The sequence below is a fragment of the Bradyrhizobium sp. UFLA05-109 genome, assembly GCF_054185165.1.
Window position 1 is genome coordinate 1 of record NZ_JBBIAR010000047.1, and the last position, 57671, is coordinate 57671.

The 57671-nt window shown below is 62.1% G+C and carries 50 protein-coding genes and 2 pseudogenes (1 of these 52 running past the window's edge); 16 read left to right on the forward strand and 36 right to left on the reverse strand.

Translation table 11 applies throughout. From position 1 onward, the window contains the following. The first annotated feature begins 361 nt into the window (after positions 1-361). On the forward strand, positions 362-1090 hold the full coding sequence (locus Q3C01_RS29405; RefSeq protein WP_458148785.1) for a CBS domain-containing protein: 729 nt from the start codon (positions 362-364) through the stop codon (positions 1088-1090). Between the two features lie 8 nt (positions 1091-1098). Here Q3C01_RS29405 and Q3C01_RS29410 read toward each other — a convergent pair whose 3' ends face one another. From Q3C01_RS29410 to Q3C01_RS29420, 3 genes are all read right to left on the reverse strand, one after another. Beyond that, positions 1099-1554: a RidA family protein gene (locus Q3C01_RS29410; protein WP_458148786.1), complete on the reverse strand. Its 456-nt coding sequence runs from the start codon at positions 1552-1554 to the stop codon at positions 1099-1101. Between the two features lie 15 nt (positions 1555-1569). After that, entirely contained in the window at positions 1570-3261 is a 1692-nt protein-coding gene (locus Q3C01_RS29415) for a benzoate-CoA ligase family protein (RefSeq protein WP_458148787.1), read from the reverse strand. A gap of 142 nt (positions 3262-3403) precedes the next feature. Continuing rightward, a complete protein-coding gene (locus tag Q3C01_RS29420) occupies positions 3404-3895 on the reverse strand; it encodes a MarR family winged helix-turn-helix transcriptional regulator (RefSeq protein WP_458148788.1) in 492 nt (163 codons plus the stop codon). Positions 3896-4188: 293 nt separating this feature from the next. Between Q3C01_RS29420 and Q3C01_RS29425 the strand changes: the two genes are divergently transcribed. After that, the gene (locus Q3C01_RS29425) at positions 4189-5364 is read left to right on the forward strand and encodes an ABC transporter substrate-binding protein (RefSeq protein WP_458148789.1); all 1176 of its coding nucleotides are present in this window, start codon (positions 4189-4191) and stop codon (positions 5362-5364) included. Between the two features lie 37 nt (positions 5365-5401). Continuing rightward, entirely contained in the window at positions 5402-5854 is a 453-nt protein-coding gene (locus tag Q3C01_RS29430; protein WP_458148790.1) for a cupin domain-containing protein, read from the forward strand. Positions 5855-5868: 14 nt separating this feature from the next. Here Q3C01_RS29430 and Q3C01_RS29435 read toward each other — a convergent pair whose 3' ends face one another. The 3 genes from Q3C01_RS29435 to Q3C01_RS29445 form a co-directional block, all read right to left on the reverse strand. After that, positions 5869-7119, reverse strand: a complete 1251-nt coding sequence (locus Q3C01_RS29435; RefSeq protein ID WP_458148791.1) for a flavin-dependent oxidoreductase — start codon at positions 7117-7119, stop codon at positions 5869-5871. Between the two features lie 159 nt (positions 7120-7278). Then, on the reverse strand, positions 7279-8115 hold the full coding sequence (locus Q3C01_RS29440; RefSeq protein WP_458148792.1) for an enoyl-CoA hydratase family protein: 837 nt from the start codon (positions 8113-8115) through the stop codon (positions 7279-7281). A 38-nt stretch (positions 8116-8153) separates the two neighbouring features. Continuing rightward, a complete protein-coding gene (locus Q3C01_RS29445) occupies positions 8154-8915 on the reverse strand; it encodes an SDR family NAD(P)-dependent oxidoreductase (protein WP_458148793.1) in 762 nt (253 codons plus the stop codon). A gap of 191 nt (positions 8916-9106) precedes the next feature. On the opposite strand from Q3C01_RS29445, the gene Q3C01_RS29450 reads away from it, so the two are divergent. The 5 genes from Q3C01_RS29450 to Q3C01_RS29470 are packed head-to-tail and all read left to right on the forward strand — an operon-like array spanning position 9107 to position 14837. Continuing rightward, entirely contained in the window at positions 9107-9925 is an 819-nt protein-coding gene (locus Q3C01_RS29450; protein ID WP_458148794.1) for an alpha/beta fold hydrolase, read from the forward strand. A gap of 7 nt (positions 9926-9932) precedes the next feature. Further along, positions 9933-11219 carry an acyl-CoA dehydrogenase family protein gene (locus Q3C01_RS29455; RefSeq protein ID WP_458148795.1) on the forward strand — a complete coding sequence of 429 codons (1287 nt, stop codon included), beginning with the start codon at positions 9933-9935 and terminating at the stop codon, positions 11217-11219. A 2-nt stretch (positions 11220-11221) separates the two neighbouring features. Beyond that, positions 11222-12757, forward strand: a complete 1536-nt coding sequence (locus Q3C01_RS29460) for a class I adenylate-forming enzyme family protein (protein ID WP_458148796.1) — start codon at positions 11222-11224, stop codon at positions 12755-12757. Further along, positions 12754-13848, forward strand: a complete 1095-nt coding sequence (locus tag Q3C01_RS29465; protein WP_458148797.1) for an NAD/NADP octopine/nopaline dehydrogenase family protein — start codon at positions 12754-12756, stop codon at positions 13846-13848. Before Q3C01_RS29460 ends, Q3C01_RS29465 begins: the two co-directional genes overlap by 4 nt. Beyond that, positions 13845-14837, forward strand: a complete 993-nt coding sequence (locus Q3C01_RS29470; RefSeq protein WP_458148798.1) for a 3-hydroxybutyryl-CoA dehydrogenase — start codon at positions 13845-13847, stop codon at positions 14835-14837. The genes Q3C01_RS29465 and Q3C01_RS29470 overlap by 4 nt, the downstream gene beginning before the upstream one ends. Before the next feature lie 124 nt (positions 14838-14961). Here the strand turns inward: Q3C01_RS29470 and Q3C01_RS29475 are convergent, their stop codons facing one another. The 6 genes from Q3C01_RS29475 to Q3C01_RS29500 all read right to left on the reverse strand — a co-directional run bounded on the left by Q3C01_RS29475 (position 14962) and on the right by Q3C01_RS29500 (position 21328). After that, complete coding sequence (locus Q3C01_RS29475) at positions 14962-16008, reverse strand: 2,5-dihydroxypyridine 5,6-dioxygenase NicX family protein (RefSeq protein WP_458148799.1); 1047 nt, start codon at positions 16006-16008, stop codon at positions 14962-14964. A 40-nt stretch (positions 16009-16048) separates the two neighbouring features. Beyond that, the gene (locus Q3C01_RS29480) at positions 16049-16816 is read right to left on the reverse strand and encodes an ABC transporter permease (protein WP_458148800.1); all 768 of its coding nucleotides are present in this window, start codon (positions 16814-16816) and stop codon (positions 16049-16051) included. Then, the gene (locus tag Q3C01_RS29485; protein ID WP_458148801.1) at positions 16813-17598 is read right to left on the reverse strand and encodes an ABC transporter permease; all 786 of its coding nucleotides are present in this window, start codon (positions 17596-17598) and stop codon (positions 16813-16815) included. Before Q3C01_RS29485 ends, Q3C01_RS29480 begins: the two co-directional genes overlap by 4 nt. Beyond that, complete coding sequence (locus Q3C01_RS29490; RefSeq protein ID WP_458148802.1) at positions 17595-18440, reverse strand: ABC transporter ATP-binding protein; 846 nt, start codon at positions 18438-18440, stop codon at positions 17595-17597. The genes Q3C01_RS29485 and Q3C01_RS29490 overlap by 4 nt, the downstream gene beginning before the upstream one ends. A 119-nt stretch (positions 18441-18559) precedes the next feature. Continuing rightward, entirely contained in the window at positions 18560-20254 is a 1695-nt protein-coding gene (ilvD, locus tag Q3C01_RS29495) for a dihydroxy-acid dehydratase (RefSeq protein ID WP_458148803.1), read from the reverse strand. Positions 20255-20344: 90 nt separating this feature from the next. Further along, a complete protein-coding gene (locus tag Q3C01_RS29500; RefSeq protein ID WP_458148804.1) occupies positions 20345-21328 on the reverse strand; it encodes an ABC transporter substrate-binding protein in 984 nt (327 codons plus the stop codon). A 179-nt stretch (positions 21329-21507) separates the two neighbouring features. Here Q3C01_RS29500 and Q3C01_RS29505 point away from each other — a divergent pair, with 179 nt between their 5' ends. After that, positions 21508-22416 carry an NAD(P)-dependent oxidoreductase gene (locus Q3C01_RS29505; protein WP_458148805.1) on the forward strand — a complete coding sequence of 303 codons (909 nt, stop codon included), beginning with the start codon at positions 21508-21510 and terminating at the stop codon, positions 22414-22416. Between the two features lie 35 nt (positions 22417-22451). Here the strand turns inward: Q3C01_RS29505 and Q3C01_RS29510 are convergent, their stop codons facing one another. From Q3C01_RS29510 to Q3C01_RS29565, 12 genes and pseudogenes are all read right to left on the reverse strand, one after another. Further along, the gene (locus Q3C01_RS29510) at positions 22452-23015 is read right to left on the reverse strand and encodes a flavin reductase family protein (protein WP_458148806.1); all 564 of its coding nucleotides are present in this window, start codon (positions 23013-23015) and stop codon (positions 22452-22454) included. 9 nt (positions 23016-23024) lie between these two features. After that, a complete protein-coding gene (locus Q3C01_RS29515; RefSeq protein ID WP_458148807.1) occupies positions 23025-24254 on the reverse strand; it encodes an acyl-CoA dehydrogenase family protein in 1230 nt (409 codons plus the stop codon). A gap of 64 nt (positions 24255-24318) precedes the next feature. Next, complete coding sequence (gene maiA / locus Q3C01_RS29520) at positions 24319-24975, reverse strand: maleylacetoacetate isomerase (protein ID WP_458148808.1); 657 nt, start codon at positions 24973-24975, stop codon at positions 24319-24321. A gap of 45 nt (positions 24976-25020) precedes the next feature. Continuing rightward, on the reverse strand, positions 25021-26295 hold the full coding sequence (locus Q3C01_RS29525; RefSeq protein WP_458148809.1) for a CaiB/BaiF CoA transferase family protein: 1275 nt from the start codon (positions 26293-26295) through the stop codon (positions 25021-25023). A 256-nt stretch (positions 26296-26551) separates the two neighbouring features. Continuing rightward, a complete protein-coding gene (locus tag Q3C01_RS29530; protein WP_458148810.1) occupies positions 26552-27055 on the reverse strand; it encodes a GNAT family N-acetyltransferase in 504 nt (167 codons plus the stop codon). Continuing rightward, positions 27052-27351: a hypothetical protein gene (locus Q3C01_RS29535; protein WP_458148811.1), complete on the reverse strand. Its 300-nt coding sequence runs from the start codon at positions 27349-27351 to the stop codon at positions 27052-27054. The genes Q3C01_RS29530 and Q3C01_RS29535 overlap by 4 nt, the downstream gene beginning before the upstream one ends. A 197-nt stretch (positions 27352-27548) precedes the next feature. Further along, positions 27549-28598, reverse strand: a pseudogene (locus Q3C01_RS29540) (portal protein); the annotation flags it as partial. A gap of 60 nt (positions 28599-28658) precedes the next feature. Then, positions 28659-29813 carry a lytic transglycosylase domain-containing protein gene (locus Q3C01_RS29545; RefSeq protein WP_458148812.1) on the reverse strand — a complete coding sequence of 385 codons (1155 nt, stop codon included), beginning with the start codon at positions 29811-29813 and terminating at the stop codon, positions 28659-28661. A gap of 200 nt (positions 29814-30013) precedes the next feature. After that, entirely contained in the window at positions 30014-30487 is a 474-nt protein-coding gene (locus Q3C01_RS29550) for an Ivy family c-type lysozyme inhibitor (protein WP_458148813.1), read from the reverse strand. Positions 30488-30705: 218 nt separating this feature from the next. Continuing rightward, positions 30706-31281: a portal protein gene (locus Q3C01_RS29555; RefSeq protein ID WP_458148814.1), complete on the reverse strand. Its 576-nt coding sequence runs from the start codon at positions 31279-31281 to the stop codon at positions 30706-30708. 25 nt (positions 31282-31306) lie between these two features. Then, on the reverse strand, positions 31307-32593 hold the full coding sequence (locus Q3C01_RS29560; protein ID WP_458148815.1) for a PBSX family phage terminase large subunit: 1287 nt from the start codon (positions 32591-32593) through the stop codon (positions 31307-31309). A 127-nt stretch (positions 32594-32720) separates the two neighbouring features. After that, positions 32721-33053, reverse strand: coding sequence for a hypothetical protein (locus Q3C01_RS29565; protein WP_458148816.1), 333 nt, complete (start codon positions 33051-33053; stop codon positions 32721-32723). Between the two features lie 1499 nt (positions 33054-34552). Here Q3C01_RS29565 and Q3C01_RS29570 point away from each other — a divergent pair. Continuing rightward, positions 34553-35347 (forward strand): bestrophin-like domain, encoded by a 795-nt coding sequence (locus Q3C01_RS29570; RefSeq protein ID WP_458148817.1) that lies wholly within the window; start codon positions 34553-34555, stop codon positions 35345-35347. A gap of 458 nt (positions 35348-35805) precedes the next feature. Here Q3C01_RS29570 and Q3C01_RS29575 read toward each other — a convergent pair whose 3' ends face one another. Together Q3C01_RS29575 and Q3C01_RS29580 are read right to left on the reverse strand one after the other, a co-directional pair. Further along, positions 35806-37239 carry a DUF1254 domain-containing protein gene (locus tag Q3C01_RS29575; protein WP_458148818.1) on the reverse strand — a complete coding sequence of 478 codons (1434 nt, stop codon included), beginning with the start codon at positions 37237-37239 and terminating at the stop codon, positions 35806-35808. Between the two features lie 302 nt (positions 37240-37541). Beyond that, positions 37542-38015, reverse strand: a complete 474-nt coding sequence (locus Q3C01_RS29580) for a cupin domain-containing protein (RefSeq protein ID WP_458148819.1) — start codon at positions 38013-38015, stop codon at positions 37542-37544. Positions 38016-39234: 1219 nt separating this feature from the next. Here Q3C01_RS29580 and Q3C01_RS29585 point away from each other — a divergent pair. After that, positions 39235-39528: a hypothetical protein gene (locus tag Q3C01_RS29585; RefSeq protein WP_458148820.1), complete on the forward strand. Its 294-nt coding sequence runs from the start codon at positions 39235-39237 to the stop codon at positions 39526-39528. Between the two features lie 213 nt (positions 39529-39741). On the opposite strand, the gene Q3C01_RS29590 is transcribed toward Q3C01_RS29585, so the two are convergent. From Q3C01_RS29590 to Q3C01_RS29605, 4 genes and pseudogenes are all read right to left on the reverse strand, one after another. Then, on the reverse strand, positions 39742-40371 hold the full coding sequence (locus Q3C01_RS29590) for an imm11 family protein (RefSeq protein WP_458148821.1): 630 nt from the start codon (positions 40369-40371) through the stop codon (positions 39742-39744). 352 nt (positions 40372-40723) lie between these two features. After that, positions 40724-42400, reverse strand: coding sequence for a hypothetical protein (locus Q3C01_RS29595; RefSeq protein WP_458148822.1), 1677 nt, complete (start codon positions 42398-42400; stop codon positions 40724-40726). A gap of 403 nt (positions 42401-42803) precedes the next feature. After that, positions 42804-43462 (reverse strand): annotated as a pseudogene (locus tag Q3C01_RS29600) (imm11 family protein). A gap of 70 nt (positions 43463-43532) precedes the next feature. Further along, positions 43533-44258, reverse strand: a complete 726-nt coding sequence (locus Q3C01_RS29605; protein WP_458148823.1) for a DUF4261 domain-containing protein — start codon at positions 44256-44258, stop codon at positions 43533-43535. A gap of 478 nt (positions 44259-44736) precedes the next feature. Between Q3C01_RS29605 and Q3C01_RS29610 the strand changes: the two genes are divergently transcribed. From Q3C01_RS29610 to Q3C01_RS29620, 3 genes are all read left to right on the forward strand, one after another. Continuing rightward, positions 44737-44922, forward strand: a complete 186-nt coding sequence (locus Q3C01_RS29610; protein WP_458148824.1) for a hypothetical protein — start codon at positions 44737-44739, stop codon at positions 44920-44922. A 226-nt stretch (positions 44923-45148) separates the two neighbouring features. Continuing rightward, positions 45149-46435 carry an NRAMP family divalent metal transporter gene (locus Q3C01_RS29615; RefSeq protein WP_458148825.1) on the forward strand — a complete coding sequence of 429 codons (1287 nt, stop codon included), beginning with the start codon at positions 45149-45151 and terminating at the stop codon, positions 46433-46435. Positions 46436-46968: 533 nt separating this feature from the next. After that, positions 46969-48183: a mandelate racemase/muconate lactonizing enzyme family protein gene (locus Q3C01_RS29620; RefSeq protein ID WP_458148826.1), complete on the forward strand. Its 1215-nt coding sequence runs from the start codon at positions 46969-46971 to the stop codon at positions 48181-48183. A gap of 17 nt (positions 48184-48200) precedes the next feature. Here Q3C01_RS29620 and Q3C01_RS29625 read toward each other — a convergent pair whose 3' ends face one another. The 4 genes from Q3C01_RS29625 to rocF form a co-directional block, all read right to left on the reverse strand. Next, entirely contained in the window at positions 48201-48482 is a 282-nt protein-coding gene (locus Q3C01_RS29625) for a hypothetical protein (RefSeq protein ID WP_458148827.1), read from the reverse strand. A gap of 105 nt (positions 48483-48587) precedes the next feature. After that, positions 48588-49127 (reverse strand): c-type cytochrome, encoded by a 540-nt coding sequence (locus Q3C01_RS29630; RefSeq protein ID WP_458148828.1) that lies wholly within the window; start codon positions 49125-49127, stop codon positions 48588-48590. Beyond that, on the reverse strand, positions 49114-50385 hold the full coding sequence (soxC, locus tag Q3C01_RS29635; RefSeq protein ID WP_458148829.1) for a sulfite dehydrogenase: 1272 nt from the start codon (positions 50383-50385) through the stop codon (positions 49114-49116). The genes Q3C01_RS29630 and soxC overlap by 14 nt, the downstream gene beginning before the upstream one ends. Positions 50386-50555: 170 nt before the next feature. Next, positions 50556-51533 (reverse strand): arginase, encoded by a 978-nt coding sequence (gene rocF, locus Q3C01_RS29640; RefSeq protein WP_458148830.1) that lies wholly within the window; start codon positions 51531-51533, stop codon positions 50556-50558. A 268-nt stretch (positions 51534-51801) separates the two neighbouring features. Here rocF and Q3C01_RS29645 point away from each other — a divergent pair, with 268 nt between their 5' ends. Further along, complete coding sequence (locus Q3C01_RS29645) at positions 51802-52062, forward strand: hypothetical protein (RefSeq protein WP_458148831.1); 261 nt, start codon at positions 51802-51804, stop codon at positions 52060-52062. 43 nt (positions 52063-52105) lie between these two features. Here the strand turns inward: Q3C01_RS29645 and Q3C01_RS29650 are convergent, their stop codons facing one another. After that, positions 52106-54856, reverse strand: a complete 2751-nt coding sequence (locus Q3C01_RS29650; RefSeq protein WP_458148832.1) for an EAL domain-containing protein — start codon at positions 54854-54856, stop codon at positions 52106-52108. Between the two features lie 62 nt (positions 54857-54918). Further along, on the reverse strand, positions 54919-56145 hold the full coding sequence (locus Q3C01_RS29655; protein WP_458148833.1) for a FecR family protein: 1227 nt from the start codon (positions 56143-56145) through the stop codon (positions 54919-54921). Positions 56146-56276: 131 nt separating this feature from the next. On the opposite strand from Q3C01_RS29655, the gene Q3C01_RS29660 reads away from it, so the two are divergent. Continuing rightward, positions 56277-57671: the 5' portion of a ShlB/FhaC/HecB family hemolysin secretion/activation protein gene (locus Q3C01_RS29660; RefSeq protein WP_458148834.1), read on the forward strand. The gene runs 402 nt beyond the window's last position; only the first 1395 of its 1797 coding nucleotides appear in the window; its start codon is at positions 56277-56279; its stop codon lies beyond the right edge, outside the window.

The following is a 57671-nucleotide window of genomic DNA, read 5'->3' on the forward strand; positions in this document are numbered from 1 at the left end:
GGGCTCGGCCGTAAGTTTTCACTTCCTCGGTCGCAAGCGCAAGAAGGAACTGCTGAAGAAAGCGGCCACTGCCTACAAGAAGCTAAGCAAGATGAAGCCTTTTGGAGCCCCTCGCTTGAGGCTCGGCACTGAGCCTGTTGACTAGGTCAGAACGTAGTCGCCGGGCGCATCCGCTCAAGGTGACCTCCTGGCTGGGCCCTGGACTTTCAGTTCCAGAATATAACCATGGGCCCGGCGCACCTTGAGCTGCATCAAGCGCGCCCGCGCCCCCTGACCCATTGACCTGCGTCAAATCGCCAAGTCCCGCCTGCACTAGGCTCGCGACATCGAGAGTTCTTCCCAGGATATGCGGAGTTATGCCATGCGCGCCCACCAGATCATGACCCGGTCGGTCATCTCGGTCACGCCCGATACCACGATCGTCGAAGCCGCGAACATCATGCTGAAACGCCATGTCAGCGGTCTTCCGGTAGTCGACGAGAACGGCAAGCTGGTCGGAGTCGTTTCGGAGGGCGACTTCATCCGGCGCAGCGAGATCGGGACCCAGCGCAAGCGTGGCCGTTGGCTGAAGTTCATCCTCGGGCCCGGAAAATCGGCCAGCGATTTCGTTCAGGAACACGGCCGCAAGGTTTCCGAAGTGATGACGACCTCACCGGTGACCATCACCGAGGACACAGCGCTTGCCGAGATCGTCGACATCATGGAGCAGAACAACATCAAGCGCCTGCCCGTGGTGCGCGGCGACAAGGTCGTCGGCCTCGTCTCTCGCGCCAACCTGCTCCAGGCTGTGGCGAGTCTCGCCCGGCAGGTGCCCGATCCCACGGCGGACGACGATCACATCCGCAGCCGCATCATCGACACGATGGAAAAGAACGACTGGTGCCCGTTCGGACTGAACGTCATCGTCCGCGACGGCATCGTCCACCTGAGCGGCGTCATCACCGACGAGAGCGCGCGCCGCGCGGCAATCGTCGCGGCCGAGAATATCGACGGCGTGAAGAAAGTGCACGACCATCTGTGCTGGGTCGACACCATCTCCGGCGTCTATCTGAACTCACCGGAGGACGAGAATCTCGCCAAGGCGAGCTGATCGGCGCCTTAGCGCGGGATCACGGCGGTGGCTTCGATTTCGACGCGCGCCGCCTTCTCTACCAGCCTGACGACCTGCACCAGCGCCATCGCCGGATAATGCGCGCCAAAAATCTCCCGATAAATCTGGCCAAGCGCCTTCAGGTTGGCCAGATACTCGTCCATATCAACGACATACCATGTGAGACGCACGAGGTGCTCCGGCCGCGCGCCCCCCTCGGCAAGGATCGCCGCGATGTTGCTCAACGTTTGACGAACCTGCGCGACAAAGCCATCCGCGAGGCGCTCCTCCGTGTCCCAGCCGATCACTCCGCCTGTGACGACGATGCGTCCTTCCGCCGCCACGCCGTTGGCATAGCCCTTCGGCATCGGCCAGCCGGACGGCTGCAGGATCCGGGTCGGAGATGCATCTTCCCTGATCGGCAGGGTTGCGAGCTGCGGGCTTTTCGGCGTCGTTGCAGACAATCGTCCATTCCTCTCTTATTTGGTGTCGACGCCAGGCGACAAAGCGGCCGCCTGCGCCATCTGCCGCAGGGCAAAGCGCTTCAACTTGCCGGTCTCGGTCTTCGGCAATTGCGTCACGAACTCGATCGCACGTGGATACTTATAGGGAGCGATCTCGCGCTTGACATGCTCCTGCAGCTCCGTCGTGAGCCGCGCGTCCGGCACGACGCCGGGGGCGAGGACTACATACGCCTTCACGATCATGCCGCGTGCTTCATCGGGCGCCCCGACGACGCCGGATTCGGCGACCGCCAGATGCGTCAGAAGAGCTGCTTCAACATCGGTACCGGCGATGTTGTAGCCGGCCGAAACGATCATGTCGTCGGAGCGCGACTGGTACCAGAAGTACCCGTCGGCATCCATCACATAGGTGTCGCCGGTGATGTTCCAGCCGTTGTGGACATATTTGCGCTGCCGCTCGTCGGCAAGATACCGGCATCCGGTCGGCCCACGGACCGCTAGGCGCCCCATGGTGCCTGATGGCACGTCGTTGCCGTCATCATCGACGATCTTCGCCTCGTAACCCGGCACCGGCTTGCCGGTAGCGCCTGGGCGAATCTCGTCTTCCGTCGCGCTGATGAAGATGTGCAGCAATTCGGTCGAACCGATGCCGTCCATCAACTTGATGCCGGTTGCCTTCAGCCAGGCTTCGAACGTCGGCTTGGGCAGGGTCTCGCCGGCGGAGACGCACTTGCGCAAGGAGGAGATATCGCGGCCTGCGATCTTGCCGAGCATCGCGCGGTACGCTGTCGGCGCCGTGAAGCAGACCGTGGTCTTGTAGCGCTCGATGGCCGCAAGAAAATCCTCCGGCGTGGTCTTCTCCAGGACGACGAAGGACGCGCCGATATGCATCGGGAACAACACGCCGCCGAAGCCAAACGTAAAGGCCAGCGGCGCCGAGCCGATGAAACGATCGTCCTGCTTTGCCCGCAGGACATTGCGCGCATAGCCGTCGCAGACCGCCAGCATATCCCGGTGGAAATGCATGGTGCCCTTGGGGTCGCCGGTCGTGCCCGACGTGAAGGCGATCAGGCAAACATCGTCCGACGCCGTGTCGACCGCCTCGAACTCGGGGCTTGCGTCCGCGGTCAGCGCTTCCAGCGAGTCCGCAGCACCAGTGCCCCAGTAGACGACGTGCTTCAACCCGGATGCCGCTGCTTTCGCCTTCTCCATTTCGTCGAATAGCTTGCCGTCGCACAGCGCCAGCGTGATCTCGGCCTTCTGGATTGGATACAGAAGCTCCTTGGCGCGCAACAAGGGCATGGTCGCAACCACGATGCCGCCGGCCTTGATGACCGCAAGATAAGTCGCGACCATCATCGGATTGTTCGCCGAGCGGAGCAGGACGCGGCCGCCGGTCACGAGGCCAAGCTTGCCGACCAGCACGTTGGCAATGCGGTTCACGAGCTGTTGCAGCTCGCGATAGCTGTAGCTGACGGAAGGACTGATCGCGCATGGCGCATCGCCATGCCCCTCTTCGACCCAGCGATCAAGGAAGTAGCTGACACAGTTCAATCGCCGCGGATACTGCAGCTCCGGCCGCGTGAAGATGAACTCGGGCCAGAGATCGCGGGGCGGCAGATGTTGCAGGGCAAAGGTGTCGGCGTGAGCCGTTTCAGCCCTGCCGTCATATGAGCCCGGAAGTTGAACCTTGGCGGCGTTAGCCATCGCACGCTCCTTTCAGCTTGGAGAGCACCCGGCAGCATTATCTCGGAAATCATTTTAGGCTTAAAATAATTTGGCGCAATAGCAGATTTTGGACATCCCGTGCTTTTTCTGACGGCAGGGGGAGAGTTCGCTGCGGAACAGCCTACGTTCTGCGGCGCGAAGCGGATTTCTGGGCCGAGGCTTTGGTCTTGGCCAGGAGGCGCATCAATTCACGCACGTCCTTTGGCGTGAGATCGGCAAAGACGTCGGCAATCCACGTTTCGTGTTCCGCGGCCATCTTGCGAAACTCGGCGCGGCCAAGCTTCGTCAGCCGGATGACCTGGACACGGCGGTCGGTGTCGGACGTGCGGCGATCGAGGTGCCCGGATTCCACAAGGCGTTCGACGAGCCCGGTGACGTTGCCGTTGGAGACCATCATCCGTTTGGAGACGTCGGACAAGGTCATGCCGTCCGGCGCCTTGTCGAGTTGCGCCATCAGATCGAAGCGAGGCAACGTGACGTCGAACCGCTCCCGTAGGCGGCTGCGCACCTCACCCTCGATCAGGGTCGTACAGGTCAACAGACGCAGCCACAGCCGAAGCTCTTCGGCGTGGTCGTCCGGAAGTTCGACAGCCTTGGTCTCGGAATCGAGCATCGTGGTGCGGTCACTATGTCACGGCACTGGCGGCGGAAGCGAGCCAACGGTCGTTTTGAGCTTCAAGTAATTTCTGCCTCGCCGCAAGCCCAAAACGCGTCGGACAACCAGTGCGGGCCGAATTTCTTTAGGCTTCAAGCAATTGGCGTGCCGCTTGCATATGGCGTGGGGCTGGTGGCGCAACGCAAGATGCAGCAAGCTTCGGCACTGCTTGCCGCGGACGCCGTCATCAGAATAAGCTTGGATCGAACGACAAGGCTGTAGCGTGAGCGCGAGCATATCGGGGAGAGATCATGAAGAAGCAACTGAAGTTGGCGGGATTGGCTTTGCTCGTCGGCGCCGCACTGGACCCGGCACTTGCGCAGGAGAAGATCAAGCTCGGCGTGATCGTGACCCTGTCGGGCCCTGCCGCCGCGCTTGGCCAGCAGGTTCGCGACGGTTTCGCGCTCGCGGTCAAGGATCTCGGCGGCAAGATGGGCGGCCGCGATGTCGAGGTCGTGGTGGTCGACGATGAGCTGAAGCCGGATGCGGCGGTGACCAAGGTCAAGGGCTTGCTCGAGCGCGACAAGGTCGATTTCGTGGTCGGGCCGATCTTCTCCAACATCCTGCAAGCAATCCATCGCCCGGTTACGGAGTCCAAGACCTTCCTGATCAGCCCCAATGCCGGCCCGTCGACCTACGCCGGCAAGGACTGTAGCCCGTTCTTCTACGTGACCTCCTACCAGAACGACCAGGTGCACGAGATCCTCGGCAAGGTGGCCCAGGATCGCGGCTACAAGCGCATGTATGTGATGGTACCGAACTATCAGGCCGGCAAGGATTCAGCGGCCGGTTTCAAGCTCGACTACAAGGGCGAAATCGTCGAGGAATCCTATATGCCGCTCAACACGCTGGACTTTCAGCCGGAGCTTTCGAAGATTTCTTCGCTCAAGCCCGATGCGCTCTTCACCTTCATGCCGGGCGGCCTTGGCGTCAACCTCGTCAAGCAGTACCGGCAGGCGGGGCTCGCCGATACGATCCCGGTGCTGTCGGCCTTCACCGTCGACGAATCCACCTTGCCGGCGCAGCAGGACGCGGCGGTGGGCATGTTCGGCGGCGCGAATTGGGCGCCCAATCTCGACAACCCGCAAAACAAGAAGTTCGTCGCGGCCTATGAAGCCGCCTACAACAGCGTGCCAGGCACCTATGCTTTCCAGGCCTATGATGCCGCGATGTTGATCGACAGCGCGGTCAAAGCGGTGAAAGGCGACCTCTCCAACAAGGAAGCCGTGGGCGCAGCATTGAAGAAAGCCGACTTCACCTCGCTGCGCGGCTCCTTCAAATTCAACACCAACGGCTATCCGATCCAGGATTTCTATCTGACCAAGGTCGCCAAGCGCCCTGACGGAAAATTCCAGACCGAGATCGTTCAAAAGGTCTTCGAGAACTACGGCGACCGTTACGCAAAAGACTGCAAGCCGGCGAACTGAATGCCGCGTCGAGGGTCGAATAAAGGGAGGAATTCAAGTGAAGAGCGAGATCACCGGCATCACGAGGGCCAATGAGGGTATCCAGGGCATTTCCTGGAACATTCTCGGCCAGACCTATGTGCCAAAGAGCTATGCCGAGCACAGCTTCTCCTGGCACGCGACGCTGCCGCCCGGCACCTTCGTGCCGCCGCATATCCATCCGGACCAGGACGAGTATCTCTATATGCTGGAGGGAAAGCTCGATTTCCTGCTCGGCAATACCGAAGCGCAGGCGACGCCCGGCGACTTGATCCGCCTCGGCATGGGCGTCCCGCACGGCATCTTCAACAAGTCGGAGCAGACGGCGAAGGTGCTGTTCTGGGTCTCACCGAGCCGCAAGCTCTACGACCTGTTCTGGGGCCTTCACAACATGAAGGAACAGAAGCCCGAGGACGTCGTCGCGATGGCCGCAGAGTTCAACATCCACTTCCTGCCCCCGCCGCCATCCTAGGCGGCGGCGCTGCGTCACGCCCTGACGGCGGCAAGACCCGGCACTGCGGCGAAGCCCGCCTTCGTCGCATAGCCGCGCACGATCGCCTCGCGCTGCGAGTAGCTCAGGACGTTCTCGACGTTGTCGAAACCATCGGGCGCGAGCTGCTCGACCGCATCGATCACCCCTTCCGGGCCGCCGCGACGATTGGAGCGGACAATCTCGGCCGTCATCGGCAGGCGCTTCTTCTCGTACTCGACCAGCGCCTGGCGCGGGTGCTCGGAGCGCGCCAATAGGTCCGCAAGGCAGCGCGCATCGAGAATGGCCTGAGACGCGCCGTTCGAGCCGACCGGATACATCGGATGCGCGGCATCACCCAGCAGCGTAACCCGCCCCGACGACCAATAGGGCAAGGGATCGCGGTCACAGGTGGGATATTCGTAGAACTCGGGCGTTGCCGAGATCAGGCTCTTGACGTCGATATAAGGCACCGAGAAGCGCGCGACGTGCGGCATCAGTTCCTCGCGCCGACCCGGCCGCGACCAGTCCTCCTTGCGCGGAGGCGGCGCATTGCCCTCGCCGATCTTCACCAGCACCGCCCAGTTCGTGAGGCGGCTCGCGGGGCTCGAGCCCTCCGCGATCGGATAGACCACGACCTTGGCGTTCAGGCCACCGGCGACGATCATCGACTTGCCGGTAAGGAACACCGGCCAGTCTCGCGCACCGCGCCATAGCATCAGGCCGTTCCAGCAGGGCGGTCCCTCGTTCGGAAACAGCGTCTCGCGCACGCGCGAATGGATGCCGTCAGCGCCAATCAGGATGTCACCATGCGCCGTGTGGACGTGTCCGCCGGAGCGATCAAAGAAATAGGCGGTGACGCCGCCTTCGTCCTGGTTGAAGGCGCCCAGGCGACAACCTGTGTGAATGATCTCGGGCCCGAGCCGCTCCTCGACCGCGCGGTGGATGACGCCCTGCAAGCGGCCTCGATGAATCGAGAATTGCGGCACGTCATGACCCGCGTCGATGCCGCGCGCCTCGCGCCAGACTTCCTGACCGTGACGATTGAGATAATAGAGCTGGTCGGTGCGGATCGCGACCTCGTCCAGATTCGGCAACAGACCGAGCCCGGCAAGCTCGCGCATGGCGTGCGGCAGGGTGTTGATTCCGACGCCAAGCTCGCGAATGGTATCAGCTTGTTCAAAGATCTCGCACGCAATGCCGCGCGCGCGCAGCATCAACGCCGTGGTGAGGCCTCCGATACCGCCACCAACGATAATCGCCTTCATCGCCCAAACTCCACTCGATACACGCCAGGCAATGGGGTTAACGTTGCATGGGCGGTCACTCCGCCGCAAGCGGCTTTGTTGCCCCGCCTTCAGCGCCGCCTGGGGTCTTGGGCTTAGACTTAATTCTAGGCTCCTTGGAATCCTGCTGCGGCGCGAGCCTTAGTCTCCCCTGAAGACGGGCTTAACCTTGTTGGCGAAGGCCTCGAAAGCGCGGTTGAAATCGGCCGTCGTCATGCACAAAGCCTGTGCCACGGCCTCCGCCTCGATGGCCTCTTCCACCGACATGGCCCATTCCATCGCCAGCATCCGCTTGGTCATGGTGTTGGCGAAAGTCGGGCCTTCCGCGACTTGCTTCGCCAGCAGTTGCGCCTGCGGCAAAACCTGCTCGGTTGTGACGATACGGCTGAAGAACCCCCAGCGCTCGCCCTCCTCCGCGGTCATGAAACGCCCGGTGTAAAGCAGCTCCGAGGCCCGAGACTGACCGATGATCCGCGGCAGGATGGCGCAGGCCCCCATATCGCAGCCGGCGAGTCCGACCTTGTTGAAGAGAAACGCAACCTTGGCCCCACTTGCCGCCAGCCGCATGTCCGAAGCCATGGCGACGATTGCACCCGCGCCGGCACAGATGCCTTCCACCGCGGCGACGATTGGCTGCGGGCAGGCCCGCATCGCCTTGACGAGATCGCCGGTCATCCGCGTAAAGGCCGTGAGCCCTTTGGTGTCCATCTTGACGAGGGGACCGATGATCTCGAACACGTCGCCGCCCGAGGAAAAATTGCCGCCGGCGCCGGTGACGACGATGGCCTTCACTTCGTCATCGAACGCGCAGGCGCGGAAGAAGTCGGTAAGCTCGCGATAGCTTTCGAACGTCAGGGGATTTTTTCGTTCCGGGCGATTCAATGTGACCGTGGCCACATGGCCAACCACTGCAAGCAGGAAATGCCGGGGGGAATAATCCGCCAACGGCACGGTAACGGGATTGGCTGGTCTGCTCATGAGAACTCCCTGTCATTCTTGTTCCGCTACCTTGCAGTCTATATTTCGCCGCCGGCCACTGCGATAGCCTGGCCCGTGATTGCGCCGGCTCCTTCACCGCATAGCCAGAGCACGGCGTCTGCCACCTCCCGAGGCGTGACGAGCCGACCTTGCGGGTTATGCCGCGCGAGATCGGCGATCGCCTGCTCGCGGCTCCGCCCTGTCTTCTTCATGATGTTCTCGATGCTATCGGCAACGAGATCCGTGTCCGTAAAGCCCGGGCAGACGGCATTCACGGTGATATTGCCACTTGCCATTTCCAGCGCCAGCGAACGCACGAGCCCGATCACGGCGTGTTTGGCAGCAACATAAGCGCTGACGTAAGCATAGCCTTTCAGTCCGGCAGTCGATGCGATCGCGACGACGCGGCCGTAAGGCCGATCCTTCATCCCAGGCAGCACGGCCCGGACGGCGTGCACCACGCCCATGAAGTTGACGTCCATCATCCGGGCAAAGAGCGCGGCGTCCGATTTCGCAAATGGCGCGGACTCCGCACTGCCGGCGTTTGCGATCAGGATGTCGATGGGCTGCCGCTCTGCCGCCTTGGCGATCGCAGCCCTCAGCGCCGCCTCATCCGAGACATCGGCGACGGCGGCAAAATGCGCTGCACCTGCCCTGACAGCCTCTTCCAGCGTCGCTGCGTTGCGGCCGAGAACGGTGACCGTGGCGCCGGCTCCTGTCAAAGCTGCTGCGATCGCACGGCCGATGCCGCGGCCACCGCCTGTCACGAGTGCATGCGAAGAACGCGGCAGTCCGGACATGCGCAGCCTCCCTGACAGGCACCGATGGGTCGAGCCTTCCGGATATATTTTAAGCTTCAAATTATTGCAATGGAAGGGCCCATTTCAGCCCTCGCGAGGCGCCGGTCCGGAAATTGCTTTAAGTATAAAGTTATCCCTTCCCATCCCCGACAGGCCTGTTAGCATCGGCGGGCCGAGCAAGAGGAAGCCGCGTGCAGCAACCGACGCCGACGATAACCAGGGATGGACGCTTTGCCTATGAGGTCGCAGGCAGTCCGGACGCGATGCCTTTGGTCTTTCTGCATGGCATTGGCGGTGCCGCGCGTGCCTGGCGTCACCAGCTCACGACATTTGGCAGGCGTTTTCGTGCAGTTGCCTGGGACATGCCGGGCTATGGCGGGTCGCAACCACTCCCAAACGTCAGCATCGCCGCACTGGCGGGGGCCTTGCAGGAGTTCCTGAAACAGATCGAAGCCAACGGCCCCATCCTGGTTGGCCATTCGATCGGGGGAATGATCGTGCAGCAATGGCTGACGCAACATCCTCGATCCGCGCGCGCCGTGGTATTGGCGCAGACCAGCCCGGCCTTCGGCAATGCCGACGGTGACTGGCAAAAATCGTTCATTGCAGCACGGCTTGGCCCGCTCGATCGCGGCGAAACCATGAGGTCGCTCGCCCCCTCCCTCGTCAAGGAGCTGGTTGGCGAAAATCCCGATACCAAGGGCCTGGATGTCGCGCGTGACTGCATGGCCGGCGTGCCGGAGGCGAGCTATCGCGCAATGATGCTCGCCTTGATCGGATTCGACCAGCGAAGCACACTCAAGGACATCGCCGTTCCGACGCTGCTCCTGTCCGGATCCAGGGACAACAATGCGCCTGCGCCGATGATGGCGAAAATGGCAGGCCATATTCCCGCAGCTCGCTACGTGGAGCTCGCCGGGGTCGGCCATCTCGCCAATCTCGAACGTCCCCAAGCATTCGACGCAGCAATCAACGATTTTCTGGAATCGAGCGTGGCCAAAACAAAGTGACCGGACAATGACCATGCAAGTCAGCAAGAGCAGCACAGCCGACAAGCTCGCGCTGGACGCGCCGATCTTCGATCCCGTCGCATTTCGTCTGGACGGCGAGCAGACTGCCATCATCGCGCGAGCGCGGGAGATCGGTCAGAGCGTGTTCGCCGGCCGCGCCGCGGCCTATGACCGTGACGCGGTGTTCCCGACCGAGAATTATAGGGATCTGCACCGCGTCGGCCTGCTCGGCATCGCCGTCCCGAAGAAGCATGGCGGGCTGGGGGCCGGCTACCAGACTTACGCCCTCGCGGCGGCTGAGATTGGCCGCTATTGCGGTGCGACCGCGCTGACCTGGAACATGCATGTGTGTTCGACACTGTGGTCCGGGCCGCTGGCGGACGACCTCGACATGGATGATGCAATGCGTGCGGAGCACGAGCGTCGTCGGGCGGTCCACTATAAGCGCATCGTCGAGGATGGTGCGATCTACTCACAGCCGTTCTCGGAAGGCGGCGCGGCGGCCGCCGGCGGCGTTGCATTTGGCACCGAGGCGAAACCGGTTGGCGGCGGCTGGATCATCAACGGGAAGAAGATCTTCGCTTCGCTCTCGGGCCATGCCGATTACTACGGCGTGCTCTGCACCGAGGTGGAAGAAGGCGAAAAGGCTTCACGGCGCAATACGCTCTACCTCGCCATTCCCGCCAAGGCGGAAGGCGTATCTGTGGTCGGGGATTGGGATCCGCTTGGGATGCGAGGAACGGTCTCGCGCACGCTCCTGTTCAAGGACGTGTTCGTGCCGGAAGACGCTGCCCTGATGCCGCGCGGCGTCTATTTCCAGGCGGCGATGCGTTGGCCGCACATGTTCCTGACGTTGTCGCCGACTTATATGGGCCTTGCGCAGGCGGCCTATGATTTCACCGTACGCTATTTGCGCGGCGAGGTTCCCGGCATGCCGCCGGTCAAACGCAGGATGTATCCGACCAAGCAGATCGCGGTCGCTCAGATGCAGATCAAGCTCGAGCAGATCAAGGCGATCTGGTTTCAGGCGGTCACCGAGGCTTGCGCCAATCCGAGCAAGGAGCAGGTGTTGCGGGCCTACGCCGCACAATATTCGGTCATGGAAGGCGCCAACGAACTCGCAGCGCTGGCGATCCGCACTTGCGGCGGCCAGGCCATGCTCAAATCATTGCCGCTGGAGCGCATCTATCGCGACAGCCGTTGCGGCTCGCTGATGCTGCCCTGGACCGCCGAACTCTGCCTCGATCGCATCGGGCGCGAGGCGCTGTACGAGCCCGGCGAATCGGACGACTGACAGTGGACCTCTGTCACCTCATCGATCGCAACGCGGCGTTCGCGCCGGACAAGCCCGCGATCCATTTCGAAGGGGAGAGCTTGAGCTATGCGGCCTTTGCCGCGCGCATCGAGCGGACCGCCAGCGCGTTGAAGGCCGAGTTCGGCGTCGGCCGTGGCGATCGCGTCGCGATCCTGAGCCTGAACCGGCCCGACTATCTCGTCCTGCTCTACGCGTGCGCACGGCTCGGCGCGATGCTGGTGCCGTTGAACTGGCGGCTCGCGGTTGCCGAGCAGCTTTTCATTCTCACGGATGCCGGCGCCAAGGTGCTGGTGCTCGAACAGGCTTTTGCCGACGTACTTCCGGAGCTGCAGCGAAGCCTGCCGGGCATCAATCTTCTTGGTCTCGGTTTCGCACCGCCGAATGGCCGCACGTTCGATTCACTGCTGGAATGCGACGACCTTGACGGGCGCAATCCGCACGCCGATCTCGCCTGTCCTCTTCTCATCGTCTACACGTCGGGTACCACTGGCCGGCCGAAGGGCGCGGTGCTGCGTCAGGAAGCTCTGTTCTGGAACGGCGTCATGAGCCAGCACATGCACAATCTGACGTCGGACGACCACGTGCTGACGGTACTCCCGTTCTTTCACGTCGGAGGACTCAATATCCAGACCACGCCGGCTCTGCACGTGGGTGCGACCGTCACGATTCATTCGCGTTTCACGCCGGAGGCTGCGCTTGCCAGCTTCGAGCGCGACCGCCCGACACTGACCGTATTGGTACCGGCGATCATCCAGGCGGTGAGCGACCATCCCGGCTGGGCTGCGGCCGATCTCTCGTCCCTGAAGGCCATTGCCACAGGATCGACCATCGTGCCGCCACACCTGATCGAGCGCTTCGTCGCGCGCGGTGTTCCGGTCCTGCAAGTCTACGGCTCGACCGAGACTTGCCCGATCGCCGTATACACCCGGCTCGGCGGAGATTTGTCGCGCGCAGGCTCGACCGGCCTGCCCGGCCTCTGCTGCGAAGCGAAGGTGATCGGCCATGATGGCACTGAGGTCGCGCCTGGAACACCTGGCGAGATCGCAGTGCGCGGCCCCAATGTCTTTTTCGAATATTGGGGCAACGAGATTGCTACCAGCGACGCGCTGCATGACGGCTGGTACCGCACTGGCGACATTGGCCTGTGTGATGACGACGGATATTTCTGGGTCCGGGATCGCAAGAAGAACTTGATCATTTCCGGCGGCGAAAACATCTATCCGGCCGAGGTCGAACGCGTCCTGCTGGAGCATCCCGACGTCAGCGAATGCGCAGTGATCGGCAGGCCTGATCCGCGCTGGGATGAAGTGCCGGTCGCCTATGTGATCCCGCGGTCGGATCGTCGGCCCAACGCCGACCAGTTGAAAGCGAATTTGCAGGAGCAGCTCGCGCGCTACAAGGTTCCGCGCGAGTTCGTCTTTGTCACCGACCTGCCGCGCACAGCGCTGGGCAAGGTGCAGCATTTCCTGCTGAAGCAGCTCGACGCACAGTCGCGCGCACAAGGAGAAGTCTCTTGAGGATTGCCGTGCTGGGTGGCGGTAATGGCTCTTTCGCAGCCGCCGGTGATTTTACTCTCTCCGGGCACGAGGTTCGGCTCTGGCGGCGCGACGGAGATCAAGTGGCAGCGCACCGCGCATCAGGTTCGCACATCCTCGTCAAGGACCACAACGGCCGGCATGATGCAAAGCTCGCACTGGTCACGACCGATATTGTCGAGGCGACCAGCAACGCCGAGCTGATCCTTTGCCCCGCACCGGCCTTTGCCCAGCAGGATATCGCTCGCCTGCTTGCGCCGCACCTGCGGGACGGACAGGTCGTGTTTCTCCCGCCGGCAACCTTCGGCTCGATGATCTTCGCTCTGGCTCTGCGCGCTTGCGGAAATCGCGCCGAGGTGAGCTTTGCCGAAACCGGCACGCTGCCCTGGCTGACGCGCAAGCATGGGCCGTTCGAGGTCGCGATCACCATCCGCGCCAAGCGATTGCCGGTCGGCGTGTTCCCGCTTAGTCAGGCCCCGCACGCACTCGAAGTGATCAGCCGTGCGTTTCCCGGCGCGATCGAGCCTTGTGGAGACGCCCTCTCCGGCGCCTTGATGAACGCAGGACCGATCATTCATCCGCCGCTGATCGTCATGAACGCGGGACCAATCGAGCATTTTGAACGCTGGGACATCCACAAGGAAGGCACGCAAGCCGCGATCCGCCGGGTGACGGATGCGCTCGATGACGAGCGCATCGCCGTGCGCGAAAAGCTCGGCTACGGGGCTCCGCACTTCCCGCTTGCCCATCATTATGCAAAGGACGGCGAAATCTGGATGTACGGCCGCGGCTCGCACGACCGCCTCACCGATTCCGGCGACTGGCGCGAGCAGATCGTGCTCAGCGACCACCGCTACATGCGCGAGGATCTCCGGCTCGGGCTCTCGCTCCTCGTCTCGGTCGCCGAGCTGGCCGGCGTTGCAACTCCGCTCGCGCGAGCCTTTCTCGCCATCGGCGGCGCCATCTGCAGCGAAGATTTTGCAAGAAACGGCCGTACGCTCGCAACCTTGGGCCTCGGCCAACTCAGCCAGGTCGACTTGCAAACGCTACTGCGTGAGGGCTTTGCCCGATGACCGCCCGCACCAACATCGCCTGTCTCGGCGCCGGTCGCATGGGCCGCGGGATTGCGGTCGCCTTCGCTTATGCCGGACACGCGGTCACCATGATCGACGTCAAGGCCCGTTCTGCGGAAGAGTTCGCAAGGCTTGAGGCGGACGCGTTGAACGAGGTCCGCACGACATTCGGAAGCCTGGCGCGCCTGGGACTGCTCGCCGACGCGCAAGCTGACATGCTCATCAGACGGGTCTCGGTGGTACAGGCCAGCGAAAGCGAGAAAGCCCTGTCAAGCGCTGGCCTCGTCTTCGAAGGGGTCCCCGAAGTCGTCGCGCTCAAGCGCGAGGTGCTCGCGGCTGCATCAAGGCAGGTCCCACACGACACCATCATTGCCTCCACGACATCGACGATCCTCGTCGACGATCTCTCCAGTGCGATCGAACATCCCGGCCGCTTCCTCAACGTTCACTGGCTCAATCCGGCCTATCTGATCCCGCTTGTCGAGATCTCGCCAGGCGCTGCCACCGATCCCGCCGTTGTCGATCGAGTCAAGGCGCTGCTTGAAGGCATCGGCAAGGTGCCGGTGGTCTGCGCCGCAACGCCCGGCTTCATCGTTCCGCGCATCCAGGCGCTCGCCATGAACGAGGCTGCGCGCATGGTCGAGGAAGGCGTTGCCAGCGCCGAGGAGATCGACAAGGCGATCCGCTACGGGTTCGGCTTCCGCTACGCGGTGCTGGGGCTGCTGGAGTTCATCGATTGGGGCGGCGGCGATATTCTCTTTTACGCCAGCCGCTATCTCGAAGCCGCCCTCGGTAGCGATCGCTATCGGGCACCGGAGGTCATTTCCCGCAACATGCAGGAAGGCAGGATCGGACTCCGTACCGGCGCAGGCTTCCTCGATTATTCGGGGCTCGATGTCGACGCCTATCGCGAGGCACGGCTCAAGGCGATGGTCGACCTGCTCCGGCACTTTGGCCTTGCGCAACCGCCGGCGCTCGACGGCGACTAAAGCGCGATGAGATCAGGAAGACTCGTCATCGCGCTTTAGGTTGTTGTTTGAGCATGATCTCCGTGCAAACGCGTTCCGCGTTTGTCGCGAAGGAAAACCGCTTCACACTTTTCCGGATCATGCTCTAGCCGAACACGTCCTGCAGCACGCCGTCACGCACCACGGCAACGCCGTCGAGCTCGATCGTGGTTCCCATCATGGGCAGATCGAAATGCCCCGCCGTGTAGCGACCGGCAAATTCATTCGCACCGGTCGAGAACAGGAAGTTGCCGGAGACCGCGCGCAGTTCCGTGCCGTTGGTGTCGCGCTGATCGTACATCGACAGCGCCTCGTAACGCGCGCCCGGGTTCATGCCGAAGCCCACATGCGACACCGCATAGGCCTCTCGGTCGCCCCACGCGGCAAGATAGGCGCGCATCATAGCGGCGTCGGTGCCCTCTCCTTCGAGTTCGACGACATAGTCGTCTTTCAACGTCATCTTCACTGGCGACGTCAGATAGCGCTTGAAGGTGAGATTGATGTCGCCCGGGGCCATGACCAGAGTCCCGTTGATGGTCCCGCTCTTCGGAAAGCTGACGACGATGCCGCCCGGCCAATGAGCCAGCGTACCCGGCTTGTCGGTCCACCCCCAGACCCCGACAGTGGAAGCCCCGACCATGTCGACATCGAGCGCCGTGCCTGCCTTCGAGGTGACGCGCATCCTCTTCGTCCCCCGCAGCATCTTGGCCGCCGCGCGGACCCGCTTTTCGAGCGCTGGATCCGGCACCATGCGCTCAAGCGCTTCGGGGTGTTCATTGGAGATCACCAGAATTCGGGCGCCCGCCTTGAGGATTTCCGGCGTCTCCACGGCGTGCATCAAGCCTTCGATGGTACAATCGACCACAAAACCAGCCTGCTGCAGGGCGCTGATGACGGGCGCCATCCGCTGGATCGCCTCGCTCGCTCCGGTGGAACGGACGGGCACGTTATGGCGGTTTCTCGGAGTGGGCATGACGACATGGAACGGCCGTGCGCCTAGACGCAGCAGAGCGAGCTCCGCCAGATGCACGTTGAGCGCACGCGACTGGGTTTCCGAAAGAATGGCGGCCGTATCGCCCGCCTTGACGGCGCACCGCTCAAAAATCTCGCAGAACGCGTCGATCCATTTCGCCTCGATCCGATCTGCCAGCATGATTCACTCCCCGACCTTCTTATTCTCTTGTGCTCTCAGATCACGCCTCGGGAAAGCCCCGCAGCAGGTACAACCGTGCGGCCTGCAACAGGGCGTTCAGGATCAATCCCAGCAGGGAGATCGTGATCAACGGCACGAACATGTCAACGGCCTGGAAAGTGCGAGCCGCAGTGATGAGCACATGGCCGAGGCCGTCGGTTGACGTGATCATCTCGGCCAGGAACACCACGATGCACGAAATGACGAGCCCGATGCGGCACCCCGTCAGGATCGACGGCATCGCAGCCGGCAACACGACCTTGAGCAATATCTCCCGCCGCGGCGTACCAGCCGCCATCGCCGACCAGATCAGCTTCTGCTCCACGGTGGAAGCACCATAATAGGTGGACAAAAGGATCGGGAACAGCGCATCCGCAGCGACCAGCGCGATCTTCGATTCATGACTGAAGCCGAGCAGAAGCAGCAGCGCAGGATAAAGCGCGACTTTCGGCAACGGCGCGAGAACTCGTACGAGCGGCCGCACGATGGCGTTGATCGCGGGACTCGCAGCCGCCACCATACCGATGCTGACGCCCAGCGCGACCGCAATCAGGAAACCAGCGAATAACCGGAACAGGGTCGCGATGATCTCCTGCTGAAAACCGGCGGTGGCAAGCTGTTGCAGCAACCGCGTAAAAACGAATCCCGGTGGAGGCAGCAAGGCGACTGGCGCCACTCCAAACGATACCAGGCCCTGCCACAATGCGATCAGCGAGGCGATCGGCAGAAGCCCGAGGAAGACGTCCGTAGAGAGCGTGCGCGACTTCATGAAAAGCTCAAGGGCATATCGAACTGCGGCTCCGACCACCGCACCAAGCGGGCCCGGACCCTCTCAAAGGCCGCATCAAGACCTATTCCCATGGCACCGACGATAATGATCATCGCGAAGACGGTGTCATACTGGCCCATGTCGAGCGCATTGAAGAGGATATTGCCGGCGCCGGACTGACGGGCGATCATCTCGCTGGTGATCATGGTGATCAGCGCCAGCACGATTCCCGTACGACAACCAGTCAGGATCTCCGGCAACGCCGCCGGGAGCACGATACGGACCAGGCGTTGTACAGATGACAGGCCCATGGCGGCCCCGGACCACAGCATCTTCTCTTCGACCGCCTTGGCGCCTTCAAAACTGTGATAAATTACCGGCAGACTGACGCCGAGAAAGATGACGAGCGTCTTGGCGATATCGCCGACACCGAGCCACAGCATGATGATCGGCATCAACGCCGCCTTTGGCACTGGATAGATCACCATCAGAAGCGGATTGAAGAAAGCCGCCACGGCCCGGCTCCGGCCCATCAGGAGCCCGAGCGGGATCGAAACGGCGACGGCCGCAGCAAAACCGATTGCCATGCGACGCAGCGACGCCAGGATATTGATCAGGGACTCCTTGTCGCCAAGAATGGCCGGAACCGCACGCATGGCTTCGAGCGCGGTTGGGAAACTGTCGTTCTTCAGGGCAAGCGCCGCAACCTGCCACACCGCGAACAGTCCGACGCAGGCGAGCACGGGAGCAACACGCCTACCGATGGTAGCGGGCAACGTCATGCGTTCACACCAACCTCGTCGCCATCATCGAACATGCGCTCGATATCGACGATGTATTTCTGATAGCGCGGATCGAGCAGCAGCTCGGTCCGCCGGCGTGGCCGTGGCAAATCGACATCAATCACCTGCCGGATACGACCGGGAGATCGCGACATCATCACGACCTTGTCTGAAAGAAACACCGCTTCGTCGACAGAGTGCGTCACGAACAGAACCGTCTTCCGGTCACGTTCCCAGATGTTGAGGAGGTCGTTCTGAAGCCGCGTACGCGTATGAGCATCGAGCGCTCCGAAGGGCTCGTCCATCAGCAACACTTCGGGATGGTAGGCGAGCGTGCGGGCAAGCGCGACGCGCTGCTTCATTCCGCCTGACAGCTCCTTGGGATAGAAATTCTCGTAACCCTTGAGGCCAACCATCTCGATCAGCGCGCGGCTCTGTGCCTCCGCCTCTGTCGCGCGGATGCCTTGCTGACGCGGCCCGTACATGACGTTGCCCAGGACGGTCTTCCATGGAAACAGCGCGAACTCCTGAAACACCGGCCCGCGATCGGGTCCGGGCGCCGTGATCGTCTTGCCCTTCACTTTCGCAGAGCCGCTGGTCGGACTGACGAAACCGCCGACAATGTAGAGAAGCGTCGACTTGCCGCAGCCGGACGGCCCGAGGATGGAGACGAAAGCGCCTTCTTCGATCGTCAGCGAGATATCCGACAGCGCAAGATGATCCTTGCGCGCCGACGTTTGAAAGATCTGCGATACGCGGTCGATTTCGATCATCGCGGTCGCAGGCCGTTGTGCCAGCGTCGGAGTCGCTACCTCACCCGATCTCGAAGGCAACACCTTCATGCCGTCTCTCGCCTCATGCGCGCGCGCCTCCGAGTAAGGACCCGTTCAATTCCCCTAACGACCGGCATCGATTGATCAAGAAACTTGCCAAGCAAATGCCGTTCTAACGCTCGAACCGTTCACTTGAACCAGGGCCATTCCGCCGGTCCCTCGTGAGTGACCGCTCCTCCTGGAGCCTGGCCAACGAGTCGCGCATATTTGGCAAGGGCTCCGGCGCGGTGGCGCGGTGGCCGCGGCTTCCAGTCGCGCCGGCGCGCTTCGAGCTCTCGTTCGTCGATCAACAGATCCAAGCGACGGCTGCTCGCGTCGATCCTAATTCTATCGCCGTCGCGCACCAGTGCCAACGGGCCTCCGACGAAGGCTTCAGGGGATACGTACCCGATACACATGCCACGTGTTGCTCCGGAAAAACGTCCGTCGGTGATGAGGGCCACCTTCTCGCCCATACCCTGGCCATAGATCAGCGCCGTAACGCCGAGCATCTCGCGCATGCCGGGGCCGCCAACCGGTCCCTCATTGCGGATCACGAGGACCTCGCCTGCCCCGTAGCTGCGGCTACGCACGGCTTCGACACAGGCCTCTTCATCTTCGAAGACACGCGCCGGCCCTTCAAAGGACAGGCTCTTCAATCCCGCAACCTTGATCACGGCACCATCCGGGCAGAGACTGCCCTTGAGCACTGCGACGCCTCCATCGCTCATAATGGGTGTGCCGGCCGAATAAATCACCTCGCCGTCCGGCGCGTTGGAACTGCCATACTCGTCGGCAATCGTTCGACCGGTGATGGTCAGGCAGCTTCCGTCAATATGTCCACTCTGGACCAGCTCCCGGATCACGACGGCCGCTCCGCCGACATCGTAAACATCCTTGGCGGTATACTTGCCGCCGGGACGCAGATTTCCAATCAGCGGGGTGCGGGCAAAAACCTCACCGACATCATCGATGGTGAAGGAAATCCCGGCCTCATTGGCTATTGCCGGCAGGTGCAAGGCCGCATTCGTCGAGCCGCCGGTGGCAGCAACAATTGCAGCGCCATTTTCCAGCGCCTTCCGTGTCACGATATCGCGCGGCAGTAGCCCGCCGCGCTCGAGCATTTCCATGACGAGCCGGCCCGCACGGCGCGAGACCTGCGCGCGTTCCGGGTAGACGCCGGGGATCATCGAGCAATTGGGGATGGTGAGGCCCATCGCCTCCGAAACCATCGCCATGGTGTTTGCGGTGAATTGCCCGGCGCACGCGCCGATGGTCGGCAGGCAGCTCCGCTCGATCTTTTCGAGCGTAGCACCATCGATCTCGCCGGTCATGAAGCCGCCGACCGCCTCGTAGGAATCGAGTACGGTCAGCGTTCGTCCTTCCAGTCGGCCTGGCAACGCACTGCCGCCGTAGATGAAGATCGACGGCACGTTGCAGCGGATCATGCCCATCATCACGCCGGGAAGCGTCTTGTCGCAGCCGCCGAAGCCGATCAATGCGTCATAGGCAAGGCCGTGAACGACGGCTTCGATGGAGTCGGCGATCAGCTCGCGCGAAAACAGGGAGAACTTCATTCCCTCGTGATTCATGCTGATGCCGTCGGACACCGAGATCGTCGTGAACTCGCGCGGTGTTCCGCCGGCTTCCTCGATGCCCGCCTTGGCTGCGTCGACCTGGAAATCATGGGTCATGTTGCAGGGCGTCTGCTCGCCCTTCATACTGACGACCCCGACCATCGGCTTGGCGAGAGCCGCGTCGTCCAGCCCCATCGCACGCATGAACGCGCGATGCGGCGCGCGGTCGAGGCCGTCAGTCGTTACCCGGGAGCGCAGCTTCTTCATGCCCGTATCATCTACATTCGACATCCCACCCAATACTGGGACGCCGCAGATCGTTCCGGCTATTCGCCAACCTGCTTATTGCCAAGCTGCTTATTGCAATGGCGCAACGATGGTCGGATGCTTGAACTGCGCAACATCCAGCTTCGGCAGCATTCCGGTTTCGGCGTAGATATCCAGCATCTTCTGGATCGCCGGGAAATTCGGTGCGGCGCCCGGATCTCGCCCGAAATCATTGTCCTTGAGCAAGTAAGTATCGAGGACCGGGATCGGCGCCTTGAGCACTTCCGACACCACTTTCAGCGTCTCTTCGCGGTTCGCCAACGCCTTCTTCATGCCCGAGGTGATGTCGCGCACATAGGCTTTCACCAGTTCCGGGTTCTTGTCGACAAAGTCGGCACGGCAGGCTTCAAGGATGTGCACGATGTTCGGCATGGCCTGCGACAGCGAAAACAGCTTCCTCGTGCCGCCCTTTGCTTCCGCGCGCGCAGCGAATGGCTGGTTCATGTTGACTGCGTCGACCCTGCCCTGCCGCAGCGCGTCTTCCGAGACCGCAAAGCCGACCTCGACGAGCTTGATGTCCTTCGCGGGATCGACACCATTCTGCTTGAGCAGCATGTTGAACGGCCCCTGCGTACCGCCTCCGATCACAGAAATACCGACCGTCTTGCCCTTGAGATCGGCGATCGTCTTGATCGGCGAGTCGTCCATGACCGCCCAATAGACCGAAAAGCCGCCCGGCTTCTCGAACACGTGCTGAGCCACGATGTAGGCCTTCAGATTGCCGCCGACCACGCCGTTGGCAAGCGACAAAGGCGCTTGCGTGGCGCAGTCGAGCGCGCCGGCGGCAAGTGCCTGTGTCATGGGCGCCGTGCCCTGAAATTGTGTCCATTCGATATTGTAGGTCTTGCCGAGGTCGGGAAATTCCGCCGGTCGCCGCATCATCCAATATTTGGATTCCTCGGCCGGAATGGTCCAGCCGACACGGATCGTCTGCTGCGCCTGCGACGAGCCTGCGCTCGCAGCGATCGCTGCCATCGTCCCAAATGCCAGGACCCACTTTGAAACCGTCCGCATCATGCCCGCTCCGCTGCTTCGGCGCCGACCGGCGCCACCCAACCCCGACCAGGAGCCAAATGTTTCATGGTTCAAACAGTCAGGCAAGCCATGCGCATCGGCGCAATTTCCCCATCGGCTCCCGTGTATGCTAGGGCGACATTCAACCAGCATTGCACCGCGACACAAGGAGGCGACCCATGGCTGAATCCACCGGCGCGAACCCGCATCCCGCCGAGAAGCTCGGCTATCTTGGCCTCGGATTGATGGGTGCCCCCATGACCCGTCGTCTCCTCGCGGCCGGTTATGATGTGGCGATCTGGAACCGCTCGGCCGCGAAGGCAGCCGCGCTCGTCGAGGCCGGAGCGAAGCCCGTGGCCAGTCCCCGCGACGTTTTGACTGGTGCCAGCATCGTTTTCATGTGCCTGACCGATGCCGCAGCGGTCGAGGACGTAATCTTCGGCTCTGAAGGACTTGCAGCGGCCCCCGGCTTAGGCAAGCTCGCCGTCGACTTCTCCTCCATCCATCCGGATGCCGCGCGCGACATTGCCGCGCGGCTCAAGGCTGCAAATGGCATGGGCTGGATTGACGCGCCGGTCTCGGGCGGCACGAAAGGAGCAGAGGAAGGCACGCTAGCGGTCATGGCGGGCGGAGATCCCGCCGATGTCGAAAGGGTGCGGCCGTACGTCCTCGCAATGGCACGCAGGCTCACACACATGGGCCCGATCGGCGCCGGCCAGACCACCAAGCTCTGTAACCAGGTGATCGTTGGCTGCGCGATGGCCGTCCTTGCCGAAGCAACGCGTCTTGCGGTGAACGCCGGGATCGACGCAGGACGGCTTCCGGAAGCCCTCGCCGGCGGCTTTGCCGATTCCATTCCCCTCCAGCTGTTCGTCCCGCGGATGGTTCAGGGCATTCACGCCCCGCCGCTCGGCCACATCGCGACCATGCTGAAGGATCTCGACACCATCGCCGACCTCGCCCACGCCACCTCGACGCCCGTGCCGATGGCCTCGCTCGCGGGACAGCTGTTCAGACTTGCAAGCGCGAGCCGCGGCGCGGACGCTGACGCACTGGAGATCTACAAGCTCTCCGCACCAAAAGTTTGAATTGGTTTGGGTGCCGCGCGCCGAACCGGTCCGTCTCACGAGGGCTTCTGGCGATCATCGTCCGCCAAAAACCGCCCGTAGCTCCCGCGCGCAAAAAGCAGCGGCTCGCTTCGATTGTAGGAGTAGGCTTCTACAGCTCCGAGAAAGATCACGTGGTCGCCGCCGTAATATCGATTGACGGACCGGCATTGAAAATTGGCGACACTTTCCGCAAGCAGCGGCGCATGCCCGAGGCCAGGACTCCAGTCGATACCGGTGAATTTGTCGTCCGAAGATTTGGCGAACTTGTTCGCGAGCGCCTGCTGCGAGGCGCCGAGCACGTTGACTGCGAAGTGGCTGGCATTTTGAAAAACGGTCAGGCTCGACGAGTAGACCACGAGACTCCACAGCACGAGCGGCGGATTGAGAGATACCGAAGCGAATGAATTGCACGTCAAGCCGTAGGGTTTGCCGTCCGGACCCGCAGCGGTAATGATGGTCACTCCCGTCGCATACATGCCGAGGGCATTGCGAAAATCGCGCGGATCGATCGGCGAGCTGTCGCTCGCCAACTCGTTAGCTGGATTTGCGGCCGGTGGCTGCTTTGGCAAATCAGTCATCGGCCGGCCTCACAGCGTCAGGTTCTCGGACGGCAGGCCGAGCGCCACGCGGCCGTAGTTCGTACCAGCCGCGTCGAAATTGAACGCGAGGTGCGAGTTGACGGCGTGAGCATCGCGGAATTGCCGCTGCAAGACGCCGCTCGTGAACAATCCCCGGGCGCCGCTCGCGGCGAACAGCATCGACACCGCCTCGGTACACAGATTGACCGAGAATGCGCCGTCACGCCTGTATCTCGTCTTGGCTGCCATATTCGGAACGTGGCCACGCCGCGCATCTTCCATGGCAACCGCACAGGCAGAGCGCATGATCAAGCGTGCGGCGTCGATCTTCGCCGAGGCATCGGCAATCTTGATCTGGGTGCTCTGGAAATCGCTCAGCTTGGCGCGGTTGTAGGTCGATATGCGGTGGCGAACGACCTCGACGTAGTCATCGAGGCACGCCTGCGCGTTTCCGAGCGCGACGCCGGACAGAACGTATGGAAACAAGGAAAATACCGGAAGCGCATAGAGCGGATCGGGATTGACCGCGCTTCCAGGTGTCGGGCCTCCGGTGAGGTTGCCGACGGCGACCGTCATGTAGTCGGGAACAAAGGCATCCCTGACTTCCACGTCGCTCGAACCGGTGCCACGCAGTCCCGCTGCGTTCCAGGTGTCGAGGATCTTGTAGTCCTTCTTGGGAAGCAAAAAGATGCGGTATTCGATGCCGTCGGCCTCATCATCGGAGTAGACCACGCTCGCAAGCATGTTCCATTCGCAGGACGCCACGCCCGACGAGAACGGCCAGCTTCCGTGCAGCCGATAGCCGCCATCCGTCTTCCGGGCACGACCGGCGGGGAAAATGAACGATGACGCGATCAGGGCATTGGCATCGTGGCTCCAGACCAAGGTCTGGGCCTTCTCTTCGAACATGCCGAGCATCCAATGGTGGCTCGCCAGATTGGCAAAATTCCAGGCCACTGAAGCATCTGCCTGTCCCAGCAGGTCGGCACAATCGATCAGCGCAACGTAGTCGAGCTCCGATCCGCCGAAGCGCTTGGGCTGAAGAATCCTGAACAGGCCCGCGTCATGCAGGTCCTGTTCGGTCTCGGGCGGAAGGCTCCGAAGCTCCTCAGTACGCGCTGCGCGCTGCCGCAATTGAGGAACGAGTGCCCTGGTGCGCGCGATCATCGCGGCATAGGCACGCTCGCCGGCCTCGGCCTCCGACTGGGCCGCACCTGACATGGGATTGCCGGTCACCATTCGTATCCCTCGTTTCCGCCACTGTTATGCGGCCGGAAGCCCGCCAAAGCAAGACGATGCCATGTCAGCGGCTAGATTCGGCCTTGTACCCGGGCTGCTCGAAAGGATGAGACGTCGCAAAGGCCGGCAGCGCGAAACAACGATCCGCGAACCTGGCCACGGTTGGAAACGGCGCCATGTCCAGCTTGAGGAAATGGGCCCCTACAACCTGCCCCGCGATGCAGATATCGGCCATCCCGGGCGTGGCGCCCAGGGCGAACGGCGCCGGCGATCGCCTGGCCAGGAGCCGCTCATAGGTCGCCAGCCCCTCGCGCGCCCAATGCTCGGCCCATCCTGTGATCGCCCCACCATCTGCCCCGAATGCCTTTGCGAGATGATTGCGCACGCGCGGCGTCACCAGCGGATGGGCGTCCGCGACCGTCACCAGAGCCAGCGAGCGCGCATATGCGCGATCGGCCGGATCCGTCGGCAACAACCTCGGCCAGGGACTGACGTCGTCGAGATATTCGATGATCGCAAGCGACTGAAACACCCGGTATCCGTCGTGCACCAAAGTTGGCACGATGCGCTCCGCGTTCACGGCCTCATAGTCGGGCGTGAACTGCTCGCCGGACATGATGTCGATGGGAATTTCCTTGAACGGAAGAGCCTTGAGCTTCAGCGCCACCCGCACGCGAAACGACGCGATCGATCGCCAGAAGCCGTAGAGTTCGATGTCCATCGTTACTCCCTTCCATTCACCGATGCTTCCGACCCGGGACGACGTTCAGGGATCGGTTACCCCCGATCGTCGGCCGGCACCGAAGGCGCCGTTCTCCGCGAGCTCGGCGAGCCGTCGCTCGTCGTAGCCAAGCGTCTCGCGCAAGACGTCCCTGGTGTGCTCACCGAGCAGCGGCGCCGCGACGGGCTCAACTGCGGGCGTGAGGTTCATGGACACCGGAGATTCGATGTTGGGCACCCAGCCCGCCGTAGGGTGCGGGATCCGGTTCAGCCGCTGACGCTCTCGCGCCTCGGGCGCATTGAAGCCTTCCTCGACGGTGCGAAGATAGCCGACCGGGATACTGGCCTGCTTCATCTTCGTCATCCAGTTCTCGAGGCGGTCGCCTGCAAACACCTCTGCAATGGCAGCGCGCAGCTTCTCCTTGTGTTCGGAACGCGCCTTCCGCGTCGAAAAGCGAGGATCGTTGATGAGCTCAGGCCGATCCAGCACCTCGACGACCAGACGCCGGTAAAGCCTGTCATTGGCGCAGGCCATATAGAGCGGCCCGTCAGACGCCTCATAAACTCCGACCGTGGGAGAACCGCTAGGCGAATTGCCAAATCGTCCTGGATTCTGGCCGTTGATCAGATAGGCCATGCCATAAAAGCCGGTCATGGCCATCGCAATGTCAAACAATGCGACCTCAACGTGCTGCCCGCGGTCCAGCTTCTCCCGGGCCAGCAGCGCAAGGAGGATAGCGTTGCCGGCGGCCATCCCTGTCGCCATGTCGACGATCGGCGGACCGGTCCGGACCGGCGGGCCATCAGGGAAACCGTTCAGCGACATGAAGCCGCTCTCGGCCTGGGTGATGGGATCAAAGCCGGGCCGCGAGGCAAACGGCCCGGTCCGTCCATAGGCTGAGATCGAGCAATAGATCAGCCGCGGGTTGATCGGCGCGACCGATTCATAATCGAGCCCGAACTTCTTCATGACGCCGCCCGAGAAATTCTCGACGACCACGTCCGCCTTGCGGATCAGCTCGCGTGCCACGTCGCGCGCGGCGGATACCGCGAGATCCAGCGCGATGCCGCGCTTGTTGCGATTGAGGCTGAGGAAGGCTGCGCTCTCGCCTCCGATCTCGGCGTGCTCATAGGCCCGTGTATCGTCGCCGCCGTCGGGATTCTCGATCTTGATGATATTCGCGCCGAAATCGCCGAGCATTTGCGTGCAGGCAGGTCCCGCAACCACGCGCGTGAAATCGATGACCAGCAGTCCGTCGAGTGCCGTAGGTCCGTTCCCGGCGCGCGGTGGGCGCTCCGGCAGTTGCGGCTGATCGAACATGCGCGCTCACTCCCTACATCGGCTTGTGGCCGCCGAATACCGACTTTAAAGCGCGCGCCACGGCACGATGCAAGTCCCCTGCCCGCTTTCGATCACCATTGAAGATCGCCAGCGCAACGAGTCGATCGAAACGCAAAGGCGGCCCGGCAGCCGTCCTGCTGCCGGGCCGCTTTCACGCAACGGATGGCGGTCCCTCGCCCCTCAAAGGCGAGACCGTGCCATGCTGTTGCGTGGTGCATTCCGCTTCACGGAAGCATCACCCACCCAGACCCGGGTTCAGCCGCTTTCGCCAGTAGAGCGTGTTCCTCCACCCCCACGGCACCTCCGGCTCATAAAGACGGTAGCCCGTCCTGATGAAGTTGTTCGCCGATATCCTGTTGTCGGTCGTGTCCGAAACGATGCTCTCCCAACCGATCCGCCGCGCCTGCACCTCAACCGCCCGCATCAGTCTGCGTTGCAGTCCGCGCCCCTGATGCTTTTGCAAGACTCCAACCCGAGAAAGATATCCGCTGTTGCGGGCATGTGTGGAAGGCACGACGCCCGCAAATGCGACGGCTTGGGCTCCGTCATAGGCGAGCCACCAGGATCCCGATCCGAAGTGTGGAACGGCTGCGGTCCCGAAGAAGGTCCATTGATGAAGATCGCGGAGGATCTCGGCGACCTCGTCGTCGTCGCCGTCAACAGCTCGAATGCGGTACACAAGCTCGCCCTCTGAAAAACAAGACGGATCTTCGGCCGCGATGCCGCTACCCTTGCTCATTTGCTCAGCACGACCTTGACGCCCAGCCAGAGCGCACCGATCAGGCCGGTCGCGATCACGGTGATGACCGCCTTGAAGGTGTAGCTCTGAGCCTGTTCCACGCTCCTTCTCCATCGGCGAAGGTGCTGGAAGTCCGCCCTCAATTCCTTGCGATCGTCATCTTCGATGCCGAGCGATGCCAGGATCGAGGCGACAGCCTTCGAGACGATTGCGTCGATACCTTCGTGCTGAAGCCTCTGCTGCTCGGCCAACGTTTCGACCACGATCGCCCTGATCTCGTCGTCCCGAATGCTCACCGCTTGATGATCCTTGCGACGTTCTCGAACCCACGCTTGGCGAAATAGAATGAGACCACGAGATTTGCCGTGACCGAGGCAAATCCTGCCAGCGCATCTGTCTGCCCAAGGCCCAGGACCTTGTCCCAGACTAGAAGTTTGCCGCCCGAACCAAGACCGACGTTGATGGTCATGTCGTCGCGGGTCTTCCAGTTGCGCGGATCGACGTCCACCCAGGCGTTGCGCAGCCGCACCGTGTCCTGTCGCCCACCATGCTTGCGAATCGTGCCGTGCAACAGCGCAAAGATATCGCGCACGCCTTCCGCCATGATGCGCGCAATCAGCTTGACCCGCATCTGGGAGGCGGAAAAAACCTGCGCGACCGCGGTGGCCGACTGGTTCTGCAATGCGTTGGCGTCGATCCCCTGCGCCTGCTTGCCGAGCCCGGTGCGAAGCTCGAGCTCGGCATCGAGATATTGCAGCATCGGATAGATCGAGGAGGTGATGTCAGGCACCACCTGCCAGTTGAGCCCGCCCGTCGTCTTGGTCCGGACCACGCCACCTGGCCGCGACACCAGGAGATCGTCCAGCGTATTGGGGCCGGCGTTCTGCTCGGCGACCTCGACGCGAGGATTGTTGTGCAGATAGAGATTGTCGAGCGCGCCGCGTTTCAGCGCAGTCTTCTCGCGCTGCAAGGGCATCACGAGGTCGGCGATCGAGCGGCCGAAGAAGCGATGCGTCACCGGCACCGGCGTCGTCGTCGCGAACGGGATCTCGTCGAACGGCGTGATGCAATCCTTGCCGTCCTTGCGCAGGATCTCGCTTTGCTCGCCACCCGTGACGACCTGGTAGAGGCACGGCCGTCCCGAGCCTTCATAGTCCATTCGCACATAATGCTCGGTGATGCGCACGAGCCGCGCCGCGGTGTTGGCGCTGGCGCCGCCGGCGGTCGCGGACAGATGCTCCTCCACCGTGTCGCGCGCCAGCGTCTCGATCTCGGTCGTGCCGGTGTGCGGCCGCAGCGCCCTGATCTGGCCGGCGTCAAAACCTTCCGCGATCAACTGTCCTTCGGTCCTGGTGACGACCTCGTGGAAGCAATAGTTGCAGTCGCGGATGCTACGCGCACCGCGCTCGATACCGAATTCCTCCGGCGGCACGCTCATCACCCGCGCCTGGGCGCGCTTGCGCGTGGTGACGATGATGACGTCATGCGTGACGGGAGACCCCATTGGCGCCGGCGGCGCCAGGGCAAGCAAGGGAATGGGCATGTTTGATTGAACTCTCAGTTCGGCATAGAGGCGCGCCGCTAGAGGCTGGCGACGCTCGAGCTAGTAAGCGTTGTTACGCATATATTCCTGGATCAAGCCGAGCAGTCCGCCTGCCGGCGAAGAATCGGGATTGGATGGATCGATCCCTGCGGCTGATCGGCCGGATAGGCCGGTCGAAGCACCTTGCCTGGGTTGAGACACATCTCTGCGCGGCGAGGACGAGGCCCATTGATCCAGCACGCGATTGCGGTCGGGCGCAAGCAGCGCCTCAAGTGGAAACCGCACGGCTGGAAGCGATCGCGTGCCGCTGGTGATCGCAGGCGATCGGCCTGCCTCAAGCGGCAAGGACGGATCGGCATCCATCCTGGCAAATCGCTGGTCGCCGGTGCCGAGGCCGTTGCCGTCACCGGTTTGGCCAAGGCCGGCGCTTCCATCTGACATCGCTGGTCCGGATACACCCCCGAGGGTATCCCAGGCGCCGAAGCGATGGGAGAGGTCCCAGGGCGCGACGCCCGGAGCCGGGAGCGAATTGTCGAGCGCCTGTTGGGCCCGTGTCGTTCCATCCATCAACGGAATCGGCGCGACGCGTGGCGCCGCTGCAAAAGGGCGGGCCCCATCCGGCGACAACACGTTGGGCGAGGTGGGTTGCGGCGGCCAACTGGTCGCACCGAATGCCGGCTCCACGGCCTGCGTCTGCGCGAGATAAGGCGTGGGTTGCCCGCCCCGAGGCGCGGGCTGAGCCTCCACGTTCGACTTTGGCGCTGCGGCGTTCGCCATCTTCTTATCGGCCCAGGCCATGACCCAACTGGCCGTCTTGCCCCGCAGAAAGGGGTTGGCCTTGATGGCGGCGTCGTCGAGGATCGATTCCACCGGCGTATTCGGATCCGCGTTCATCAATTTGATGCCACCGCCCGGGCCGGCAAAGTGCATGAGATAGGCTGAGCCCGGCGTGACGGGAAGGCCGGCCCGGCGAAGCTTCGCTTCGTTCTCCGCCGCGTACTTGGCCGTCATCTCTTTCGAGAGATCCGGGTCGGTGCGCATCGCGAGGATTTCGGCCGTCGATCTGCCGTCCATCAGCTCGGGATGGTAGCGCTTGATCATGTCGAGCCAGGTCCCATTGATGAACTGCCCCAGCCCGGTCGCGCTCGAGGTCGACGCCTTCGCTTTCGGGTCGCCTCGGCTCTCTGCCCCGGTGATCTTGTCGGAAATATCCATTTATCCTCCGCAAACGAAAACGGCGGTCCGCGAGGACCGCCGCTCAACTCCAAACTTGGCGTGTGTGTTCAGTGCGCCGTCGGCGCGAGCGCGCAGGCGTCCGGCGCGCGTAGCGCCGCGATCCATGTCAACATGTAGCAAGCATTGGGCAGCGGCGGGGCGATCAATCCAGAGGGAGGCACGCCGAAGGTCGCTAATCTCTACGGCTTCGTTGCATTACTTCCACGACGGTCCCCCCACTTGGCATCATGGGCCTCGAGCGCCCCTCGCATCGCCTGTAGCTGCGCGTCGCTCGGTGCGCCGAGGTAGGACATGGCCCCTTCCTGGACGAGCACACCCCATGCCTGGGTGCCGTTCGGCGCAAACATGACGGCCAGATTGGTGTCGGTGCAACTATATTCCATCGTGCAGACGGTAAACATCTCATAGGTGATCCCGGAAATGACCGCAGGCGTGGCGGATCCACCTGTATAAGAGCCCTTCCTCTTGAGAACTTCCCGGGTCCAGCTCGGCAGCTTGCCGGCGTGATCGAGCAGGCTCGTCAAGGCCTGCGCGTAGGCTGGCTTCTTGATCACATCGAACAGGTAAGTATCGATCGCCATCGCAGGCGCGCACACGACGCACGTCGTCACCAGTGCCGTCGTTACCACGATCCAACGAAGCTGCCGTCGCATGCCTTACCCCCTCAAGTGAATCCGCTCAAATGGCTTGGAGCATCGCACTACCATAGGTCGAGCCTTCCGCGATAGCCCATTTGCCTGCGCGCGGTACCAGAGGTCGCGATAAGCCGAGCCGGCAGCCGCCGTTGCGCACATCGCCCTGGATGAGACCACCAGTCTGCCGGGCTACGACGACGCTCACGTATGCGGCCCGATATCGCAAAGGCACTCCTTCAGCTCGTCGCTTCAGTTTGCTCGCCCGAAGCAATGGCACCATGAACCGAGTGCGCGACGATCTTCATCGCGCCGTTCGATTCCGCGACCTCCTGCGCAAGCAGCGCGAACTGGTCGTCGGTGAGATCGTAATAGGTCTCGCGACTCTCCTCCTCCCGCTCCTCCCACCAAACCTTGACGACGCCAACCTTGGACAAGAGCGCGTCCTTGACGAAGGAATACAGGATCATGAAGCCGGGGTTCTGCTGCATGAAGACGTGGTTGACGTAATCCGTCTCCTGCTGCGCGGCCGCCTCGTCCTCGGGTCCCACCGGCTCGAAGCGCACGACCTCATCGGCGCCGGCGAAGATATCCATCAACGACGGCATCAGGCCTTCGATCGTGTCGGCGACGTCGGTCGACACCGCGCGCGAGCGGCCCTCCTGCGCCGGCATGTCCTTGCGCATGTCGCCGAGATAGTAATCCATGGCATCGGCCCGCTCCTCGGCGAGCCGCGCCGTCGACATCGCGGCGAGCGCATTGGCCTTTTCGGAGGCAAGCATGGCCTTCACTTCGGAGATTGACATCTTTGGCATCACAAAACTTTCTCGTTGAACGACGTCAGACCCATCCCTGCTCGGGATAGCGGATCGGCCGGTTGAATGCGGCCGCCCTGCCCGGCTGCTCGTAGCAGATCGCCATCAGGCCGAGCGCGTCGGCGGCATGGCTCGACCAGTCGTGCTCGGGGCCGAGCCCGATGTTGCGCGTCTCGTCCTTGCGCTCGTGATAGAAGCCGAGCGCCTCGCGGCCAGGTTCTGTCGTCTCCGCATTGAACCAGAGCTGCGGCGAAAGGCGCCGCAGCGCTTCGATCCGCATCATCGCGGCGCCCGGCCCCTGGTTCTTCACCGGCGGCTCCACGGTAAAACCTGCCTCGCGAAGATGATCCTCGTAGCGCTTGCCGGTGATGTTGCTGGTGGCGACGCCGTCATGCGGCAGATAGAGGATGGCATTGTCATAGCCACGCGAGCGCAGCCAGTTGACGTGGAACGCCAGCACCTGGCCGACGCTCTCATAATAATCGAGCACGCGTATCTCACCTCCGGCCCACTGGACAACCCACATCGTGAAGGCATCCGCCGCAGCGCCCGCGCCGCCGATATCGATGAAGGCGCGCAGCGGCAGCAGAGGATCCGCGGCAACCTTCCCGATCCGCCCCTGCGCGCGCGCCTCGGACAGCAGCGTGGCGAAATAGGCGCCCTCGAAGGCGCGTGCATACTCGCCCTCCCAGATATGATCGTAGCGCTCCGGATAGAGCTTCTGGTCGAGCAAGCGCTCCTCCCTGAGCACGTCCGGAAACCAGGGATTGTCGCGCCAGTTTGCCTTTACGACGACCGCGCCTTCGGGCTTGCGGGTGCGCAGAAAATCATCGATCGCATCGCTCTTGCGCCGGGGATTCCAGCTCGCCCACAGCTCGGAATCTTTCGCGCGGATGGTCGGCCGCAGCAGCGCCAGGCTGCGCGCGCTCAAGCTTTGCGCCTCGTCGATCCAGGCAATGCGAAATCCTTCCAGGGATTTGATGGTTTCGGCCGTGTGATCCTGCAGCCCGCGGAAGATGATGAGCCCATCGCCGGGCGTCTTGATCTTGTCGCTAAAGACCTTGAAGCCGTGACCGAGCCCGAGGCTCGCGATCTTGCCCTCGATCAGCCGCTTCGAAGATTGCGCCAGCGTCCGCTGCGCCTCGCGAATGCAAACGGCAAGCGTGCCGCGCTCGGACTGGCAGGTCTCGACCAGCAGCTCGCCGAAGAAATGCGATTTACCGGAGCCCCGGCCGCCGTAAAGGCCCTTGTAGCGCGCGGGCTTCAGCAGCGGCTCGAAGATCTTGGCTGTCGGGATTCTCAGGATGGACACGACAGGACCGTCACCCTCTGGATCATCAAAAACGGACATTTCACTGGCGACCGCCAGAAGCCGTCCTATTGCAGCGACCAGGTGCAGCGCACCTAAGCCAGGCAGGGCCGTCAAGCAGGGACGCAGCTCAATCGCTGGGGTCTCCACTGGCCGATATCACCGGATGCACGATGATGCGCTCGATCCGGTGGATCAGCTGCAACACCCCGTCTTCGACGTCCTCGCCTCCGTGCGCGACCTTGCCCCAGCCGCGATCCAGGATCGCGTTTGCGGCGGAGACGCGCGCGGCCGGTGTTGCATCCTCGCTGCGCATGACGCCGACAAGGACGTTAATGGCGGCTCTGGTGTGGCTGCGCGCCACGGACCGAATTTCAGTCAGGGTTCTCGCCCTGGAAGTCCTCTTGGCGACAAGCGGGCGGACTGCGTCGCTCTCGTGCTCGCACGCCAAATCCTCATTCATGAAACTGTCTCCCACAAGACGATCGAAAGCAGGCCCGCAAGCGCGAGCGAGATCAGATAGGCTGTCATTGGCGGCTCCCAAAAAAGCAAAAGCGCGGCAGATCGCGAAACGAAGCGCGATTCATTTCGGGCGCGAACCCTATCCCCACCCGGGGGCCGCGGCGGCGCAAGCAACTGGCTCGCGCCGCGGGCCGGCACGTTCGCGCGTGCACGGCCAATCATGGTTCGGACGACGGCGCGCTGATCGGCGCTCAATGAACGCGCTTCAACGAGGGCGAGGCCGCGAAGCGCAGCCGCCGTCCGATCTCGGTATAGGAATGAAAAAACCCGCGGCGGATTTCTCCGCGCGGGTTGATGCGAACTCTTTCGATGATGCCACTTTAGAGGTGTTTTGCCCGACGCGTCAAGCTTTTTCGGATTTTCCTATCTTCCCGAATGTCCACTCTATGTTTCCAAGCCGACATTCCTGCAACACGTCAGTTTGTCTCTTGAGGGCCACAAGGCGACACGGTCATCAAGATGCGACCTGTTTGGATCAGGGTTTTGGCCTATATCGCGGCGGCGGTTCCGGCGTGACGCATGTACCGACTGACGACACTCGGCAAGGCACATCATAGTGGAGTCTGTCCCCGCCGGGGGCCTTCCCATCGTTGGCCCGTTCCTTGGGTGTTGCGGGATCAACCACGGCATTCGCCTTAGGGGCCGTGCTTGTGGGAAGCTGTTGCGCGACAGCCAGAGACGACAAGGTAATCAGCGCGGTCGCCGTGAGCAACGCGGTCCTCATGGCTCGTTTCCTCCGTGGTGCACTCAGACCTTTAGGACACTAGTTACCACAAATTAAGGCACGAGGCTCGGAATGCGACAGCGTCGCTGCATTCAGAAACGATCATCCTAAAGAAGCGTGGACGACAGCCGAAGTCGGCTTAGGGTCAAGAGCGGCCGTCTCGGCTGAGCCGCATGTTGGCCGCTCTCGTATTGAAAGCGGACTCGGCCCTAAATTGCCAGCCATGAGCCCAGCGCCGCATGGTTGGTATCGCGACAAAAAAACGCGGCGGATTTCTCCGCGCGGGTTAATGCGAACTCTTTCGATGATGCCACTTTAGAGGTGATTTGCCCGACGCGTCAAGCGTTTTCGGATTTTCCTATCTAACCGAATGTCCACTCTACGTTTCCAAACCGACATTTCCTGAAGTATGTCAGTTTTTCTCTTTAGGGCCAGAACCGGACTCATGCCGCACCAATTGGATCTCCAACGGCGAGACACGCGCGACTCATGCCGACAGACACGAAGCGTACCGGCTCCGTTCTTGTCGCATTGCGCCGGCGCCGTCGGGACTCCAATGGAACCCGATCAATACCGCCTTACGCTAACGGTCAGATTAAGAATGCGTTTGCGCCAGATGCATGTATCATTCGGTTACGCGTGACCCGCGCTGCAGCTTCTCGCAAACGGACTACACGCGATCAAAGCCGAAGCCAGCGCAACCGATGGGGCAACAGATGAGCGACTGGTTGCACAATCTGCCCATACCATGGATGGCGCTGGTCATCTTCGGGGGCGTCTATCTGGTAGCCTTGGTGATCTACATTGGCGTGTTGGCGGCCGCGACGCACAAGCGAATAAGATCTTTCAAAGCGATTTCAGCGGGCATGCTATCGCCGCTCGGCGTTGTCTTTGGTCTGTTCGTCGTGTTTACGGCCGCGCAGGTCTGGAGGGACAATGACCGCGCCAGCACCGAGGTCAGCCGCGAGGCCTCCGCGCTTCGATCCGTCCTCATTCTGGGCGCAAGCTTCCCGGGCGAGCCGGAGAACAAATTGCGCAGCCTGGTGAGCGAATATGTCCAGCGAGCCGCGACCGTGGAATGGCCCATGATGGCTCAGGGAGCCGAAACCGCTTCGCTGAACGTACCCTCGCCGGCACTCGTCCAGGCGCTGCAACTCGTTCTCTCGCTGACGACGGCCGGTTCGGGCCAGGAGATTGCTCAGCGCGAGATCGTAAGCTCCCTCGAGACGGCGCTTGACGCGCGCCGGCATCGCATCCTCGTCAGCCGCGACCAGGTGAACATAGTGAAGTGGTCGTGCCTGCTGCTGCAAGCGGTCATCGCTCTGGTTACAATTGCCTTCGTCCACTGCGACGATCCCCTGGCAGGTCTGGTTTCACTCGCGCTGTTTGCGACGAGCATAGCGGCTTCCATCCTCCTTATCGCCGCCTACGACCGCCCATTTGTCGGAGAAATATCGGTCTCGCCGCAACCGCTCTTGCATGTCCTTTCAGTCTCGCCGAGCAGCGGGTGAGCGGCACGACGATAAATGCATCCAACTGCCTCAATAGCCGGATCTTCCCAAGGTCGCCTTCGGGTCAAAAGCTGCAGTCTCGGCTTAGCCGCAGGTTGGTCTGCCCTCCCATTAGAAGCGGACGTTCGGCTACAGACCGTTTAGTAACGGGACAGCATCGCCTCACAGCTTGTATCGAAACAAAAAACCCGCGGCGGATTTCTCCGCCCGGGTCGATGCGAACTCTTTCGACGATGCCACTTTAGAGGTGATTTGCCCGACGCGTCAAGTCTTTTTCGGATTTTCCTATCTCGGCCGAATGTCCGCTCTACGTTTCCAAACCGACATTCCCAGAGGTGTGAACAGCCTGTCTCTTAAGGGCCAGGAGGAGACATTGGGGCTCCGTGCCCGGCACCTCCTCTCACCGTTGCGCCCGCGCCACCGGCTCATTTATGGTCGCCGCCTATGTCGTCCGGCGCTCACGAGCTTGCCTTCTTCACCTCAGGGATCGTCCAAGTTCCATCAAGGATCGATGGACCGCTTTCGTTGGGCCAGTACATCCGCAGCATGAGGATGAATTTGCCAGCTGGTGCGGGCAACCAATTTGATTCCTTGTCCGCGCCCGGCGAGTCCTTCTGGACATAAATGTCAATCGACCCGTCTGGATTCGATTTCAAATTCTGACGTGGGCTGATCGAATAGCGATTGATCGGATTTGCGACGAAGAAATATTGGGCGTCGTACATCGTGATCGACCAGAAGCCCTCGACCGGCGGGGTTTGTCCCTTATCGAAACGGACCACGTATTTGTTGGCTCCATCATACGCGTCGTCGTGGGCATCCTTGAGCGAGGTCGGATAAACCGCATCCTGCGGCCGGTTGGCGCCCAGTCCGATCGCGGTAACGAGCGCCCTCATCAGGTAGTCCGTGCCATAAAGGCCGGTCTTGGTGGTGAAATTCCAGCCACTGATGTGCTGCACATCCTTGTTGAGCTTGAACTGAAGCATGATGCGGTCGAAGGCAATCTCCGGAATTCGCTTGGCGAAGTCCGCATTGAGCTTGCTCGCATCAAAATCCTTACCGGGCACAAGCCCGATCTTGGCGAACCTGGCGAGCGCGGGCGCATCGGCGACGGCGGGAGGATTGGACTTCATGAGCTGCGCGAGCAGCGTGAAGTAGGCCACCGCATCCATCCGGTTCACCTGCTCGCGCACGGCCATTTTCGTGTCAATCGATGGATCGACCTTGCCTTCCGGCGGCGTATAGGGCTTTCCATACGCGCTGAGCGGCACCAGCTTGCACTGGTCCTGCAGTTCATGGACGGCCTGGTAATCTTCTGGAGTGCCGGTGCAGTAGATGCGGCCGAGCAGCCAAACGATGTTGGTCGGAGATTTGTACTCCCGCACGCCCTGCGGCAGCGTTCCCGTCCAGCCTGGACCGGTGATGGCATAGGTCTGCGCGTCCGTTCCGGTCGTGCGTTTGCCCGGCACTTGAAACACATTTGTCCACCCGTCGAGCATCGGGAACAGATAGTATCGTCCCTTCATGTCGGGGATGCTCAGCACCCACGGCTCCTTGTCGACCTCGAAGAACGCCGTGGTATACAGCGTATCGGCATTGGGCGCGGTTACGTCGCGATAGGAGGCATTTGGATATTCACGCAGTCTGATCAACTGCCCCATCGGCGCATGTGTGCCCTCGGGCTTGGCAACATTGGTGATGACCCTACGGGTCATTTCCATGGTGACGAGTGGATAGCCATAGATGTAGGCGTCGGTCGCCAGCCAAAAGTCTTCGAGACCCTCACCAATACCGGCATTGTCGCCCCAGTCCGCACGGGCCAGAGTTGTCATCGAAGCGCTGGCAAGGAGACTTAAACCTCCAAAAGTTGCGAAGCGACGCGTGATGAACATGGCTGCTCTCCAAAATCGCGCTGTTAAATCTTGCTCTCCACCAATTGCTCCGCTCGTTGAAAAGTGCGGTCCTTTTCGGCGATCGGTGTGTGGGTGCTAGCCTAACCACAAATTGTGTCACGCACTATACACCTTAATATCCACATGACTCTGACGTCCGGTTTGGGTCAAAAAGGCGAGAAACTCTGTGTGAGCGAATCTAGTCGGCTCGGCGCCCGAAAGCGGACGCCGGCGGGACGTGTCAGATTTGCGGCGATGGATCAGGAGCGAAATTTCAGGCTGAGGCGTGCGCCACCGCTAACCTACTTCTTCGCTTGTTCAATCTTGACGGTGCTGCTCGGACCGATGCTCGTCGCTTGAAGAACCACCTCGCCGTCCTTTGCCGTCGCGTAATGGGAGATTTTCGCTGGTTCAATCAAGAGCGAGCCGGGTGGGTAGGCCTTGAATTTACTTTCATCCCACTGATCACCGTTCGCGTAATACAAGGTGCCGGACAGAACGATGGCCGTTCGAGTCTCACCATGCCAATGCGGCATGATCTTGAAGCCAGCTGGGATTCTCACCCGTTCCGAAAATACTCCCGCCTTTTTCGGGTCGCCGTACAGGGTGGCGATTCCCACCGCTCCGGCGGGTCCCTCGAAATGAATGTCCTGAGGAAGCGTTGCGACAACCGCATCCTGGGCAAAAGCCGGCGTCGATCCACCAAGCGCGAGAAACGCCGCAGTCGCAAGGCCAATCAATGAAGGTGCCAGCCTTGTGGAGATTGCGTACGTCATCTCTCGATCCTTCCTGGGTCGGCGGTTGGAGCCGGAGGGCACCGGTCTCAGACCCACGCGCGCGGGCGCTAAACTACAGCATGGGCCTGGCGCAAGATAGGGTCGCCTAATCCTGTGGAAAGCCTGCGCGAGCCCGCTATGGGTCAAAAGCGGCCGTCGCGGCTTAGCCGCATGTTGGTCCGCTCTCGTATTGAAAGCCCTCGGCCCCAAATCACCAGCCAAAAGGAGCCCAGCGCCGCATGGTTGGTATCACCACAAAAAACCCGCGGCCGATTTCTCCGCGCGGGTTGATGTGAACTCTCTCGATGATGCCATTCTGCGGGGTGATTTGCCCGACGTGTCAACGATCAGTTCAACTGACGCAGACGGCAGACGCCGTCGTTCGTGTGCGCAGCGTGGTATTCAATCCATTCGGTCCTGCCGCATAAGCGGCCGTATCCAGCGCGAGAACCATTCCTCGACATCATTCTGCGCGCCGCGAGGATCCTCCAATCCCCAAATCGGCGGCGGGATGGAATAGGCTGGATCATCCGCGAAGGCGCCAACTGGCCTGCTTGCTTGCGGCGACTGTCGGTCGCCTGGCGACAAGCTCCAACCGCCAAAACGATCGTTGAACTCCGAAGAAGGCAAGTAAGGGATGGGCGGTGCGTTCCCAGCGCAGCCAACCTCGCCCACAGCGGCAACGTCGGCCATAGCGCAGGAACGGAGAGTGCCACCATCCCAGCACCTGCCGCGGCCGTCCCAGCGAGAGCCGCTCGACCAACGGCCGTGGACGTGGCGGAGGGAGCGGGCCCGAAGACCGGCGATCCATCTGAAAACGTCAGAGGCCGCCCGGTCTCCTGATTAAATTGCAGGATCTGCGGACTTTGTGGCGTGGCGACGCTCGGAGGCAACGGCCCAAGGCCTTGCAGGGCGGGATTGGATACTGGAAATCCGGGCAATCCGTAGGTCGGCGCTGGATCGTGCTGCGTAAATCCTTCTGCTTGATCTACACCGTCAAGCGAAGGCGAACTGAAGCCCGGCAGCGGCGCGAAGTGCTCAGCGTTAAGCGGTACCGATCCGGGAGTGGGATAAAGGTATGCATTGGGATCGGCGGTGCTAAACTTAGAATACCAAGGCGTTCCACCCAGGTTCTTATTTCCCTCAGTTACATTGACTCCGGGATTCTTTGTAATTGCAGCAACCTCTCCCTTACGGCATTGCCAAGGATAGCGGACCATTGGATCAGATGATCCTGTCCGGCAGCGGCTGCCTTCCGTTCGAGATCTCTGATCGCCTGAAGCTGATCTGGCCGTTCTGCGAGATAGCGTTTGTGGTCGGCGAAGACTTTCTTTATTCCGTTGTCAACGTCCTCCCGCGTCTTGCCTGCACCGACGTTCGTGTGGAGATCGCCATTGGCGAATCCGACCCTCATGGCGTCGATCAGGTTCTTGATCTCTGCGGCGCGGGCGCTCGGGTCCTCTGTCTCCTTGATCTTTTCGAGAGCCTCCCTAACAGCTCTAGTATAGGTTGATACGTGCCTGCTGGGATGCCGCGATAGATCCATATTCGCTGCAAGCTCACTATCCGCTGGCAAAATAGATTCGATTGCCAGGAGAATCTATATCGAACATCTCGGAGTCGATGTCGCGAAACACGTCATGGTCAGCCAACTGTTGCGGGATAATGTGATGATCAAAAGGATCGACATATGTTGTTTCCAAAACCTACGTCTCGCTGAGTCAATTCAAAGCTTCGAGGCGTCTTCAAACCATATTCTTTTTAGACCCGCCGACTTGCAGGCATCCTTCATCACCTGGTCGCATATGACGGTCGATCCGCGATAGGCCATTCGGAAGGCATGCGCGTCGCCGACCACGTCTTCCCTGAAGACTAGTTCAGCGCCACCCGAAAAATTGTAGAACTTCTCGCCGAAGCGGCGATAGCGGACGTCATCAAGCATTTCGATCTTCAAACGCGACGTTGCTTCATCCAGCGCATCGAGAACACGAAGGACGTCACAAAACCAGTACCGGGGCCCCTCGTAAACACCGTTGGGGATTCGCACATCGCACAACGCGAAGGAGAATCCTTTCGGATCGACGGCTTCCAGCACCGCCTTGGTCCTGTCGGAGACCAGCCAAAATCCATAATAACTCTCCAGATCGCGCGGCAAGTCACCTGCCCTTTTGTCAAACACAAAGCGGGGCGGCTTATCAAAAGGGGGCAGATGATAATGGCCCCGCGGAAGGATGTTGTTGTCCTCCAACCGGAAGCCCGGCTTGCCGCCAACCCGGTAATCGGGACCAATCACGTAGAATTTGCGCTTGCGCGCTCTGGGACGCCTCGGAATCGAATTTGGCTGTTTGTCGCTCATCTTATTCTGCCCATTTCAACGCGAAGTCGGGATGGCCACCTCATCACCGCGTGTTCAGGATGCCAAGCCTGAGGCGCAGAAAAGATGTAGTCGGGCTCGTAAGCAGATCGAAGACGGTGGCGATGCGGTGAAGCGCTCTGTGAGAGCCCGACTCAACTGAAACGAGACGCGGCGCGCTGCCACGCTCCAATCACGAAAATCGAGATGAAAAAACCCGCAGGCGGATTTCTCCGCGCGGGTTGATGCGAGCTCTTTCGATGATGCCGTTCTGCCGGTGATTTGCCCGACGTGTCAACGATCAATTCAACTCACGCAGACGGTAGACGCCGTCGTTCATGTGCTAGGGTGGTTCTCAATCCATTCGGTCCTGACGCATAAGCGGCCGTATCCAACGCGAGAACCATTCTTCGGCATCATTCTGCGGGCCGCGAGGATCCTCCAATCCCCAGATCGGCGGCTGGATGGAATAGACTGGATCATGAGCGAAGGCGCCAACTGGCCTGCTTGCTTGCGGCGACTGTCGATCGCCTGGCGGCAAGCTCCAATTACCAAAACGGTCGTTGAACTCCGAAGAAGGCAGGTACTGGATGGGCGAGGTACCCGACGCGAACGCGTTGGCTGAGTTCGACGCGTTCACGCGCGTCAACCGCCGAACATCTTCAGGAGCGACGGCTCCCGCCGCGCCGGGAGCCGGCCCCCCAAGCGAGGGCGACGCCTGAGCAGGCATCGTGCCCGCCGACGTGTCGATCCAGTTTCCGAAGCGATCAGCAAAAGTATTGACGGGATCCGGTTCTTGTTCGAGCGGTTTGCTCTCGACCAGCGGCGGCCCGAACAGAGATCCGCGAGGGTTGCCGCCGCTGGTGCTCGTGTTGGAAGCAGAAGAGCTGGTGTTGAATGCGTTGTACGGAGCCGTGCCCGTTGAGAAGGCGCCTCCACCGGCGGCCCCGGCGCTGCTTGCAGCGTCGCCTGCAACGGCAGGAGCGCTCGCGGTGGTCCCAAAGATTCCCAGCATGGCCAACCTCGCCGACAGCGGCAACGTCGGCCATAGCGCAGGAACGGAGAGTGCCACCATCCCAGCACCTGCCGCGGCCGTCCCAGCGAGAGCCGCTCGACCAACGGCCGTGGACGTGGCGGAGGGAGCGGGCCCGAAGACCGGCGATCCATCGGAAAACGTCAGAGGCCGCCCGGTCTCCTGGTTGAATTGGAGAACCTGGGGAGCTTGTGGCATGGCGATGCTCGGTGGCAACGGCCCAAGCCCTTGCAATGCGGGATTGGACACAGGAAACCCGGGCAGTCCGTAAGTCACGGACGGATCATGTCGCATGAAACCTTCCCTTTGGATCAGGCCATCCAAGGAAGGGGGGATGAAGCCTGGCAGGCGAGTATCAACGATAGACGGAACGAAGCCCGGAAGATCAGGAATCGGACCGATCGTCGTGAACTGTTGCGTGATAGGAGAGTCTCGATGCCGCCGTAGAATGTCGATCTTATCCGCGAGACTGAGAGTGCTGGTCGGCGACAGAAGCGGCCAAAACACCGCTTGGTCCAGTTGACCAAATCTATGCAGCTGCTCCACCGTGTCGCGCATCTGCTGGATTTCGTCGTGATGCTTCTCGGCGTAGTCCTCCCAATTTTCAAACCAGTCTTCGTTGATTTTTTTCGCATCCTCAGGCGTCATTCCCAGTGGCGTGTTGGCAAGTAGATGCTTGTTCGCGAGAGCGTATTTGGCGGCAGCGACCAATCCCTTCAATTTTGAAGACAGCTGATCACGCGCCGCTGCGTCACCGGCCCTGGCCTCTCCGAACTCTGGCGATGTACCGACGCGATCGAGGAATCCTTTGAAGCCATTGTGGTATGTTTGGAGGTGCCCGCCCGTGTGCGGGCTCGAACCAAAATCATTTGCGACCCACTGTTCGGAAGGCAATGCCATTAGATTTTCGACGCCGTCCCGGTTGAACAGATCGCTCAAAAATCTGACAACCCGGTGGTCTGCGAACTGTTTTGGCAGGATATGATGGTAGTGAAACATGCGACGGCTCAGGTCTCAATGGATTCTGTCGGCAGAATCATCTGCGGTTTCGCTTCAAGAGGCTCAGCGGATCGGCCAGCCTCGTATGCGCGCGCTGATTGTGGGTGGGCAAAATGGGCCGATCGTTGGGGACCTCCCAACGTCCGCGTTTTTAGATCGATGCGATTGCCGCAGATGCCTATGCGACAGAGAACGTGACGATGAGGCTAGGTGGAGCAGTCGTCTTACGAAACGATCTCACCTTGCGTTGATTGCGAATGATCGAACGCAGCGTTAGGTTTCTTTCCAGCCTTACTGCGAGACACGCGTTTCGAGCACGCCGGCGGGCAGCGGTAGCAGGCCAAACCAAGCCACGAGACTGTCGGTTGACCTTCTTTTTACTCTGTCCAAACGCGGGACTGCCCTATGAAGCGCGATCACGCGCCAATCGACGAACTCGACGCTTGGCAGCATCCTTGAAGCGGATGCCTTTCAGGCCCGCTGCTTTGCACGCGTCCTTCATTGACTGATCACAGATGATTTGCGGGAACAAGAAGCGCAGTCTGAAGATATGTGCCGAACCTACAATCTCATCTCTGAAGAAGAGACTCGCGCCGCCCATTAGGTTGTATGCTTTGTGATCGGGGAATCGTACTCAATTCTGACGCGCGATTTTTCCTCGTCAACGGCGTCCAGAAGGCGGAGAACATCGCACAACCAGTAGACTGGCCCCGCGCTACCGCCCCGGTAGCCGGTCTCGCATTTCACAAATGCGACTCCGGCACGATCCACCGACTCAAGGACGGTTTTCATCCGGTCCGACACAAGCCAGTAGTCGTGAAACCGCTCACAATCGACTGGCGCGCGTCCAAGAGATCTATCGATCAATAGGCGCGGCGGCTCGGGAAATTGCCGAAAGCCCCGCTCCGGGGGAGCAAAAAGTACGCGGCCCCCGTTGGTCAGCAGCGCCAGGTTCTTCATCTCCCATCCAGGACATGTCTCAAACCTGTAGTCGGGGTCCATCATGTAAAACTTTCGCGCCTTCGCTTTCGACGAGCGCTTCTTGGTCGAGGGATCAGTCATAGTTGATCTTCTCGTGGGGACCTAGATGACTTGAATGCTATCATTGTCGACGCAAGTCTTGCTGAGAGCCTCAAGCCGCCACGCAAGAAAAGACGGGCATCCCGCCAAACCGCTCGGAGTCCTTGTAACGGACCGCGAAGCGCTCGCGTTCATCGCCACCAAAGGTGTCGCCGTCCTTGACCACGTTTCCGTGCTCGACGAGATAGGCGGCAAGGCCTGCCACCTTGTCGATCATCGTTGGAAACGGCAGCTTCGTAGTCTCGAATTCGATCTCACGTCCGGCGAATGCCGCAAGCCCCATCGTTACCGCGCCGATCCCCGCACCTGAACGAAACGGAAGGACGTCGAGCCACAGCGTGAAGGGATAGTCGGGAAACGGCGCAAAGGACCGGCTGGACATCTCGAGCCAAAGCTTCGCAGGCCGCGCAACCTTGCCGCCCCACACCACGCCGCAGCATTCCGGGACGACTGCAATTAGCGCGCCGATGACGGCGGTGCTGAGACGCGCGGCGGGCAGCGGCTGCTGGCCTTTCCCAAGCACTGAAACGATCAGATGACCTCGATGCCGCGCCGCAATCGTCTTGCCGTCCGGCCAGGTGGTGGCAGTACGCGACCATAGGCCCGGGTCCTGCGGTATGGGCGCCGGCATCGACATCACCGCGACGAGTTCATCACCACAGCGAATCACCGGCGAACTCGCAGGATTTTGGCGGGCTCCTGCCGGGCCGTTGTCCGTCACCATCTCCACCGGCAATTCGGGATACCGTGTGCGAAGAGCTTTGGCGACGGCCGACATGTCCGGGGTTGTCGGATTGTCCAGCAGAACAAAGGCGAGAGACGAACTACTCATTGCTGATCACATTTTCACTCGCAGGTAGAACTAAGATCTCCTATGGAACAAAACGAGAACCATGTCAACAGGTGGCCCCCTCTCAAGTTAGTTCGCCGGGGTGAGCGGAATAGTCGGCTCAGCGAGCAAACGACCGATCGTCAATTTCGCATTGGACTTCGACTCCCTCGTGTGCGCTCTGCATGATCTCGCTCATCAAACGAAAAAACCGCAGCGGATTTCTCCGCGCGGTTGAGGCGAACTCTTTCGATGATGCCATTCAGCCGGTGATTGCCCCAACGTGTCAAACTTTATCTAAAATGCATTGAGTCGAATTTGGCGGAATGAAACTTCTTCACGCCACCCTCTCCGATGTTGTCGAGTGACTGAAGGATCAAGCGTTGAGCGGCGGCCCGACGGTTGAAATCCATCGAGGAGGAGATCGATGTACTACGTCGCCGGTGCACTGCTTGGCCTGTCAGGCCTGTTCTATTCCGCGAGCCACCACGAGATCGGCTCGTTTGGTGCCGCCGTGTGTACTTACGGAAGCGCCTTCTGCGACAACCCCATTTATGTTGTTACAGGCGCAGGCCTCGCGGCCGCCTGGGGTATGTTCGTCAGCGTCCGATAGTCCGCCATCTCCGCCCCCGCCTCAACAACAAAGCCCGCGACCGGTGACGGCACGGGCTCGACGATTTTTGCGATGATGCCTGTTTACAGGTGATTTGCCCGACGTGTCAACCTTAAATACTGACAATCCGAACTAGGCATTGAGCAGACAGCGGGAACTTTTCCTCCCTAACCCGAGTTAGCCGGGAGAATTCGAAAAGGCGCCCCGACGCGAGACACCGCCCTCCATGACCGACTCCATCCTTCGCGCACCGCCAAGATCCCTGCGGATGGTGCTGAAACGGCTGGGGCCCGGTCTGATCACGGGGGCGGCCGACGACGATCCGTCGGGCATCGCCACCTATTCGCAGGCCGGCGCGCAGTTCGGCTATGGCCTGCTCTGGACGGTGTTTCTCACCCTGCCGTTCATGATCGCGATCCAGCTCGTCAGCGCGCGGATCGGCCGGGTCACCGGCAAGGGGCTTGCGGCCAACGTCATGAAGCTCGTGCCGCGCTGGCTGGTGCTGGCGCTGGTGGCCATGCTGGTTGCCGCGAACACGTTCAACATCGCCGCCGACATCGCCGCGATGGCGGAGGCGCTCTCGCTCGTCATCGGCGGGCTGAACCACGAGCACGCGCTGATCTTCGCGGCGTCCTCGACCCTGCTCCAGGTCTTCGTGCCCTATCGCCGCTACACGCCGGTGCTGAAATTCCTGACGCTGTCGCTGTTCGCCTATGTCGCGACCGCCTTCACCGTGAACATCCCCTGGAGCACGGCGCTGCTCGCGGCGGTCTGGCCGCGGGCCAACCTCAGCGCCGATTATTTCCTGATGGTGGTCGCCGTGCTCGGCACCACCATCAGCCCCTATCTCTTCTTCTGGCAGGCGTCCCAGGAGGTCGAGGAGATGAACCACAAACACCGCCAGCCCCTGACGAAGGCGCCGCGCACGGGGGATCCCGAGCTGACGCGCATCAGGGCCGACACCACGCTCGGCATGCTGCTCTCGAACGGCATCGCCTTCTTCATCATCCTGACCACGGCGTCCGTGCTGCACGCCAATGGCGTGACCAAAATCAATTCGGCGACGGAAGCCGCCGAAGCGCTGCGGCCGCTCGCCGGCGATTTCACCTTCCTGCTGTTCGCGCTCGGCATCATCGGCACGGGCCTCCTGGCGATCCCGGTGCTGGCGGGCTCGGCGGCCTATGGCGTTGCGGAGATCTTCGGCTGGCGCGCCACGCTGGAAGCGAAGCCGGACGAAGCCGTCGGCTTCTACACGATCATCGCGGCCGCCACCGTCATCGGCTTCTCGCTCGGCTTCACCGGCATCGATTCCATCCACATGCTGGTGTGGAGCGCCGTGCTCAACGGCATCGTCGCCGTCCCCATCATGGTGATGATGATGCTGATCGTCTCGAACGCCGGCGTCATGGGCGCCTTCAGGGCGCGGACATGGCTGATCGCACTCGGCTGGCTCGGCACGGCGCTGATGGCGCTCGCGGTCGTGGCGCTGCTCGGCTCTTCCCTCGTCGCTTGAGGTGGCTCAGTTCGAGGTCAGGGCCGCCGAAATCTGCGATGCAATGATGAAAGCCACGAACACGGCGGGCACGCTGATCAGTCTCAGAAACTGGTCCACCGAAAGCATCTGTCATCCCCCATAGACAATGCGCCTTCGCTTGATCGTGCTCCTTACTCAACCCTCTGCACGATTTGCTGATCCGCCGTGAGAATCTGGTCGGAAATGGCTGCCCCACCCAAGGTGAGCAGCGCCAGAATCGATATAACCGCCAAGGCTTGCATGGGGCTGATCGTTGGGGTCGATTGTGGCCAAAACGGAAAGAAGCCGGCGCGATTTCGCGGCGATCCCCGGAAACATCATGGCCATCCCCAGCCTTTCCGGCAGCCTTGTCCGACAGCCTTGCCGCGCCGCAAAAACGACGCGACTGCATATGCGCTGCGCGCCTCCATCGCTTCACGGGGCTCGCGCCTTGGCTTAACAAATCAAGCGCGACAAACGCAAAGCATTTGCGCCGAGATCAAAGGCTCAACAAGCAGCCGCCGGGGAGCGACATGACGAATTCATCGAAAGCTGTGAACCTCGAAATCCTCGCCTGCGATGCCGGCTGGCGAAACTACCATTTCGTCAAGCTGACGACGGAAGACGGCATCGTCGGCTGGAGCGAGTTCGACGAGGGCTTTGGCTCGCCGGGCGTCGGTGCTGCGATCCAGCGGCTCTCGAGCCGCGTCATCGGGCAAAACGTCTTCCAGCACGAGCGCATCCATGCCGAGCTGTTCGCGGCGACGCGGCCGGCCGCCGGCGGCGTGGTGGCGCAGGCGCTGGGCGCGATCGAGAACGCGCTGCTCGATGCCAAGGCCAAATGTCTCGGCGTGCCCTGCTACGAGCTCCTCGGCGGCAAGATCCGCGACCGCGTGCGCGTGTACTGGTCGCATTGCGCGACGTGGCGGATCAATCATCCGTCCTGGTACAAGCCGCCGATCGAAAGCCTCGACGGCGTCAAGGCCATGGGGCGCGAGGTGCGCGAGAAAAAGTTCACAGCACTCAAGACCAACATCTTCTCCTATGACGACGGCAAGCCGACGGGCTGGCGGCCCGGCTTCGGCTCGCCATTCTTGCCCGAGATCAATGTCGACCGCAAAATCCTGCGCGACCTGCACATGCATCTCGAAGCGATCCGCGACGGCGCCGGCCCCGATGTCGAGATCCTGCTCGACTGCAACTTCAACGCCAAGACCGAAGGCTACCTCAAGATCCTGCGCGCGATCGCGGACATCGACATGTTCTGGGTCGAGATCGACAGCTTCAATCCGGAAGCGCTCGGCTACATCAGGAGGCAGAGCCCGCACCCGATCTCGTCCTGCGAGACGCTGCTCAGCTTACGCGAATTCCTGCCCTATTTCCGCGAGCAGGCGATGGACGTCGCGATCATCGACACGCCCTGGAACGGCGTCTGGCAGTCGATGAAGATTGCTTCAGTCGCGGAAGCCTTCGAGGTCAACGTCGCGCCGCATAATTTCTACGGCCATCTCTGCTCGATGATGAACGCGCATTTCTGTGCCGCGGTGCCGAACCTGCGCATCATGGAGATCGACATCGATCGCCTGGCGTGGGACCGCGAGCTGTTCACGCACGAGCCCGAGATCGCGAACGGCCATCTCGTCATTCCGGACCGTCCGGGCTGGGGCACCGAGCCGAACGAGGAGGCGCTTGCCGCGCATCCGCCGAAGACGCACGGCGGGCTGCTCAGCTACGGCCGCAAGAGCTGAAGGGCGAAAGGTGAAGGTTAAGGCGTCACGGGGTTGACGGTTGGGGACGTCTTCGGTCCCGGTCGCACGGGCTCGATTGGCGACTTCGGATCGGTCGGCAGCACCATGGCGCCGGCGGCGTGCGCGGCTTCACCCGTGGTGTGATACATCGCGACATGCGCAGGCTGTGCCTTCGCCCGGCTCCACGGGCCATGGTCGACGAGCAGCATCGCGGCGATGGTGAGGCCTGCGACGATCAGCGCAATCACGCCGGGGTGGCGAAGCGCCATAGCAAGGGAGTTCGTGAAGCTTGTTGCCATCGAACACTCTGGGCTGTTTCCTCTCATGGGTTAATGCAATGAGGTCGCGCGTGGTTCCGCCTCATGCGGCGGAGTTCCGCGGAACCCTGGAATCGTCGCGCAACCTCACTTCACGTCGGGACGCGCGTCGCCAACGAACTTGTCGCGGTTCGGCATCTTGATCGCGGCGAGCGATTTGGCATCGAGCGTCGCATCTGCGCCGACCAGTCCGTTCAGGCTGAGGATATAGGCCGACACCGCATAGACGTCGTCATTGCTGAGAGACTGCGGCGCGTTCTGCGGCATCGCGCGGCGGATGTAGTCGAACAGCGTCGTCGCGTAAGGCCAGTAGCTGCCGACAGTGCGGATCGGCCTTGCTGTGCCGATCGTCCCCTGCCCGCCGACGAGGCGATCGCCGAGGCCACCCTCGCCTTTGTCGCCATGGCAGGACGCGCATTGCTGAGCGAACACCTCGCCTCCCCGACTGACCGTGCCGCGGCCCTCAGGCAGATTGCTGCCGTCGCGTCCGATGTCGATGTTCCAGCCCGCGATCTCCGCGGGCAATGCCGGCCGTCCGATGCCGTAAGGACTTTGCGCAGACGCGCCGCTCGTCCAAGCGCAGAGCAGGACCGCGACGGCGATGCCGCAGGATTCACGCCAGCGCATTGGTCACCTCGCCGCCGTCCGCGATGCGCCAGGGCCAGATCGCGTTGTTGTGGTAGAAATAGTTCTCGCCGCGCACGGCGAGGAGCTCGGCAAGCGTCGGCTGGACGTAGCCGGTCTCGTCGACGGCGCGGCTCTGGATCACGGCCGGCTTGCCGTCCCATCGCCACGGAAAGCGGAAGCGCGTCAATGCGCGCGTCAGCACCGGCTCCTGCAATTGCGCTGACTGCCAGCTCTTGCCGTCATCGATGGACACTTCCACGCGGGCGATCTTGCCGTGCCCGCTCCAGGCGATACCGGTGATCTCGTGAAAGCCGGGCCCATCGAGGCGCTGTCCGCCGGAGGGACGCGTGATGATCGACTTGGCCTCCATGTAGAAGGAGAACTCGCGCGCGGTGCCGTCAGGCAAGAGGTCGGTGTATTTCGAGGTCTCCTCGCGCGAATAGGTAGGCTCCGACGTCACATGCAGGCGCCGCAGCCATTTCACGCTCATGTTGCCTTCGAAGCCGGGCAGGAAGAGCCGCAGCGGATAGCCTTGCTGCGGCCGCAGCCGCTCACCGTTCTGGCTGTAGACCAGCATGGCGTCCTCGAGGCATTTCTCGATCGGGATGCTGCGCGTCAGCGCCGCGGCGTCGGCGCCTTCGGCCACGACCCATTTGGCGTCCGGCTTGAGACCGGCTTCCTCGAGCACCAGCTTCAGGCTCACGCCGGTCCATTCGGCGCAACTCACGAGGCCCACGAGGTCGGAGGCGGTCTTGCCGTAAGGCTTCGTGTAGCCGGGATTGCCCGAGCATTCGAGGAAGTGGATGCGCGACTGCGACGGAAAGCGCCGCAGGTCGTCCATGGTGAAGATCAGGGAACGTTCGACCAGGCCATGAAGCATCAGGCGGTGCTGCGCCGGATCGATCGTCGGCACGCCGCCATGATGGCGCTCGTAGAACAGCCCGTTCGGCGTGATGATGCCGTCGAGCTCCTGCAACGGCGTCCGGCCCGAAGCGGAGATGTACTGCTTGAGGTTCTTCGAGATGTTCTTGACGACGTTCTTCTCGAACGGCGACGGCGCCCCATAGGGCTGACTGCCCATCGGCTCGCCCGGCGCCTTCATCCATTCGGGAATGTCGGGCGGCAGATTGTCCGTTCCAGCCGCCGTGGCAGCGGTGCCGCTGCCGAGAACGACTCCACTCAGGGCCACGCCGCCGGACTTAAGGAAGCGACGGCGCGTGGTCGCGTCGATGCCGTCAGTCGTTCGTGTCTTGGTCATTGCGGGCCCTCGTGCTCAGCCGCATGAAATCGCCTCGCGCGCGCCTTGGCAATTCGCGTGCATTTCAAAATCAGGCGATCGTCGCCACGGCTGATCTAAATGCTCGGTCTCGCGGAGGAGTTCCATCCCAGCGCGGCAGCGCTTGTGCGACCGGACGAGCGCCTCGGACTCTACTCGCCAGGCGAGATCGCGTTGCTCGGCGTCGGGCGGTCCGCGATCTGTTGCCCGAACAGGCTGCCGATCAGCTCGACCGCCGTCCGCGCGGTGCGGCCGCGCTCGTCCAGGAACGGATTGAGCTCGACGATGTCGACCGACCGGACCAGGCCGGAATCGTGCAGCAGCTCCATGATCAGGTGTGCCTCGCGATAGGTCGCCCCGCCCGGCACCGTGGTACCGACGCCAGGGGCCACGCAGGGGTCGAGGAAATCGACGTCGAAGCTGACGTGCAGCACCCCGTCGCTTTCCCTCACCCGCTCGATGAAGCGCCGGATCAGGACGGCGACGCCGAACTCGTCGATCTGGCGCATGTCGGCGACGCGGATGCGCCGCGTGCGCATCAGCTCCTTCTCGAGCTTGTCGATCGAGCGCGTGCCGAACAGCTCGAGCTGGTCGGGGTCGATCGAGGCGCGCGGCTCCTTGCCGAGCAGCCCGTCGAGCCCGGGCTCGCCGCACAAGAACGCCGCGGACATGCCATGCATGTTCGCCGTGATCGTCGTCGCCGGCGTGTTGTAGTCGGCATGCGCGTCGAGCCAGAGCACGAACAGTTTGCGCCCGTGCTCCTGCCAGTGACGCGCCATGGCATTGACCGAGCCCATCGACAGCGTGTGATCGCCGCCGAGAAAGATCGGGACCGCGCCGCTCTTGGCGACGTCATAGGCGCGATGGCTCACGACGCGTGTCCAGCGCTGGATCTCGCGGTAGTGATTGGCGTTCCGGGGCGGCTCGTCGGTGGAATCGGGAATGCCGGCGACCGAAAGATCGCCATGATCGACGACCTCGAAGTCGAGATTTTCCAGCAGGGTCGCAAGGCCGGCGGTCCGCAGGGCCGCAGGGCCCATCAGCGTTCCGCGCTGCGAAGCCCCCATGTCGATGGCAGCGCCGAGCAGCGCTATGCGCCTGGTTCGATCCGACGTTGTGCGATCGGTCACGACCATCTCCCTGATCAGGTCTGCGCTGGGGCATCAGCCTAACAGAGATTCGCGTCCGTCGTTTCCCGGGCTGATGCTGTCGCCGGCCGACACTGGAGGGAACCAAACCACGTCCGCCGCATTTTCAGTGCAGGCCGGCACCCGCCGTCAAGCCGGCGCCAGTCGCGGATAGCCAAAGGTCTTTGGACCCGCTGTTCAAAACGAGCGCTCGCGAGGATAGCCAAAGGTGCCGGTCCCTGCCATTTCGCGGGTCTGGAGGCCATAAGCCTTGAGCGTGGACACACCGGAACCAGTTTCGCAGCCAGGCCTGGCCGAGCGCGCCGTCGATGCCGCAACCGACGTCACCCGCACGATCGGCGAGGTCGCCGGCGGCCTGCATGCCGCAGTCGATCGCCTTACGACGGCCATCGAGGAGGCGCGAAGGCCCGGCAAGCCGCTCGCAACGGTCGCCGCGATCACGCGCGAGGCGCCGCTGGCGAGCCTGTTCGTCGCATTCCTGCTCGGCATCGCGATCGCGCGCCGCCGCTAGCAACCGATTCTGCCGGAATTGTCCGTACCGCCACGCGTCTCACTCAGGCGGCGCCGACGACTTCCTGGATCGGCTGCACCGTCAGAAACTGATGCGCGAATGCTTCGGCCGGCATCGGGCGGCCGAAGAAATAGCCCTGCCCTTCCTCGCATCCCATGCTGACCAGGAAATCGGCCGTGGCGCGGTTCTCGATGCCCTCGGCGATCACGGAGAGGCCAAGCTGCCTGCTCAATCCGACGGTCGAGCTGACGATCGCTGCGTCGTCGGAATCGGCGAGCAGATCGAGCACGAAGGAGCGGTCGATCTTGAGCCCGTCGAGCGGAAACTTCTTCAGATAGCTCAAGCTCGCGTAACCCGTGCCGAAATCGTCGAACAGAACGCGGACACCGAGCTCCTGGATCCGCTTGAACATGTCGAGCACCCGCGCCTCGTCGAGGAGAAGGATATCCTCGGTCACCTCGAGCTCGAGCAGCGAAGGCGAGAGCCCGGTGGCGGCGAGCAGTTCGCCGACCGAATGCGCGAGATCCCCCGAATGAAGCTGCGACGGCGACAGATTGATCGCGACGCGAACGTTGTTGCCGGCGAGCTCCCACGCCCGCGCCTGTTTGCAGGCCGTCTCCATCACCCAGCCGGCGATCCGTTCCGAGAGCGCCGACGTATTGACGACAGGCATGAACTCGGCGGGCGAGACGTAGCCGCGCGAGGGATGACGCCAGCGGATCAGCGCTTCCGCGCCAAGGAGCGCGCCGTCAACCAGGCGAACCTGCGGCTGGTAGAACAGCTCGAATTCGTTGCGGTCCACGGCCTGCGCGAGCTCGCTCTCGAGCGTCAGCCTGTTCTCGAGCTCCTGTCTGATTGTGCTCTCGAAGATTACGTAGCCGCCGCGGTGGGTCGTCTTCGCCCGGTAGAGTGCGAGATGGCCGTTGCTCAGGAGGTCGTCGGCGTTCTGCCCGCCGTCCGGATAGACGGCGATCCCGACGCTGGTCCTGACGCGATGCTGGCGCGTGCCGGCCGCGAGCGGCAGCTCGAACGCGCGGATCACGCGCTCGGTGAACGCCGCGATCGGCTCATTGGCCTCGACACAGTCAATCGCGATCGCGAACTCGTCGCCGCTGAGCCGCGCGACTATCGCCTTGGCTCCGGCCTCGACCCGCAACCGCTCGGCGACCGCCTTGAGCACGAGATCACCGGCCGCATGACCGAACATATCGTTGATCTGCTGGAAACCGTCCAGGCCCAGCACCAGGAGCGCGACCTCGCGCGACTGCCGCTTCGCCGCCGCGACCAGGCCGACCAACCCCGTATGCAAGGTGTTGCGGTTGGCTATCTCCGTGAGCGAGTCGTACTCGGCGAGATATTTAACGCGTTCGGCCTCGCGCTTGCGGACCGAGATGTCGCGCAGAATCGCGCCATATTGGAAGCCGTCTGTGCCTTGCCAGCCCGAGAAGCTGGCCTCGAGCGGAAACACCTCGCCGTTCCTGCGCCGTCCCTCAAACTCGACGACGACGGCCCCGCCCGGGACCAGCAACGCCTGACGCGCGGCGTCACGCGTCGAGAAGCGCTTGGCCGCGCCGTCGGTCGGCGATGCGCAGAGCGCTTCGAAGGGGCGGCCGATCATTTCCGCCGGCATGTAGCCGAAGATCGCGCTCGCGCCGGGATTCCACACTGTGATCATGTGGTTTTCATCGGTGCAGACCAGGCCGTCGCCGAGTGACATCGCAATGCGGTGGAAGCGGCTCTCGGCGATGCGACCGAGCAGGCTGCGGAAATCGATCTCGTCGAGCGCAATCGCGGTGAGATAGGCAACGGTCGCGATGTGGAACAGCGACGTGTCGATGACGAGCGGCCATTTTAGCTGCACGAGGGCAGCGATGAGCTCGACTGCCGCCGCCGCCGCAACGAGGATGACGACCCTAACGCCCGGACCAAGGCGGCGCCAGGAGAACATCATGAGCAAGGCCAGGGCACCGAGGCCCAGGATCATGCCTATATCGGAGGTCCAGCGCAGCGTGCGATGCTGAAGGATCGATTCCGCCGCCAGCGCCTGTAGCACGGGACCGGATGCGACATTGCCGTTGGGTACGCTGAAGCGGTCGCCGAGTTCGAGAGCGGTCGCGCCGACGAGGACCTTCTTGTCCTTCAATTTGGAAAGGGTCGTGGCGTCGCCGCGTAGCACGTCAACAAAGGAAACGCGCGGAATCGATGCCGCGCGGATCGAGAAATCGATCAGGAACGGCAAGCTCCGGTTGGCATATTGCCCCGCCAACACCGCCGCCATCGAAGGCACGAACTCTTCGCCGAGCCTCTCGCCGAAAGGATAGCGTCGAACCAGCCCGTCGGACTCCACGCTAACGTTGACGACGGCCGGCCACGACTGTTCGCCGAATGGCGTCAGAGGACGGTTGATGTGGATACCGCCGCCGTTCGGTGCCGGTTGCTTGAAGGACGGCAGGATCGTCGAACCGCCGACGTCCTTCAGCGCCTCGACGAAAGCCTGGTCGGATGCAGGATCCGACGGTGTGCTGAAGTCGACGTCGAAGGCGACATCGCGAACACCGGCGCTTTCGAGCTTGCGCAAGAGTTCGGCATGTAGCTGCCGCGGCCACGGCCAGACGCCGATCCGGTCGATCGATGCCGCATCGATCGCAACCACCGCGATATCGCCACTCGCCTCGCGCGATTGCCAGGCGAAGCGCAAATCGGTGAGCGCACTGCGCAGCGCACCGTGCCATCCCGTCGACAGCACGACGGCAAGCGCAACCACAACCAGAATGTGCGGTCGATAGCGTTTCACCTAGTCCCCCCGCACATCCGGTTCAATCCGGATGCGCCCCCTTGATCCCCTACGGAATGGCCTCAGTTCTTGTGGTGGCCGTAGGCGTTGCCGTTACTGCCGTTGCCCCCGCCATTCCCGTTGCCGTTGCCGTTGCCGTTGCCGTTGTTGCCTTTACCGTTACCGGTCGAGCCACTATTGCCGTCTTCGGAATTGCTCTTTTTGTTACCGCCGGAGCTGCTGCTCGAGCTATCGCTCGACGACCCGGCCGTTGTCGCAGCCGTCGTCGTGGTCGTGCTCGAGGTGCTCGTGCTGCTGCTCGTCGTACTACTGGTGCTCGTCGTCACCGCCGTCTGGCTGGCGCTGTTGGAGGCCGACGTCGCGTTCGTCTTGCTGTCGCTCCAGACGGTATCGGTGCTGGAGCCTGACGCACTTCTGACGGCGGCGGCGGCAGTAACCGGTCCGCGTGCGAGCCCGTGCGTCACCTTGTTGAAATTCAGCTTCACCTCGCCAAGCGGACTGGAGATGCGGACCACGCTCGGCTTGACATGAGACCCGCCCGCCGCCTGCTGGGGCTTGGAAGCCGCTCCGGCGACCTTGCCGTTCTCTATGTGCGCGAGAGCGTGGAAGGTGTGGCCGTTCGCAGCATTGCGCGGTGCCGGCAGGCCCGATTTCGGCACCGGCACTCGCTCGATGGTCGACGCGCGCGGCTTGCCCTGCTCGATCGAATTGAAGGTACCGGAGCCGCTCAGGTTGAGGCCAGGCTTGCCATGCTCGAAGGCCGTCGCGGCCTGGCCGGGCATCACCTGAGCGATCTGACCAGTGCGGAAATCGGAGACCTCGACCTGCCCACGGACGACGCCGACCTTGGTGCTGTCGGCGTTCACCGTGACGCTGAACTGCGTGCCCTTGACCACGGCGGCGAGATAGGGCGTCTCGACTTCGAAATGCTTGACGTTGCGCTTTTCGACTTCGAGCAGGATCGAGCCCGCCTGCTGCACGATTGTGGTCGAAAGCCCGTCCTTCTGCTCCGTCGGCAGACCGACGACCGAATTCGGTGAGATCAGGATGGTCTCTTCGCCACGCACCAGAAGCACGCGACCGTTGCGCCCGGTCCGGATGGTATCACCAGGCTTCAGCGTCTCTTCCTGCTTGAGCGAGACCTGCTGTGCTCCGTCCGTCGCGATCCAAACGTCGCCCGACGCCTTGCTGACCGACCAGACACCGCCATCCGCTGCAAACGCGTTGGAAGCAAATCCCAGTACCAACGCGGCCAACAGGGCGCGCCGCATTCCATCTCTGCCGAGCATGATGAGTCCTCAGTCCGCGAACAGCGGACCTGAGATTTATCGGAGATGTCTCAAGATTGGATTAGCCGGAGTCGCGCCAAGTTCCATCGCACCGTTAACCAATCGTTGACCATAAAAAACTATGAAAAATCATGTGCCTAACGACCTCTTACCGAGCCCGTGGAGCGACTCAGTTGAACTACGGAGAGCGGTCTCGATGGAGCCGCCCGTGGAGACATTTTGCTACCGTAATGGGCCTGCTTGTGCCTATTCTTGCGGCAATTCCGCAAGGTCTCGCGCAGCAAGCGAACCAGCCGGGCTTCGATCCGCGACAGACCGAAAAATATTTCGACACACAATCGGATCAGAACTCCCGCAGTCGCCCCCCCGTAAGACTACCGAGTTTCGGCCGCCCCGACGTCGGCGCGAATGCCCGACCGCAATTCGTGCTTCGCGACGTCAGCATCATTGGTGCGGACAGCATTCCGCGTGATCGCCTCACCAGCACCTGGCAACCGTATCTTGGAAAGCAGGTCTCGCAGGCGGACCTCGCGGCGATCGCCGGCGCCATCAGCGATCTCTATCGCTCCGCCGGTTTCCATCTGAGCCGGGCCATCATCCCGCCGCAAGACATCCAGGATGGACGCGTCCGGATACAGGTGATCGAAGGCTCCATCGTCGAGGCCGACTTGAAAGGCGATGGCGCCGAGCAATTCGGCATCCGTCCGATGCTGGATCCGGCCCTCGCCGAGCATCCCTCGCGCCTCGCCACGCTCGAACGCCAGCTTTATCTGATCAACGGATGGCCGGGCGTGCGGATCGCCGATACTGCGCTCGAGGAAATCGGCACCGCGAGCGGCCGCTTCCGCCTCACCGTCTTCCTGAAGACTTGGCACATCTTCACCTCGTTCGGCCTGGACAATCTTGGATCATCGTCGGTCGGACCGTGGCAGACCTATGCGACCGGCGCCTTCAACTCTTACCTCACACCCGGCGACACGCTGGCGGTCAACCTGTCGACGATTGCAAACGATCCGCGTCAGCTTGGCTTCGGACGATTGTCCTATGACGCGCCGGTTGGTGTCGACGGCGTGCGGCTCGGCGCCTCGATCCTGTACAGCGCGGTACGGCCGGGCGATGCCCGTCGCCTCGACAGCGACATCACGACGACGGAAGCCTTCGAGTTACGGGCAAGCATCGTGCCGCTTCAGTCGCAAGCATCTTCGCTCACGCTCACCTCGGCCTTCACCTTCAGCAACCTATCGGAACACGATATGTTCGGGCCATCGTACCTTGATCATATCAGAACCGCGAGCCTGACCTCGGATTACCGGCTGCAGGACCGCTTCGGCGGCACCAACTATCTGACGTTGACCTATCGCCAGGGGCTCGACATTTTCGGCGCCTCGCACTGGACCGACGACCTTCTGTCGCGCGACGGCGCCTCGGCGAACTTCTCGGTGTTGAATGCCTGGTTCACGCGCTACCAGACTCTCACCGACGCATGGTCGATCAAGCTTTCAGGCGCGAGCCAGACCGCATCCCGG

Excerpts from the sequence above, each read along its gene's own strand:
- Q3C01_RS29440 (WP_458148792.1), bottom strand. The coding sequence starts at position 8,115 with ATGAGCAGACCAGCCAATCCCGTTACCGTGCCGTTGGCGGATTATTCC.
- Q3C01_RS29470 (WP_458148798.1), top strand. The coding sequence starts at position 13,845 with ATGACCGCCCGCACCAACATCGCCTGTCTCGGCGCCGGTCGCATGGGC.
- Q3C01_RS29415 (WP_458148787.1), bottom strand. The coding sequence starts at position 3,261 with ATGGCTAACGCCGCCAAGGTTCAACTTCCGGGCTCATATGACGGCAGG.
- Q3C01_RS29605 (WP_458148823.1), bottom strand. The coding sequence starts at position 44,258 with ATGTCGGCCGTCGCCAAAGCTCTTCGCACACGGTATCCCGAATTGCCG.
- Q3C01_RS29525 (WP_458148809.1), bottom strand. The coding sequence starts at position 26,295 with ATGTTCGATCAGCCGCAACTGCCGGAGCGCCCACCGCGCGCCGGGAAC.
- soxC (WP_458148829.1), bottom strand. The coding sequence starts at position 50,385 with ATGACCAAGACACGAACGACTGACGGCATCGACGCGACCACGCGCCGT.
- Q3C01_RS29550 (WP_458148813.1), bottom strand. The coding sequence starts at position 30,487 with ATGCGACGGCAGCTTCGTTGGATCGTGGTAACGACGGCACTGGTGACG.
- Q3C01_RS29405 (WP_458148785.1), top strand. The coding sequence starts at position 362 with ATGCGCGCCCACCAGATCATGACCCGGTCGGTCATCTCGGTCACGCCC.
- Q3C01_RS29445 (WP_458148793.1), bottom strand. The coding sequence starts at position 8,915 with ATGTCCGGACTGCCGCGTTCTTCGCATGCACTCGTGACAGGCGGTGGC.
- Q3C01_RS29505 (WP_458148805.1), top strand. The coding sequence starts at position 21,508 with ATGGCTGAATCCACCGGCGCGAACCCGCATCCCGCCGAGAAGCTCGGC.
- ilvD (WP_458148803.1), bottom strand. The coding sequence starts at position 20,254 with ATGAAGAAGCTGCGCTCCCGGGTAACGACTGACGGCCTCGACCGCGCG.
- Q3C01_RS29625 (WP_458148827.1), bottom strand. The coding sequence starts at position 48,482 with ATGGCAACAAGCTTCACGAACTCCCTTGCTATGGCGCTTCGCCACCCC.
- Q3C01_RS29475 (WP_458148799.1), bottom strand. The coding sequence starts at position 16,008 with ATGCTGGCAGATCGGATCGAGGCGAAATGGATCGACGCGTTCTGCGAG.
- Q3C01_RS29435 (WP_458148791.1), bottom strand. The coding sequence starts at position 7,119 with ATGAAGGCGATTATCGTTGGTGGCGGTATCGGAGGCCTCACCACGGCG.
- Q3C01_RS29545 (WP_458148812.1), bottom strand. The coding sequence starts at position 29,813 with ATGGATATTTCCGACAAGATCACCGGGGCAGAGAGCCGAGGCGACCCG.
- Q3C01_RS29530 (WP_458148810.1), bottom strand. The coding sequence starts at position 27,055 with ATGAGCAAGGGTAGCGGCATCGCGGCCGAAGATCCGTCTTGTTTTTCA.
- Q3C01_RS29610 (WP_458148824.1), top strand. The coding sequence starts at position 44,737 with ATGTACTACGTCGCCGGTGCACTGCTTGGCCTGTCAGGCCTGTTCTAT.
- Q3C01_RS29590 (WP_458148821.1), bottom strand. The coding sequence starts at position 40,371 with ATGAGCGACAAACAGCCAAATTCGATTCCGAGGCGTCCCAGAGCGCGC.
- Q3C01_RS29420 (WP_458148788.1), bottom strand. The coding sequence starts at position 3,895 with ATGCTCGATTCCGAGACCAAGGCTGTCGAACTTCCGGACGACCACGCC.
- Q3C01_RS29570 (WP_458148817.1), top strand. The coding sequence starts at position 34,553 with ATGAGCGACTGGTTGCACAATCTGCCCATACCATGGATGGCGCTGGTC.
- Q3C01_RS29510 (WP_458148806.1), bottom strand. The coding sequence starts at position 23,015 with ATGACTGATTTGCCAAAGCAGCCACCGGCCGCAAATCCAGCTAACGAG.
- Q3C01_RS29485 (WP_458148801.1), bottom strand. The coding sequence starts at position 17,598 with ATGACGTTGCCCGCTACCATCGGTAGGCGTGTTGCTCCCGTGCTCGCC.
- Q3C01_RS29565 (WP_458148816.1), bottom strand. The coding sequence starts at position 33,053 with ATGAATGAGGATTTGGCGTGCGAGCACGAGAGCGACGCAGTCCGCCCG.
- Q3C01_RS29500 (WP_458148804.1), bottom strand. The coding sequence starts at position 21,328 with ATGCGGACGGTTTCAAAGTGGGTCCTGGCATTTGGGACGATGGCAGCG.
- Q3C01_RS29515 (WP_458148807.1), bottom strand. The coding sequence starts at position 24,254 with ATGGTGACCGGCAATCCCATGTCAGGTGCGGCCCAGTCGGAGGCCGAG.
- Q3C01_RS29555 (WP_458148814.1), bottom strand. The coding sequence starts at position 31,281 with ATGCCAAAGATGTCAATCTCCGAAGTGAAGGCCATGCTTGCCTCCGAA.
- Q3C01_RS29490 (WP_458148802.1), bottom strand. The coding sequence starts at position 18,440 with ATGAAGGTGTTGCCTTCGAGATCGGGTGAGGTAGCGACTCCGACGCTG.
- Q3C01_RS29575 (WP_458148818.1), bottom strand. The coding sequence starts at position 37,239 with ATGTTCATCACGCGTCGCTTCGCAACTTTTGGAGGTTTAAGTCTCCTT.
- Q3C01_RS29630 (WP_458148828.1), bottom strand. The coding sequence starts at position 49,127 with ATGCGCTGGCGTGAATCCTGCGGCATCGCCGTCGCGGTCCTGCTCTGC.
- Q3C01_RS29620 (WP_458148826.1), top strand. The coding sequence starts at position 46,969 with ATGACGAATTCATCGAAAGCTGTGAACCTCGAAATCCTCGCCTGCGAT.
- Q3C01_RS29615 (WP_458148825.1), top strand. The coding sequence starts at position 45,149 with ATGACCGACTCCATCCTTCGCGCACCGCCAAGATCCCTGCGGATGGTG.
- Q3C01_RS29455 (WP_458148795.1), top strand. The coding sequence starts at position 9,933 with ATGACCATGCAAGTCAGCAAGAGCAGCACAGCCGACAAGCTCGCGCTG.
- Q3C01_RS29595 (WP_458148822.1), bottom strand. The coding sequence starts at position 42,400 with ATGTTTCACTACCATCATATCCTGCCAAAACAGTTCGCAGACCACCGG.
- Q3C01_RS29480 (WP_458148800.1), bottom strand. The coding sequence starts at position 16,816 with ATGAAGTCGCGCACGCTCTCTACGGACGTCTTCCTCGGGCTTCTGCCG.
- maiA (WP_458148808.1), bottom strand. The coding sequence starts at position 24,975 with ATGGACATCGAACTCTACGGCTTCTGGCGATCGATCGCGTCGTTTCGC.
- Q3C01_RS29425 (WP_458148789.1), top strand. The coding sequence starts at position 4,189 with ATGAAGAAGCAACTGAAGTTGGCGGGATTGGCTTTGCTCGTCGGCGCC.
- Q3C01_RS29580 (WP_458148819.1), bottom strand. The coding sequence starts at position 38,015 with ATGACGTACGCAATCTCCACAAGGCTGGCACCTTCATTGATTGGCCTT.
- Q3C01_RS29655 (WP_458148833.1), bottom strand. The coding sequence starts at position 56,145 with ATGCTCGGCAGAGATGGAATGCGGCGCGCCCTGTTGGCCGCGTTGGTA.